The organism is Trinickia sp. Y13, from assembly GCF_029522115.1.
Classification (GTDB): Bacteria; Pseudomonadota; Gammaproteobacteria; order Burkholderiales; family Burkholderiaceae; genus Trinickia.
On the sequence record NZ_JAKWFK010000004.1, the window covers coordinates 287,581 to 345,130 of the forward strand.

Sequence of the window (57,550 nt, forward strand, 5' to 3'; positions counted from 1 at the left end):
TTCTTGTAATGCTCCGACACGGTCCTTGGCCGAACGGGCGCCTGCACCCATTTGATGGCGCCGTCCTTGGAGAGTGTCGACAGCTTGACCCATTTCTTTCCGAAGAAGCCATCGACCTCCGTCCAGGCGTCGCCCATTCGCGCGGCGTAACGGATGTGAAGACCGTGCTCCCCTTCCGTTCGCCAGTGTCTGGGTCCCAGCTCGATTTCGCGGCGCGTTCCTGCGATGTGACCAGCGTGGAATTGTCCGGTGCTGCCGCAGATCTCACACGTTCGCGACGTGGTGAAGCGGTGCGCGATGGCCGGGTGATAGTTGGCATCGAGCCGGAGCCTCTCCACGTGCAGCCGCACGTTATTGTAGGCCAGCCAAGCATCGACCGCCTCACGGCGGGCCTTCAAGAGCCGGTCTGCCTCCTCAGTCACCCCGCGCTCGCGGGCGCTACCCGGGGCATCCGGCAGGGGCGGTCGGGCAAACACATCCTCGTCCTCAAGGGGAGGGAGGCCCTTTTGACCGCAACGCCAGCACTGGGCCTCCTCGATGTCGCGGTCGATCTCGTCATGCGCCATGGAAAAGCGGTCCTGAACGGTCCGCCAGTGTGCCTTGTGGGTTGACACGGCCTCCTGGAGGCTAGCAATGCCAGACTGGACGTTTGGCACGACGGCGCGTACAGCAAGCCTGGCGCGTGCGATGTCTTGGACTCTGGTAGCCGCCGCGAGGAGCCTCGCCCGCGCAGCCGCCTTTCGGTGAGTACGCTCGGCCTCCTGCCGCGCAAGCTCCCTTCCCGCCGCGCGCTGCGCCTCGTCGGCAATATGTTGGGCCACCGCCTCTACCCGCTCGTCGTCGACGACGTCCCAACCAGCGCCCATGTCCGCTTGTGCTTGTGCAGCCCGCGCGGCCGCGTCTTGCACCGATCGCGAGGCAACGCGGTACTCGGTCACGCCCTTGGCCTTCAGGGACGCTTCTGTGTCGCCCTTACTGAAACGACTGAAAAACCCCACCGTCCACCTCCAGACTCAGAATGGGCGCCCGAAAGTCGCGCCTTAGGGCATGAGCACAGCAAAGAACAGGAAATTCAACTCTCACTCTCGGTGTTTGTCAACGTTGTCTCGTCGCTTCACGCGCGCTGCTTTAATTCGGCTCGGGGCACACGCTCCGGATTGAGCCAGACTTCGTTCTTCAATTCCCAATCGCGAGTCGAACGCGACCAACGCTGCGGGTTGCAGGCCTTGGCCTGCGCGTAGACTGCGTCGCGTTGTGCCAACACGGCGGTGGCAACGCCACTATGACGCTGCGTCGGCGTGACGAACTTCAGGCCGCTGTGCTTGTGCTCATGGTTGTACCAGTGCACGAACTGCTGCGTCCACGCACGTGCCGTCTCCAGGCTCGCGAACGCTTTGCGCGGGTAGTCGGGCCGGTGCTTACACGTACGGAATAGCGCCTCGGCGTACGGGGTTGTCGTTGCTCACGCGCGGACGGCTGAACGAAGCCACCACGCCCAGGTTTTCCAGCGTGGCGAGCATCGTCGCGCCCTTCATCGCGCTGCCGTTGTCCGAGTGCAGCACCAGAGGACGTCCCGCCAAGCCCTCGGCCAAGCTCGTACGCCGCATGAGCAACGCGGCAAATTCGGCCGATTCGACCTCCTACACTTCGTGACCGACGATCTTGCGGCTGAACACGTCGAGCACCATGTACCAGTAGTAAAACTTGCCCTTGATCGCCGCCGGCAACCACGTAATGTCCCAAGACCACAGTTGATTCGGTGCCGTTGCACAATGGCTGGTGACGACATGCCGAGAAGGTTGGTGCGCACGCCGCCGCTTCGGCCAGTGCCTTCTCCTTGCGATGCAACTCCTTCTCGAGTTGCTTGATGCGCTGCTTGCCTTCTTTGGACTGCTGACGTTGCTCGCGCGCCTGCTCGGCAGCATTGGCGTTGGCGGCGACACACGAAGCCCGCCATGCAGCGATTTGCTCTGGATAAAGGCCCTTTCGCCGGCGATACTCGGCCAGCTCCGCAGCATTGAGCGGGGCAGTTTCTAATACAACCGCAAACTTGTCTTCCGAGGACCATCCTTCGGCATTCTTCCCGTCGCCCGGCATGGCCAATCCCTTTCCTTTCGCCTCGCGGCGCCACACGTACAACGTTTGTTCCGTGATTCCCGTCTCTTGCGCTAGCGACGATACCGGCACGTTTTTCGGCGGCATCATACGACGCACCATGGCTTCTTTTCGTTCTGCTGAGTAGGCTGTCATTCATGCCGATTCTACCGCCCCCGGACCTCGTCTAAGATTCAAGCGACACGACAACTAGTCTGACGCCGGCGATCATCAGATAATCAGCCGAAGCTACAAGAATCGGGGGCCAACTTCCGAAGCTTCCGGCGAGTCAACGCAACTGTCCGCTCTGGGTCGAGGGTGTGTGAAAACGCACTCATCGCCTAAACTGAATCAACGCATTGAGTCCGGGTGAGTCATGAAGCGATTCGTTGAAGGCGATGACCGCAAGCAGGTTTCACTTCTGCCCGAATGCATCGACGACTACATCGGACAGGACGATCCGGTCAGGGTCATAGATGTCTTTGTCGACGAGTTGGAGCTTGAGGATCTCGGTTTCAACGGGGCCATTCCAGCTCTCACGGGGCGCCCATCTTACAACCCGGGGGTGATGCTCAAGATTTATATCTACGGGTATCTGAACCGTGTTCCGTCCAGCCGGCGCCTTGAGCGTGAATGCCAGCGCAATGTCGAGCTGATGTGGCTGACGGGGCGCCTAGCGCCGGACTTCAAGACGATCGCCGACTTTCGCCGCGACAACGGCGCAGCCATTCGAAACGTATGCCGGCGTTTCGTCGAACTGTGTCGCGGACTGAAACTATTGTCCAGCGACATCGTGGCAATCGATGGCAGCAAATTCAAGGCTGTGAACAGCCGCGACAAGAACTACACGACTGGCAAGATCGATAAGCGTCGGCAGCAGATCGAGGAAAGTATCCAGCGGTACCTCGACGCAATCGAAACGGCGGATCGGACCAACCCAACCGGTTCCGATGTGAAAGCGGTGCGTCTGTACGACAAGATCGCGCGTTTGCGCCAGGAGATGCGCGAGCTTGCGCGGGTCAGGAAGCAACTGCAGAAACAGCCGGACAAACGGCTGTCGAAGACCGATTCTGACGCGCGGTCCATGGCAACAAGCGGCAGAGGCTCCGGCATTGTCGGCTACAACGTTCAGGTCGCGGTGGACGCGAAGCACCACTTGATCGTTGAACACGAAGTGACCAACGTTGGGAACGATCACGGGCAACTCAGCAGGATGGCGGCGTCCGCGAAGCGCGCGATGGCCAAGCCGAAGCTGAAGGTGTTAGCTGATCGGGGCTACTTCAGTGGCCCGGAGATACGCGCATGCGAACTGAACAACATCAGCGCGTACGTTCCGAAGCCACTCACCTCCGCATCAAGGAAGAAGGGGCTCTTCACGAAAGCCGACTTTGTCTATGTTGCGCGAGACGACGTCTATCGATGCCCTGCCGGCGAGCGCGCCATTCATCGCTTCGACACCGTTGAGAATGACATGAATCCGCGGGTGTACTGGCCCAGCGCTTGTCCACGTTGCCCTATGAAGAAGCAATGTTCACCCAGCGACTATCGGCGTATCCGACGCTGGGAGCACGAAGACATACTTGAGGCCATGCAACGCCGGCTCGACCGAAAGCCTGATGCAATGACTATCCGTCGAAGTACCGTCGAGCACGTCTTCGGTACGCTCAAGCACTGGATGGGTCCGGCTCACTTCCTGACTCGAACGCTTGGGCGAGTGAGCACGGAAATGAGCCTTCTGGTGCTTGCGTACAACATCAAGCGGGTCATCAATATACTTGGCGTCTTGAGAGCGATGAAGAGCGTGAAGTTGGCGCGAAGCTAGAGCCCGGAAGGGCTTTCTGCCACCACGATTCTCGATTTGCGCCCGGTCGATCTACTGAAGTCGTTCGACCTCACGGGGTAGTCCAACCTTCTACCGTAAAAAATGGAGTTTCCACACGGCCTCGGTCGCAGGCGGCCCGTGGGTGAGCGGCATAAACCGAGCCCCGGCCCATCATACCGCCGATGTCAGTTGGATTCTGGAGCCGTAGACAACCAAGCTCGATGCCACGGAGCGAGCGTGGGCCGGAAGCATTCAACCAGCCTCACGTCTGCGGGCGACGGATCACGCGATCCTGGCGAAGCGTTGTTCCAGATAGGCGATGATGGCCTTGGACTCGTACAACCAGCGCGACTGGCCCTCTTCCTGAACATGCAGGCAAGGCACCTTGATCTTGCCGCCACCGGCCAGCAAACGATCCCGTGCAATGGGATCGTTTTGGGCGTCGTGCATCGTCATCGGCACATTCAGACGATGCAGGGCGCGCCGGGTCTTGACGCAGAAGGGGCACGCATGGAACTGATACAGCGATAGCAGCGCCGCTTCTTTTTCTACAACCGCCTGACCTTGCGCCCCACGGCGCTGCGGGCCTGGGCGACTGACGGCGTCGCCGATCAAGATCAACTGGCCTAGACCGACACGCAGGGCTTTCATCAACATCGAGGCTACCTTGAACGGCGAATTGAAGTGGGCAAGTCTACTCTTTCCAGAATCCGGCTGCTCCCGGCCTAACAAGGACGATCGCGATGGGCCGTGAACGACGCGAGCCGCGCCGGCCGCGGTGGTCGGCAACGACCATGAGGAAACGGTTAGCGGCCTGGAGGTCTGGCTTCCTGTCGCGCGTTGGCACGCGTCAGACATGCGGGGCAGCAGACGGCCAATAAGCGACCAAATCCTCGCGCGAATGAAGCCGCCCGAATGTCGCATCGCGACTCGACAGCCGACAATGGTCGTCCGTTTCGCGAGCAACTACATGTCTTGACAGCCTTTTTCGTCGCGTCTAGTTTACTGGAAATATGATCCATAATTCTGGAATGCATGGACGTTCACCAAACCATCGCTCATCGCATTCGCGCGCTCCGCGATGTCAAAGGTTGGTCACTTGACGCGCTCGCGGAACGCAGTTCGGTGAGCAGGTCAAACATTTCGCTTATCGAAAGAGGCCAGAGCAGTCCAACCGCAGTGGTTCTGGACAAACTGGCGACTGCCCTCGGTGTGCCGCTGGCGTCGCTGTTCGAGTGCGTGGGGGAATCCGCATCGCAGACGCCTTCCCCGCATTCATCATTGCGAGAACAGGCCGTTTGGCAGGATCCGATATCAGGCTACGTGCGACGCAATCTTTCGCCGCCAGCGTGGTCGCCGATACAACTTGTAGAAGTCGAGTTTCCGCCGCGAAAGCGGGTCAGCTATGACACGGGGCCGCGCGACGCCGAGATCTATCAGCAAATATGGGTGATGGAAGGGCGCATGGAGATAGCGGTCGGCGATCGAAGATGGGAACTCGGGACCGGTGACTGCCTCGCAATGAGACTCGATTGCCCAATCAGTTTCCACAACCCATCGAGCCGACGAGCACGTTATGTCGTGGCTCTCTGCAACCTTCTCAGTGAATCGCGGAGCCACCGATGACTCAACTGCACATACGAACGCTTCACCCTGATGACGTTATGGCCTATGTGGAACCACTGGCCGATCTCTTGATCGAGTGCGTCGAGGGCGGTGCTTCCGTCAGCTTCATGTTGCCGATTTCCAGGCAGACGGCGCTCGAGTTTTGGGAACACGTCGCTGAAAGCGTAGTGCGCCATGAGCGGATACTGCTGGTTGCACAAGACCCTGACGGTCGCATTCTCGGTACCGTGCAACTGATTACTGCGTTGCCGGAGAACCAGCCTCATCGCGCAGACATTGCAAAGATGCTAGTGCGCCGAGACGCGAGAAGACAAGGCATCGCCGCGCGGCTGATGGCTGCGGTCGATGACGCCGCGCGCAAGGCTGGCAAATCGGTTCTCGTACTCGATACTGTCACCGGTGGCGATGCTGAAAGACTTTACGAACGCGCAGGCTGGCACCGTGTAGGCCACGTTCCGAACTACGCGCTCATGCCCGATGGCAGGTTCTGCGGCACGACGTTTTTTCATAAGCAACTGTCTTGATTGAGCCGTTGCGTCCAACCGGAAGGGAATGACCGCTACAAGATCGGGAGCCGCCATTGCAACCTCAGTAACTGAGGGACTGCTCCGGGTCGGCCCCGGAAGTTCGGGCCAACTCGGCGACGCACGATGGTCCGTGGGCTCCGCATTTCCGGGATCGGCCATTTGGGGACATTCGACAGACTGGCCTCGATCGCCGACAATTGGCGCCCATCCAACCCGAGCGGCGAAGCGAGATCATGTCGAAAAACAAACCAGCGTTTGGCAAAGCTATCCCCGTTCTCGCATCGCTCGACATCGCACGAACGTTGCAATTCTTCAATGAAGTTCTAGGTTTCAAAACGCATCACATCGAGAATTTCTCGTATGGGATGGCCGCAAGAGGCGACGTCGAAATTCATTTCTGGTTGTGCAACGAAAAGCACATTGCAGAGAACACCTCATGCTACGTGCGCGTCGATGATGTATACGCACTGCATGCGGAACTGAAGTCAAGATTGCCTGCATTGGAGCACGTTACAGAAAGGGAATGGGGCATGGCGGAACTTTACGTGATTGACCCCGATGGTAACCTGGTCAAGTTCGGCCAGTCGATCGATGACGGGTCAGCATCAAGCGATGCCTGACGCTCGCGCACGGTCACTGCCGAGACCTTCGACCCGTTGGAGCGACGCCGCGCGACTGATCTGAACGACCGTTGTTGAAAGTTTTGAGCGTCTCTTCAGGGTCGCCCCCTGCCAATCGCGCCGGGCGGTAGTCAGCCAGGAAGGAGCGTTCGTCGACGCGTTCAAACGACGTTTGAATGGGCCGCTATAAACTACATCCCGGCCCAAGCTCAGCGCTTGAGCATCGACGAACCCTTCGCCGCAACCAGCGGCCTCCTCCTCTTTCGCCGCCGGAGTCACTTGATTGCAGTGTCGGTCGCCCCCTAACATCTGCCCCCTCACGACCACCGCCGAAGCGCCATCATGCCTAGCCTCGCGATATCCTTGCAGGGCGTTCGGCGCATGTCGCGCCCGATCTAGACCACGCGCCCCAACCATAGCGGACCACGCCAACGATGACAATCGCCGCTAAACCTCCCGCTGACGCCGCAAAAGCCCTGCCGACCACCGACCGCGCGACAGGACTTGCGTCGACCGAGGCGCAACGTCGCCTGCAGTTATTCGGCGTCAATGCTATCGAAGAGGTTCGCACACCTCGATGGCGCCAGCTTCTCGGTAAGCTCTGGGGGCCCGTGCCGTGGATGCTCGAAGCGGTGATAGTGCTACAGGTCATGCTTGATCGTGGCCAGGAGGCGCTGGTCATCCTATTTCTGCTCGCTTTCAATGCCCTTGTTGCCTCCATACAAGAGGGGCGCGCGCAAAACGCGCTGACTTTGCTGCGGCGGCAATTGCAGGTCAACGCGCGCGTGCTGCGCGACGCGCATTGGAGCCGTAATCCCGCCGCGCAACTGGTGCCTGGAGACGTGGTGCACATACGGGCAGGCGACATCGTCCCCGCCGACCTCATTTTGTTCGATGGAGCGGTGACGCTGGATCAGTCGGCCCTTACCGGTGAATCTCTCGCCGTCGACGCGGGTCCTGGCCAACCCGCGTACACCGGCTCAATCGTGCATCAGGGCGAAGCCAGCGGCGAAGTGATTGCCACCGGCTCGCGAACCTACTTCGGCCGGACTGCGGAACTCGTGCGCACGTCCACCGCACCCAGCCATATGCAACGCACGATTTTCTCGATCGTCAAAAGCCTTGTCGCATTCGACCTCGTGCTCGTGGTACTGGTCATCTTTTACGCCGCGACGCACGGTCTGCCGTTGGGCGATACCGCGGTGTTCGCGTTGTTGCTGCTCGTCGCGTCGGTTCCGGTCGCATTGCCGGCGACTTACACTTTGGCTACGGCTATCGCGAGCACACGCCTTTCAAAACAGGGAGTTCTTGTCACAAGGCTGCCTGCGGTAGAGGAAGCGGCGGCAATGGACACCCTTCTTTCCGACAAGACCGGCACATTGACGCAGAACACGCTGTCTGTCGCCGGCGTCAAGGCATTGGCGGAAATCGACGAGGGCGCCGTCTTGCGCGCTGCTGCGATGGCCAGCGACGACGCATCGCAGGATCCCCTCGACCTTGCAATCCTTTCTGCTTATCGTACGAGCGCGCAGGCTGCCCTTCTGCCCGCGCGCGCGCATTTTCGGCCCTTCGATCCGGCAACCCGATTCAGCGAAGGTATCTACGTCGTCGATGGACAGGAGTGGCATGCGCTGAAAGGTGCGACCAGTGCAGTATTCGACCATTGCGGTGCCGACGCGGCGCAGCGCCAGGCCGCGCAAGACACGGGGCGGGCGTTGGCCGCTGGCGGCGCGCGCGTGCTCGCAGTTGCAGCGGGTCCGGTGGGCGCGATTCGACCGATCGGCTTGGTCGGCCTCTCCGATCCGCCGCGGGACGACGCAGCCGAACTCATCGCAAAACTCGCCCAGCTTGGCGTAAGAGTCTGCATGGCCACCGGGGACGCGTTGGAGACCGCGCGGGCAATCGGACAACGACTTGGGCTGGGCACACGCATCTGCGTTCCGCACGAAGACGATCTACGACACCCCGAAAAATGCGACATCTTCGCTCGCGTGCTGCCTGAAGAGAAGCATGCCATCGTCCGAGCGCTTCAACAGGCTGGACACGTCACGGGGATGACGGGCGACGGCGTCAATGACGCGCCTGCGCTGCGACAGGCGGAACTCGGAATCGCCGTGGCCAGTGCTACCGATGTGGCCAAGGCCGCGGCAGGCGTTGTTCTGACCGATCCAGGCCTGAGCGGCGTCCTGACCGTGGTCGGCACGGGGCGAGAAGTGCACCGACGCATGCTCACGTATATTCTCAACAAAATAGTCAAGACGCTTGAGATCGTCGTTTTCCTCACGCTTGGTCTCTGGCTCGCCAAAGGCTTTGTGATCTCGCCGCGGCTGATCGTGTTACTGCTCTTCGCCAATGACTTCGTTACGATGAGCATCGCAGCCGACCGCGTTCGACCGGCAACCCAGCCACAACGCTGGCGCGTCGGGCAACTGGTCGGCGCCGCGGCCGTGCTCGCAGCCGTTTCGCTTGCGTTCACGCTATCGCTGTATGGTGTGGCGCGCACACAGTTCGGACTGAGTGCCGGGCAGATGCAAACGATGGTGTTCCTGCTACTGGTATTCACGACGCAGGCCAATGTCTACGTGCTCCGCAACGACGGGCCAATGTGGGCGTTCGCTCCGGGGACGCTCATGGCGTGGGCCAGCGCCATCGACGTCGTCCTGGTGAGTTTGATGGCCGTAACCGGAACGCTGATGGCAGCCGTCCCACTGGAACTCGTCGGAGCCTTGATTTGTGCCGTCGCCGTGTTCGCTCTACTTCTCGACCGAATCAAGATCGTGGTGTTTCGGCGCTTCAGGTTCGGCGGCGCGTAACTGACGCTCGCACGTCATGGACCTTGCGCCGACGCACGTCGCCCGGCTCTCAATGCATTGGCGAATACGACGACTGGCTGAAACGGGCCTCATACAAAAGCTCGCCCGTCAACGACGCCGCAGGCAACCTATGCCCAACCCATTAGACGTTCGACGCCGCTTTCAGCCGAACGGGATCGCCGCGACTGGACGCCGCCACGCCATCGACATGCGGTATCCCCAGATGCCAGCACAACGTCTCTATCACGAGTTCGTGATCTTTGAAGTCTTCGAGCCCCGACACCGACATCACGCCCACAATGCCCGCGTTGGCCACCCGCAAGGGGACGCCCCCGCCATAGCCGGTGTAATGCTCGTCGGAAAGCCCCGAGTCGGCCAACGTCCGACCGTCTCGCTTCAATAGGGTCCCCACCTCGAGCGAGCTCTTGCCAAAATGCAAGACGGTATTATCTTTACGGCGTATCCACTTGTCGTTGTCCGCGCAGCTTCCTTCCAGCGCACAGTAAAACAGCGTTCGGTGCACGCTCTTGACGCTAACAACAATCGGCAATGCGCGGCGTGCGGCGATATTGATCGCGATCTCGCCCAGCTTACGCGCAGCCTCTTCGCCGAACGTCGGCAACGTCGTGCGTGATGCCTGCTCGTCGAAAGTCTCTACCCTTGGGGCGGCGATTGCTTTGACCATGATTCTCACTCCCGTGTCCAGTTGCACCTAGCCGGTTCGCGCCTACGCGTCGATCCCCGCGTGAACGCTTAGATATGCTTTCATCCGCCGCACCGCCAACTCGGGATCGATCAACACGCCGCAAGCGTCGGCGTCGCGAAACAAACGAGAGAAATGCTGCGCCGAGCGCGCCGACTCCATTCCGGCCGCCATCGAAAAGTGGTCTTGATGCCCATTGAGCCAGGCAAGAAAGACGACACCCGCTTTGTAATATTGCGTCGGTGCGCGGAATAGCTCGCGTGAGAGCGTTTGCGTCGGCATGATCAGATCGCGATAACCCGCCGAATCGCCCCGCCCGAGTGCCTTCAGCGCGCGCGCAGCCACAGGGGCAATCGGGTCGAAGATGCCAAGCAGCGCGTGCGAGACGCCTGTGCCATCCCCTGCGATAAGATCGCCATAGTTGAAGTCGTCGCCCGTATACATCCGCACGCCCTCCGGGAGTCGAGCACGCAATTCGCGTTCGTATTCGGCATTCAGCAACGAGATCTTGATCCCCTCGATCTTCGTTCGATGCAGTTGCACGATTTCCAGTACGGTATGCATCGCTTCGCGTACGTCGCGGCTCCCCCAATAGCCCGCCAGCGATGCATCGAATGCATCGCCCAGCCAATGCAGCACCACTTTGCGGTTGCTTTGCGCGAGTACCGCGTCGTAGACATTCACGTAATCGTCCGGCGATCGCGCGGCCGCGCAAAGCGCGCGGCTGGCCATCATGATCGGGCGTCCTCCGGCATGATCGACGACCTCGAACTGGGCTTGGTACGCTGCAATCACGTCGGACAGGCTATGACGAAGTCGATGGTCGAGCTGGTCGGTTCCCGCGCCGCAACCGAGGTCCGCGCCGTCGATCGTGCGCGCATGCGCAACGCTGCGTCGAATCAATTCGGCCGCGGCGGGCCAACCGAGACCCATGCCGCGCTGAGCTGTGTCCATCGCTTCCGCAACTTTGAATCCGAGCCCATAAAGATACGTGCGAAACGCCAGAGTGCGATCCCAGTCGATCGCGGGCGCATTCGACCAAGGCTCGTACTCGGCATGAGGATCAATGACGACGTGAGCGGCCGCATAGGCGATACGGCCGAACGCGCCCGTATCGCCGTCCCGCGGATGAGGCTCGGCATGCTTCATGGTGTGGCGATAAAGTTCGGCGCCGCCGGCCGGCAATAGAATCTGCATGTTTCGTCTCTCAAGAAGCTGTCAATGCATGGAGCGCCCGCCCTGCCCGCGATGCAGATAATTCGGCGCCTTCGGATCGCGAATCGGTCGCCTCGACGCGCGCGGTTCTCCCGAGGATCAGGTCGGCTGCTTTCTCTGCCACCATGATCGTCGGGGCGTTCGTGTTGCACGATGGAATGAACGGCATGACCGACGCGTCGACAACACGCAACCCTTCGATGCCGATGACACGCAGGTCCGGGGCAACGACGCTCGCGGGCGAGTCGGGATGACCCATCCGGCAGGTACCCACCGGGTGGTGATCGGTCTTGGCGTTCGCACAGGCATAGTCGAACAAGTCGGCATCCGACTGCGCCGCGGCGCCCGGCAGCACCTCGGATTGGACGAAGCGCGCAAGCGCGCTCTGCGCCATGAGCTCGCGTGCCAACCGCAATCCCTTGATAGAACTCGCTCGGTCTTCGGGCTCGGCCCAATAGTTCGGATCGATCAGGGGCGCACTCGCGGGGTCCGCGTTTGCCAGACGTACGGTGCCGCGCGAGCGAGGACGCAAAAATGCCGTGTTCAGCGTCACACCGGCATGCTGCAGCTTCGCCATCCCAGCCTCGATTCCCGAGCCAAGGCCCAAATGCAACTGGATGTCCGGCGAGCGTGCGGTGGTATCGAGGCCGTCCGCATACCAGAACCCGCCTGTTTCGAAGAGACTCGAGGCGGCTGGCCCCTTCTTCTGCACGAGGTATTGCAGACCGGCGATCGCCGCGTGATGCAGCTTGTTGTACTTGTCGTACGTGTGCTCCCCCGTGCATTCGGCAATAACGAACAAGTCGAGGTGATCCTGCAAGTTCTCACCGACGCCGGGCAAGTCATGCAGCGCGCGCACGCCCACCGCTTCGAGATGCGCGGCTGGGCCGATACCGGACTGAAGCAACAGCTTCGGGCTCCCAATCGCACCGGACGAAACGATCACTTCGCGCCGGGCGCGCACGAGCTTAGGGGTGCGTTCGTCGCCGACTGCGAGTTCCACGCCAATCGCACGCTTCCCTTCCATGACGACGCGCACGGTTTGCGTTCGAAGCCAGACGGCAAGGTTCGGCCGCCCGAGAACGGGGTCGAGGAAGCTGCTCGATGTCGACGAGCGGCGCGCATTGCGTTGAGTCAGTTGGTAGTAGCCGAGCCCCGCGTGCGCCGCGCCGTTGAAATCGGCATTGAAGGGAATGCCCATGTCCTGCCCGGCACGGAAAAACGCTTCGCAGATCGGCAAGGGACTGACCGGATTGGATACGCCGAGCGGCCCGCCGTAGCCATGAAACGCGTTTGCGAAGCGCTCGTTGTCTTCCGAGCGCTTGAAATACGGCAGCACGTCGCGGTATCCCCAGCCCGTCGCGCCGCCGAGCGATTCCCATTCGTCGTAGTCGGCCGGCGCGCCGCGAGTATAGATCTGCGCGTTGATCGACGAACCGCCGCCGATCACTTTCGCTTGCGTGAATCGCAGCACCCGGTTCTTCAGGTGCTTTTGCGGCACCGTATGCCAGCCCCAGGAGCCGATGCCCTTCGTCATTTTGGCGAAACCGGCGGGCATATGAAATAGCGGATGGCTGTCGCGGCCGCCCGCTTCGACGAGCAACACGGTCACCGAAGGGTCGGCGCTCAACCGGTTGGCCAGTACGCACCCTGCGGAACCGCCGCCGGTGATGATGTAATCGTAGGTCAAGTTTTTCATGCTTCGCCCCTTACAAGGCCGAAATGGACAAGCCGCCGTCCACGTTCAATACGCTACCCGTCGCGAACCGCAGCGAGCCGTCGGCCAACACACCTACAGCGGCTGCCACATCGCTTGCTTCGCCCCACCGGCGCATCGGCACCAGCCCTTGTTCGAGACGAGCCTCGTAACGCTGCGCGACGGCCGAGGTCATCGGCGTGCGAATGATTCCAGGACGCACCTCGAACACACCGATGCCCGAGGCGGCCAGCCGCAATGCGAACAACCGAGTCAACATCGGCAACGCCGACTTCGAAAGGCAATACTCGGCGCGCTCGGGAGAGGCCATTTGCGCAGACACCGAAGAGACCGAAATGATCGAGCGGTCGCATCCGCCGTCGCATTGGGTCGCGAGCATGTGCCGTGCGACAGCCTGCGTCATGAAGAACGTCCCGCGCAGATTCACGCCGAGCACGGCATCGAATGCCTCCGGCGTGAGGTCGAGGAGGTCGCCGCGCGTGGGCGACCCGATCCCCGCGTTATTGACGAAACAATCCACGGCGCCCGCCCAATCGACGACTCGATCGAGCGCTCGTCCGTGTGCGGCCACATCCTCTAGTTGCGATTCGACGAACAGCGCGCGCCGGCCAAGCGCCTCGATTTCCGCGAGCGTCTCCTGCACGTCGTCGCCGACGGCAACATCGGTGAATGCGACGTCATAGCCGCGCGTCGCTAGTTCGATTGCGATCGCACGGCCGATTCCGCGGCGGCCGCCAGTCACCAACGCGGTGGCCGCATGCATATCGTTACGAAACATGATGGTCTCCCTGCGAGGACGGCGTAGCCCCAACCGGTTTGGAAGGGGTGCCGAGCACCGTTCGCAGATGCTCGCCCACACGCAACGCCTGTGCGGCGATCGTCAATGCGGGATTGAGCGCCGCCGAAGAAGGAAAGAAGCTCGCATCGACGACGTAAAGGTTCTCGTGGTCATACGCTTTGCACCGCTCGTCGAGCGGCGCAGCCGACGGATCGGCGCCGAAGCGCACGGTGCCGCATTGATGTGACGGCGTGTCGTCGCCGAATCGGCGGCTCATCACCAGCGGGAAGCCAGCGTGCTTGAGCATGTGCTTAGCTTTATCCACCAGCCGTTCATGGGGCTTGAGGTTCGTGCGGCGCCAAGAGAGGCGAATCCCTCCGTCCTCCCCGACCTCGAGGCGGCTTTGCGGACGCGGCAGGTCTTCCGACATCGCATACATGTCGACGCTATGGTCCGCGAGATAGCGCAGCGCGACACCGGGAACGTACGGCATGACGCCGCGTAGCATCGGCTCCCGGATCTTGCCCAGCATCTGCAAATTGCCGAGGGGCCAACGATCGTGTGCCCCGCCGAAATAGAAATCGTTGATCGAAAGCGTCTTCGGAAACCGCGTATCGTTCACGCTGCGCGGATCGACAGCCAGGATCGCGGTGCAATTGTGGTTCATGTAATACCGGCCGACGGCATCGGACGAGTTCGCGAGGCCCCGCGGCCATTTGTCGTTCTTCGACGCGAGCAGCAGCGCCGCGCTGTTCACGGCGCCGGCCGACAGAACGAAAAGGTCCCCGCCGATGGTCTGCGTCCCCTCGCGTGTTTCGACGATCGCCGCTTCGATACGGCGTCCCGACGCGTCGGTCACCAACCGGCTTACGCGCGCGCCCGTCATGAGCCTTACCCCACCCTTTTGCAACGCGGGACGCAGTAGCCGTGTCTCGGCGTCGCCCTTTGCATCGATGCGGCACGGAAAGGCATCGCACGTCGCGCAACGGACGCAATGGCCGCCATCCCCGAGATCGATCGCGGACGGCATATGAAACGGGTGCAAGCCCTGCGCGTGAAGCGCGTCGCGCAGGCGAGCAATGACCGGTTCGTCGGGAATCGGCGCGTGCGGGTAGCCGTGCGAACGCGCTGGTTCCGTCGGGTCCTCGCCCGCGGCACCGCGCACACCGAAAAGGCGCTCGGCCAAATCGTAGTAGGGCTCGATGTCGCCGTATTGGATGGGCCACGCCGGCGAAACGCCTTCTTCGTGCTCGAGCGCCTCGAAATCGGCCTCTCGGAACCGAAACATCGCCGTGCCGAAAAACTTGGTATGCCCGCCCACGAAATAGTATTGGCCCGGCCGATAGCGACGGCCATCGCCGTCCGTCCACGTTTCCTTCGCGCGATACCTCAGTTGGCCGAATACGGCCTCGGCGTCCCAGTTCTCCAGCTCGCGGGGCAATGCCTCGCCGCGCTCGAGCACGAGCACATCGAGCCCCGTCCCGGCAAGCTGCCACGCTACCGCACTGCCGCCGACGCCCGAGCCGACGATGACGACGTCTGCGCGCTTCACGAGATCCTCTCTTCCGTCTGGGCATCGAACAGCACGAGCTTGGACAAGTCGACGCCCAAGCGGCAACGCTCGCCGGCGGTATGCGGCATATCGGCGCCGAGACGGGCCGCCACCTCGATGCCGCCCATCTCGAGCATCGCGTACGTATCGGGCCCCGTCGGCTCCATGACGAGTACTTTGACGTCGATCTCGCGCATCGAGTCGGGCGCGCGACCGCTTTCCACCCCGATCGCTTCCGGCCGCAAGCCGGCGATCACGCGCTGCCCCACGTAGCGTTCGACGGCGTGCGGCTGAGCGGGAAGCGCGATCTCGAGCGATGAGCCCGCGTCGCCGATGCGCAATGCCAGCGCCCCGTCCACCGCGACGAGCGTGGCCGGTAGCAGGTTCATCGACGGCGAGCCCATGAAGGTCGCGACGAACGTATTGGCTGGCGCGTTATAGATTTCGGCCGGCGTCCCGAATTGCTGAATGACGCCGCCTTTCATCACCGCGATGCGTGTCGCCAACGTCATCGCCTCGATCTGATCGTGAGTCACATAGACGATCGTCGCGCCGAGCCGTTGATGCAGCTTCTTGATCTCGGTGCGCATGTCCACGCGCAGCTTGGCATCCAAATTCGACAGCGGTTCGTCGAACAAAAACACTTTCGGGTTGCGGACGAGCGCGCGCCCCATGGCAACGCGTTGACGCTGACCGCCCGAGAGCTGCCCCGGGCGTCGATTCAGCAGGTGCTCGATTTGCAGCAGACGGGCAGCGTTCGCCACAGCCTGTTTCCGTTCCGCTTTGGGAACCTTGCGCATCTCGAGGCCGAAACTGATGTTCTCGCCCACGGTCATGTTGGGATAAAGCGCGTAGCTTTGAAAGACCATCGCGATATCGCGCTCGCTCGGATGAAGATCGTTGACGCGATCGCTGTCGATGCGGATCTCGCCATCGGAGATGGTATCGAGACCGGCGATCAGCGACAGCAACGTCGATTTTCCGCACCCGGACGGCCCTACGAGCACCAGAAAATCGCCGTCGCCGACGTCGATATTGATGTTCTTGAGGATTTCGGTCGCGCCGAATGCCTTGCGGACATTGGAAATATGCAGCGAAGCCATGTGCTTACCCCTTTACAGAACCGGCCATCATGCCGCGCACGAAGTAGCGGCCACCCACCACATAGACGAGCAGCGTGGGCAGCGCGGTAATCACCGCGGCGGCCATCTGCACGTTGTATTCGCGCACGCCCGTGGACGTGTTGACGATGTTGTTCAGCGCAACCGTGATCGGCGCCGAGCTGCCGGTCGTGAACGATGCACCGAACAGGAAGTCGTTCCAAATGTTCGTGAACTGCCAGATGACCGTGACGGTTGCGATCGCGCCCGAGCAAGGCAGCAAAATGCGCCAGAAGATCGTGAAAAACCGCGCGCCGTCGATCATCGCGGCCTTGACGAGTTCGTCCGGGAACGCGATGTAGAAATTGCGGAAATAAAGCGTCGTGAAGCACAACCCATAGACGACATGAACGAGCACGAGCCCCGCGATCGATTGCGCGAGCCCGACCTTGCCGAGGAAGGCGGCCATCGGAATCAGCACGATCTGAAACGGAATGAAGCAGCCGAACAAAATGAGCCCGAACAGGACGTTGTCGCCTTTGAAGCGCCATTTAGTCAGCACGTACCCGTTCAAGGCGCCGAGGAACGTCGAAATCGTGACGGCCGAGACCACCATGCGCGTCGAATTCCAGAAAAACCCTTTCACTCCCGAGCAATCGAGGCCCACGCATGCCTCGCCCCATGCTTTGAGCCAAGGCGCGAGCGTCCAATGGCGCGGTAGCGCGAGAATGTTGCCGCTGTACACCTCTTCTAGCGGCTTGACGGACGTCAGCAGCATCACCGCGAGTGGCACCAGATAAATCGCCGCGAAAACGGTCAGCAGTCCGTAGATGACGACGCGCGTGAGGTAATCGTGCTTGCCCGCTACCATCTGCGGGGCATCCCAGCTATTGGTCGACATGGTTATCTCCAGGGCGGCTCAGTGCGCGCCGCCGGTGCGGCGCGGCTTCAATTCGGAATACAGATACGGCACCATCACCGCCGCAACCGTGCACAGCATCATGACCGCGCTTGCCGCCCCCATGCCGAGTTCGTTGCGCGTGAAGGTGAACGAATACATAAACGTCGAAGGCAATTCGGTCGCGTACCCGGGACCGGCTCCGGTCAACGCCACCACGAGCTCGTAGCTTTTGACGGCAAGATGCACGAGGATCACGAACGCCGAGATGAAAGCCGGGCGCAATTGCGGAATCACGATGCGGCGATAGATGGCGGGCATGCGTGCCCCATCGATCGATGCCGCTTTGATCATGTCTTGGTCGATCCCGCGCAGGCCGGCGAGAAACATCGCCATGACGAAGCCCGACGCCTGCCAGACGGCGGCAATAACGACCGTGTAAATTGCCATGCGATCGTCGATGATCCAGTCGAATTGGAAGCTCGACCAACCCCAATCGTGAAACAGCTTCGTGAGCCCGAGGCCCGGGTTCAAGATCCATTTCCAGGCCGTTCCCGTCACAATGAACGAAATCGCCATCGGATAAAGAAAGATCGCGCGCAGCGTGCCTTCGGCCCGGATGCGCTGGTCTAGCAGAATCGCCAAAAGGAGACCGAGCGCCATGCACAGAACGACATAGAGCGATGCGTAAATGCCCAGGTTGACGATGGCGACATGCCAGCGTGGATGAACCCAAACGCGGTGATACTGCGTCCACCCCGCGAAATGCAAGTTAGCGAATGTGCGCGATTTGGTGAAAGAGAGGACAGTCGTCCACGCGATGAATCCATAGACGAAAATCAGCGTTGCAATGAGCGTAGGCGAGAGCACAATCTTAGGAAGCATCTTCTCCAACGCGTTGAATCGGCTCGTTCGGCGCGACGCGCCAAGACGCACGCTTTGCGCCGCATCTCGAGCCGAAACGTGCGCGGCCTGTTGTGTCGTATGCATGGCAACCACCTTTGCTGCGAGGGCTAGGAATGCGCGCGGCGATGCGCCGCCGCGCGTTCGGCTAAGGTCGCGCGCTTTACTTGGCGTTCGCAACCGCGTCGACGAGCTGCTTCACCGCATCGGCCGACGATTGATTCGAATTGAAGAAGTTCGTCACGACGTCGTACACGGCGTTTTTCGGACCATCGGGCATAGCATGCCCATGGGCAAAGCTGCCAACCATCGTCCCGTTCTTGATGGCCGCCCGCAGGTCCGTCATCGACTTCTTCCCGCATTCGTCGAAGCCGTCCGCCGGCACGTCCAAGCGCGCGGGAATCGAACCTTTGATCTGGTTGAACGTAGCTTGCACGTTCTTATCCATGACCGTCGACGCGAACGCGTATTCACCGGGCAGACTGGCATCGCTCTTCTTGAAGGTCGCGAATTGATCGGTATTGAAGATGAAGTCGCCCTGCGTGCCCGGGTATTGGAAGCACAGATAATCGACGTTGGCCTTCTTGCCCGCGTTCGCGAACTCGCCTTTGGCCCAGTCGCCCATGATTTGCATGGCGGCTTTCCCGTTGATCACCATTGCCGTTGCGAGATTCCAATCGCGTCCCGGAAAACTCGGATCGACCATTCCCCGCAGCGCGCGCATTTGATCGAACGCCTTTTCCATCGTCTTCGAACCGAGCGCTTTCGGATCAAGATCGACGAGCGCCTGCGTGTAGAACTTCGGGCCGCCCGCCGACATCACAGCGCTGTCGAATAGGGTCGCTTCTTGCCACGGCTGTCCGCCGTGAGCCAACGGGATATAGCCGGCCTTGCGAATCGTAGCGGCGTCGGCGACAAGCTCGTCGAAGGTCTTCGGCGGCGTCAAATGAAGCTGATCGAAGATCTTCTTATTCGCCCAAATCCAGTTCGTGCGATGAATGTCGACCGGCACGGCAACCCAATGCCCATCCACCTTCGAGAAGCGTTGGATCGGACCCGGCACCAGCTTGTCCCACCCTTCCTTCGCCGCTACGGTGTCGAGATTCGTCAGCAAGTCTTCCGAAGCGTATTCGCCGATGGTGAACCCGAGCATCTGCATCGCCTCGGGCGGGTTGCCCGACGCCACGCGCGCTTTGAGGACCGTGCGGGCTGCTTCCCCGCCGCCCCCGGCGATCGGCGCATCCTTCCAGCCGAACCCGCGCTGCTTCACGCCGTCTTTCAGAACCGACAGTGCGCGGGCTTCGCCGCCGGACGTCCACCAATGCATGACTTCCACGGTCTTGCTATCGGCCGCCGCAGCCGCCGTGCTCGCGCAAACGGCGAGCGTCGCTACGAGTGCCCATACAGTTCGTTTCATCATCGTCTCGCTCCAAACGGTTTGTCTCTCTATCGGAGATGGTTATTGACCTGCGGGAGAGATCCCCTCGTGGGGGTCTCCCTTGCTGCTTAGTACTACTAAATGTTCTATTTAAGCCAAAACTGACGACGAGGGCCGATGTGCAACTGCACCGTCTTCGTCTCCGTGTAATCCTCGACCGCTTGCTTGCCGAGTTCGCGTCCCACTCCGCTCGCTTTGAAGCCGCCAAACGGTAGTTCCGGGTAGCCGTCGAGGAAGGTATTGACCCAGACGGTGCCGGCATCCACGCCGCGCGCGACCGTCAGACACGTGTCGATGTCCCGGCTCCAAACGGCTGCGGATAAGCCGTAGGCCGTATCGTTGGCGATCTCGATCGCGTGATCGGCGTCGCGAAACGCGATGACGCTGAGCACAGGCCCGAAGATCTCTTCTCTCGCCACGCTCATTTCGGGCGTTACGTCGGCGAGGATGGTCGGCTCCAGAAACAAGCCGCTGGCGTCGTCGTAGCGCCCGCCTCCGAGCCGGACGGTCGCACCCGCCGCAACGCCGAGCTCGATACGCTCGAGAATGTCGGCCATCTGCTGTTCGCTGACGATGGCGCCGACTTTCACGTCCGGATGCAGCGGATCGCCAACCGGCACGCGGCGCGCACGCTCGATCACGGCCTCAATGAACCGCTCGGCGATCGATTCGTGCACGATCACGCGGCTGCCGCTGTTGCAGCATTCGCCCGCATTGAAGTACACACCGAACACGACCGCGTCGATCATCGCCTCCCAGTCGCAATCGGGGAAGACGATCTGCGGATTCTTACCGCCTAGCTCGAGCGCCACCTTCTTGAGGCCTTTCGAGGCGACGCCCGCGAGCATCGAACCGACCGCCGTCGAACCGGTGAACGACAGCATGTCCACGTATTCGCTTTCCGCGAGCGGCTGCCCCACTTTCGAGCCCTTTCCGGTGACGACGTTGGCAACCCCGGCTGGCACGCCGGCTTGCTGCAGAATCTCCATGAGCATGACGGTCGTGCCGGACGTCAGTTCGCTGGGCTTGATGACGCAACTGCAGCCGGCCGCCAAGGCGAACGGCAACTTTTGGCACAGAATCCAAAGCGGGAAATTCCAAGGCGTGATGATGCCCACAACGCCGATCGGCTGACGTAGGACGAGGCCGATCATGTCATCGCCCAGCGTGTCGTATGCGTCGCCGCTTAGCGTTCGTGCCAGACTGGCCGCGTATTGCCAGAGATCGACGCATCCCGATACTTCCGCCCGGGCTTGCGCCAGCGGCTTGCCGTTCTCGAGCGATTCGATGAGCGCCAGTCGATCGACTTGCGCGGCGATGCCGTCCGCGACGGCCAGCAGCACGCGTGCCCTGTCGGCTCCCTTCATCTTTGCCCAAGGGCCACCGCGAAATGCCCGATGCGCCGCGTCGATCGCAGCTTGAGCGTCCTCGAGCGTTGCCGCGCTATAGCTCGATACGGTCTTACCGTGCGCGGGGCTCTTGCGTTCGACGCGCGCACCGTCGCTCGCTTCGCGCCATTGCCCATCGATAAAGAGCCGGCCATAATAAGGCTCGTATGCGGCAAGAGGCGTGCTTGTCAAAAGCGGCGCGAGGTCGGGCTTCAGTTCTACGGTCTTCATGTCAGTTGCCTTTGAATTGAGCCGGGCGCTTTTCGCGAAAGCTCGTCATGCCTTCGCGCGCATCGGCGGTGGTAGCGGCCAGCGCGCCCGCCATCGCTTCGAGCGTGACGGCCGTGCCTTCACCGGCGGCCGCGTTGATCAGTTGCTTGGTCAGTTGCACCGAAACCGGCGCGAGGCGCGCACTGCGTTGCGCTAGCTCCACTGCCGCAGCCAGCGCCCCACCCGGCTCGCTGACTTCGTCTGCGAGCCCGATTTCGAACGCACGCCGAGCGTCCATGCGCGTGCCGGTAAGCGCCAGCAGCTTTGCTTTGCTGGCTCCGATGATCGATACGAGCCGCTGGCTTCCCGACCAGCCGGGGCACGTGGCGATGCCCGCTTCGGGCAGTGCGAACATCGCGGCAGGGTCCGCCACGCGAAGATCGGCGGCAGCGGCCAGTTCCAGCCCACCGCCGAAAGCATGACCGCCCACGGCGGCAATCACGGGCAACCGCAACGTGGCCCAACGCGCGAAGACACGATGCCCGCGCGGCACCCACGCGCGCCACATATCGAGCGCGGCGAGTGCAGACCACTCGTTGATATCCGCACCGACGCAAAATGCCTTGCCGGCGCCTGTCAGTACGACGGCTCGATACTCGTTCGATGCATCGAGTTCGTCCGCGATGGCTTCGAGCCTAGTCAGCATCGCCGGCGTGAGCGCATTGAGTTTCTCGGGGCGCGCAAGCGTAACGATGGCGACGCTGCCGTTCGCTTCGAGCTTGATCGAATCGTATTCAGGCACGGCGAGGCTCCTTCAATTGCAGGCCATAGGGCGCGTCTTCGAATAGCGCGGCATCCATCGTTTTCAGATCGCTTGCAACGGCAAGCGGGAAGTCCGCTTGTTCGAGCACGTCGCGTCGCAAGTCGATGCCGGGTGCGACCTCGATCACTTCTAGGCCATCGGACGCGAGCCGCATGACGCAGCGCTCCGTCACGTAGCGCACCTCCTGGCCGCGCGCGCGCGCCATTGCGCCGCTGAACGTGACATGGTCGACCTCGCGCACGAACTTCCTGGAGCGGCCTTCTTTCTCGATCGTGAGGCGCCCGCCTCCGACGCTCAATTGCGCACCGGCCGTGAAAAAGCCCGAGAACACCAAGCGTTTCGCGTGCGTCGTGATGTCGATGAAGCCGCCGCAGCCGGCGGTCAGATACGGCTTGCTCGGCAGCCACGAGACGTTGACGTTTCCGCCGCGATCGATCTGCATGAACGAGAGCAACGAAATGTCGAATCCGCCGCCCTGGAAGTAGGTGAACTGCGTCGGCGACGGCACGATGGCATCCGCATTGGCCGAGCAGCCGAAGGCGAAGCCCAGCAAAGGCATCCCGCCCACCGCGCCCTGCTCGATGGCCCAGGTGACATGGCCGTCGAGTCCTTCTTCGAGCAGCACGCGCGGCACGTTCGCCGAGATGCCGAATCCGAGGTTGGCCGCATCGCCACGCGCGAGCTCCATCGCCGCTCGGCGTGCGATGACTTTTTCCGCGCACCAATCGCCGAATGAAAACGCGTCGTCCGCCACCTTGATCTCACCACTGATCGCCGGGTCGTAGTCGATCTGGGTCGTTTGCTTTTGCGCGGGATCGACGACGATGTAGTCGACCAGATTGCACGGGATGTGCACGCGGTGGGTAGGCAGCGAGCCTGCTTTGACGACGCGCTTGACCTGCGCGATGACGATCCCGCCGTTATTGCGCACGGCGAGCGCTTGCTCGCAACCGCCCAATAACGCGCCCTCGTGCTCGTAGGAAAGATTGCCGCGCTCGTCGGCCGTCGTCGCACGGATGATGGCTACGCGCGGAACGATGTTGGGGAAGAAGAGCCACGGTTCGCCTTCGAAATCCACCTTGCGGACGATGGGCTCGCCTTGCGAACGCGCATTCATCGCGCCGCCCTGACGCGCCGGATCGACGAAGGTATCCAGGCCCACTTTCGTCAATACGCCGGGGCGCTTCGCGGCTGCGTCGCGGTGCATGTCGAACAGGACCCCGCTCGGCAAGTTATAGGCGCGGATCTCGTTGCCGCCGATCATGCGCCAAATCTCGGGCATCGGCAGGCTCGACGGCCCGCTCGGCAGCGAACCGGCGACGACCGTGTCGATGAGTCCGGGCTTGGCGAGGTGGTCGATACCCTTGATGCCGTACATATCTCCAGCCGCGATCGGATGCAGCAACGTGAGCCGCTGCGGATGCCCCTCTTGTTGGAAGCGTGTCCCGATCGCGGCGAGCATTGCATCGGGACATCCCAATCCGCTCGACGAACTGACGGTAACGACGTCGCCGTCGCCGATGAGGCGCGCCGCCGCGGCCGCCGGCACCACTTTGCTTGAACGCACGTTCTGACTCCTAGTTTCGTTTCAATGCGCGAATTGCCGAGAGACGGCCACGCGTTCGCCGCGCAAGGCCGACTGCTCGAGTGCGAGGGCCGCCGCTAGAGAGCGGAACCCGTCCTCGCCCGTCGCTGCCGGTGGTTCGCCCGATAACACGGCGCGATGGAATTGCTCGACGGCGGTCACATAAAGGTTGCGGTGCACGACGGGGATCGCTTGCACGCCGCGCTCCGAGCGCAGCTCGATTTCCCCGGCCGCTCGTTGCGTCATCACGTCCCGTGCGATCAAGGAGCCGGCGCTGCCGTGCACTTCTAGGCCTGTGGGCGCATAGGGCACCGTGAAGGCGTCATGGATCTGGGCGAGCACGCCGTTGTCGAAGCGGATGATGCCCATCACGCCATCGGCGAGTCCGTCGTGCGCCATGCCCGAGGATGCGGTCATGGCCATGACTTCGACGGGCTCGGCATCGAGGACGAATCGCAAGGTGTCCGCGTCGTGCACCGAGATGTCGAGCACGACCCCGCCCCCTGCCTCTTTCCGATCGATGCGCCAACCGCGCAAATGCGGCGGCAGCGAAACGGCATGAAACACGCGCGCATAAAGCGGCGTGCCGATCTCCCCGGCGCGAATGAGTTCGCGCAGGCGCCGATGCGTGGCTGCGCAACGCAGATGATGATTGGTGGCGAGCACGACACCCGCCGCGGCGCATGCCTCGATCATTTTTTCGGCGTCGGGCTGCGACAGCGCGAGCGGCTTTTCGCACAGGACGTGTTTGCGGGCGGCGGCCGCCGCCATCACTTGCGGGAGGTGCTTTTCGTTGGTGCTGCTGATGTAGACGGCGTCGATCGTCGAATCGGCCAACACGCTCTCGAGCGCCGCGCTGGCATGCTCGATCGAATGCTTCTGGGCGAACTCTTGCGCGCGCTCCGTGCTTCCACTCACCACGGCCTTGACGAGGCCGTCGCTTTGCGCACGGATGGCATCGACCATCCACTCGTCCGCGATGGTGCTCGCTCCGACCAGCGCCCAACTTATCGTCTTCGTCATGTCGTCCTCCATCTATTTATTGGAACGTTCCAATTCGCTCGTTGGATCGTTCCAACGAACTGTAGTAGACTCCCCCTACGATGTCAAACGCTTTTTGGAACGTGCCAATTGTGCAAAGCAATGTGAAATCTGGTCCGACGATTCAGGACATCGCCGCGGCTGCGGGGGTTTCAAAGTCGACGGTGTCGCTCGTGCTGCAGCAAAGCCCGAAAATTCGCGCCGAGACCGCCGAGAAAGTACGCGAAGCGGCGCGCGCGCTCGGCTATGTGTACAACCGAGGCGCCGCTACCCTACGTGGCCGACGAAGCACGACCATCGGGATGGTCATCAACGATCTGACGAACCCTTTCTTTGTCGAGCTGTTGGTGGCCATCGAGCGGGTGCTGGCGCAATCGGGCTATACGACGCTCATGGCCCACACGGCGGAAAGCGTCGAGATGCAAACCCGCGTTTTACAGTCGATGCGCGAACAGAACGTTGCCGGGCTCGTGATGTCGCCCGCGCTCGGCACACCGGATTCGCTTCCTGCCGAGATTCGCTCGTGGGGCATTCCGCTGGTGCTCGTGATGCGTCCGATGGGCACTGACGTCGATACGATCGGCGTGGATAACTTCGTGGGATTTCAACTTGCGACCGAGCATCTGATCGAGCGAGGCCATACCCGCATTGCGTTTGCCGGAAATCGGGCTGGCTATACGGTGGCAACGCAGCGCCGGCAGGGATACTTGCAGGCGATGGCCAAGCACGGTTTGAGCGTCGACCCGCAGTGGATCATCGATGTCGAATTAACGCCCGAGGGGGGACGTCAGGCCGTGCGCGCGATCTTCGATTTGGCTTTTCCGCCGACTGCCGTGGTTTGCTACAACGATCAGGTCGCGTTCGGCGTACTGCGCGAGCTCGATCGGATGGGCAAGCGTGCGGGTAAGGCGCTGGCCGTGGTGGGTTGCGACAATGTCGTTGCTTCGGAGCATACCAATCCACCGCTTACTACTCTGTCGGCTGGTGCGGATACGCTGGGCACGATTGCGAGCGAGACGCTACTTTCGCGGCTGGAGGCGTCCGCGGATGATGGGAAACCGATCGTGCAGTATTTCGCGACGCCCAAACTTGTCGTGCGGGAGTCTAGTGTCGGATCCGGAGAGAGGCATCATCGGGCCGCGAAAGGCGATGGCCGGGCACGGGGGGCGGCGTAATAGGTGATGCGCGATTCGGTGCGTTTTAGCGTGAGGGGCGGCTGGGATTTGGGAGATTTTTGACAACGAAGGGGTAACGCCTTGATCAATAGGGGGACATTTTTGTGTCGGCGGGCGCCGGTATCAAATGCGTTGTCTCGCAAGGTCGAAGCCGAAGACGGCCATGCGGCACGCCCGCAACCGACCCACAAGGGACAGTCGGGGCGACTCAAAGCGGACGCTCATCGGTTGCTCGGTCGAGTGATAGCGTCGCTGGTAAATCATTCCGCAGCAATGACGCCTATAGGTCCCTTCTCGTGTGAGGCACTTGGCCAGCGGCTAACAGGGCAACGCAACGATCGGCGAAGGCGACTGGCACAGCGAGTGCACCCAAATGCCGGGCTCGCGTCAGGCCAACATAGAGGACGCGCTTGGCCTCTGAATCGGTGCGGGCTTCCCAAGATTCAAACAGGGCCTCCCCTCGGTTTTCAGGGGCACGATTGGGTGGAATCACGACGCACACGGCGCCATATTCACGGCCTTTCGCCTCGTGAATCTTGGCGCATCTAAGACCGAGATCGAGCGCCATTTGAAGATGGTTAGACCATCGTGCATTGGTCGGTCGCCGAAAGAAATTCCGTACGGTCACGCCGGCGGGCAGCGGCAGGTTCAGCCGTTCTGTCTCGGCGTGCACACGGGCAATCCAGGCGAGCCGATCAGCATCGGCATTTCCACACGCTTTGGGAAGACTCATAAGGAAACCCAGCGCGCATCTTCGATGTGCGCGCCGATCGATTCCAATACGCTGGACCGTTCGCACCAGATGCTCGTTCGGCTGACGTAGCCCCATGAGGTCCAGAAGCAACGTCTCTATCGCCTGAACCACCGCCTCCCTCGATCGCACCGTCGCGGCAGGTGACCAGAACTCCGCCACTTTGCAAGCCAGCAGCTCGATCCGCGAGTTGCCGTTCGAACCGCTGAGAGCCACGCCAGCGGCACGTTGCGCGACCTTGCCTGAATGCGCAAGGATGACCGCGTCAGTTGAATCTAAACCAAGTTCCGCAATCCGATTCAAGAAGGCCTGACCGATCGTTGCACTCGGGGCTCGACCTCCATATGTCAGAAGCAAAGCGGGATGTGCAACATTGGCGGTGTCGCCGACAGACTGATCCACCCGGCCAGCGCTTTTGAGTGTGGCGGCTAGACGGCAGACCGCAGGACTGCTACGAAAATTGCCCGTTAACCCTCGATGTGATTCATCAGGGTAAGTCTCCTTAAATTCCTGAACACCTGCAGGATTGCCGTTGCGGAATTCGTAGATCGCTTGGTCTGGGTCACAGACGAAAGTGACATGCACGCCGTACTCTCGGAGCCACGAGAGAATTTGCAAATCAAGCGGATTGCAATCTTGGCCTTCGTCCACCATGACTTCGTGAAAACGTGCCGCCAGTGCCCGGCCAAGTGCCCCGCCGTTCAAAGGATCAAGAATCAGCCGCAGCGTCTGAACGCGGGCATCGTTGGCGCTCAGATAGCCGGCCTGCAGCAAGCCCCGTCGCCGACGTGCCGCTGCCTGCTGATATTTGGCTTGATGCTGGCGAACATGGTTTTGCAATCCGGTGTGCCCGATCCTCCCCGGATTAATGACATTGGTTTCTGGGTCGAATAGATCTAGGCTCACTGGGTCGCCGCGGAAGGCGAATTGCCCCGACAACCGAATCTCTATGCCGAGCGTATCCCAACTATCGAGGATGATCGGTCGTGTCGTGCTTGTTGCCGCGCAGCCCGGCAGCACCACGAAATTCCGAACGAAAGCATCGAGCGTTCCCATGAAACTGGGATGCTTCAGGAGTGAGGCGAGCCCTGCGGCGTGGCAGCGTTCCCGAAACTCGTCGACGGCTGAGTTCGTGAACGAAAGTACCGCCACGCCGCGACGCGGTGGCAGCGTGGCTGCTATATTTGCCAGGCGAGCAATGATCGTGCGGGTCTTTCCGGCGCCTGGGCAGGCATGCACGAAAGCGCCACCGACGTGCGTGGCGAATGCCTCCTGCTCTGCCGTCAAACCTTGAATGCCGGTCATGCTTGCGCAGCGCCACGAATCGCGTCGGCAAGATATATCGGTACGACAAACGGTTCACCCGCCGCGATACGTGAAGCGATGGCCTGGGCCAAGTCACCCTTGCGAGTCTTCTTCGCCTCAATCAGCTTGAGGAACGCATCGGGACGGTCTTGCAGTGGGACACCCTCGATCCGATCCGTCCAGTCGCGACGCGAATTGCGATGCAGACGAAGAAACACGCTCTTTAGAAATGCCTCGTTTCCAGCGTTGAAAATCTCATGCTCCAACGTGTGCTGATTAGTCAGCACCATCAGCGCCTGCTGCGCACCATGCTTCGCTGCGAGGTTTTCCAGATCGATCTTCCGATTCCCCAGCACCGTTGGGTCCGCGTCGGTGATCACGATCAGCCGGTCAGCGATCCGTGCGTCGCCATGCGGCCGAAGTAGTACCTCGATGTAGGGACGGAAATCCACGCCCTCGATCGGCACGATAACCGTTCCCTTGAACCGGAGCCATCCATCAGCGTCACCGGCGAGAACAAGATTTTGTGCCAACACCGGCAACAGCAGCGCCTCAGCGATTCCTTCCACCAAGATGGCCCTATCGCCGAACAGCAGCGCAGAGCGAGTCACGTCCAGATAGCGGCTGATCTTATCCAGTGTCTTTGGCTTGAGCCCCAGTTCGGCGATGGGCACGCTCACCGATTCAGAGACCGCCCCTCCATTTTTGTCGCGACGACGCGAACGCATGACCACCAGATGTGTCGGAGAAACCCAGGCGGTCAGATTCGGCGAATGGGTCGTCACGACGATCTGGATGCGGCCTTCCGGTTTGCCGGCCTCGATTGCACGATCAGCCGATTGGCGTGCTTGGTCCAGAAGAAATTCGAGCACTAGCACTTGCAACTGCGGGTGCAGATGTGCTTCCGGCTCTTCGACAAGAAAGATTGTGAGGTCCGCTTCCTTGGCCTTCGCCAACTCGACGACCACCGTGGCCATGTAGAGCAGATTGGAGTAGCCCAAACCAGAAGCCCGAATGTCTTCTGGTGCGAGGCCAGAGTCGGCCAAGCGAAACCGCAAGTCGCGAGCGACATCGAGCAGGGTCTCGGTGGCGAAGTCCAAGGCTGCCGATTGCGGGCGGACCCCATTGGTCAGCATTCCCAGAGCGGTGCCGATTTCCGTGTTCATCGTGGTCAGGATATCGGGTCTGTTCTCCGCGCGCCTAACGCCAGCAAGGAAATCTTGTTCTTGATCCTTCGGCAGGAAGTGCCGCAGTAGTGCCATAACCCGTGTGCCGCTGCCCGTGCCAAGCGCCTGATGCGCGTCGCGCAATGGCGGCAGGTAGACATGCCGGATCAGGTCAATGGAGCCGGCCTCCGGCTCGTTGGTGTCGAAGCGTCCGGCCCAGGCAGTGATCTTGCCACGGGGCGCACGCTCGGATCGCGGCTCATACCGATAGCCGAAGACGGCTTCGTTCTTAGTGGGATCAGGGACTGCGGAGATTAGCAATCCTTTCAGTGTGTCGCCGAGTTCTCGGAAGACACCTTCGATCTGAAAGCTCGGGACGGTCGCGTTGCGTCGGACGTCTTCATCCTCCGGATATCGCTCCCGGCGTCCGCTCAACGGCAAGGTGAGCAACCGAATAGCGTCGATGACGTTGGACTTACCACCATTGTTCTCACCGACCAAGACGGTCAGATCGGCGCGAAGGCTGACGGTCACATTGTCGCAGGACCGGAAACGCGAAATTTTCAAACTGCCCAAGTGCATGAAATCTCCCTTACCGTCTCAACCTGCCGCGATATCTCTTTGTGCGCGGCTGTTCAGGCATTCTATCGGTCGCGTTCCCTGCATCGCTTAATCACTAGGTTATTGGCCGCTCTTTGTCCGGTGAGGTCCGATTCAATGGTTGCATCTCCGAAAAACCACGACTCCGGCCACTGCCCGACAAGCTGACTCCGGTACGCGGTCTCGCTCAAGGGAACCTCGACCGTTACGCCTGCGCCGCATACAGCCGACTTCCGGCGAGGCGATCGATGCAATGCTCGTGCTCAGGGTGGGGGACGGAGAATCCAGATTGTCGCCAGTTTATATCGTGAGAGCGAACCGCCGTTCATGGCCGAACCCGGCTCCGCGACGAACCGCCAAGACTATCGTTGTCGTTCTTGCTCACGGCGATAGGTTCGGGTCTGTTCTTGCTCCTGGTCGCCTTCTGCTCGCTCAGCGGGCATGTCGAGCACTAAGGCGAGACAGGAACTCGCGTCAGTTGATGTTCGGCAAGAGGCGGCACATTCAAGTATGGGGCGATTCCGGCGCGCCTGATTTTTCCGCGAATAGGATTAGTATGAGGGGCGAGCGGCTGCGGAAAGTCGGATGGCTGCTAACCGAAGCGCAACAAGACAAACATTGCGGAAACCGAACCAGCGCGTCACTATGGCCTACTTCATCGATCTCTTCTCGCCAGAAACCTACCTTGCGTTCGCTCGGTCGACGCGCGACATTTCCGGGTTTCGGATTCGCCACAAGAACACAGCGGAGAAAATCAAGCGTGGGGACGTCTTTGTTTGCTACCTGACCAAACTCTCGCGCTGGTTCGCTCTGCTGGAGGTCGTTGAGGGGCCGTTCATAGATGACGCGCCAATATTCCTATCCGAAAACGATCCCTTCGTCGTGCGGTTCCGAGTGCGTCCGACTATTTGGCTCGACATCGACAAAGGCATTCCGATTCATGACCGGTCAGTCTGGGAGCGATTGTCATTTACGCGCGACCTGAAGGAAGGCGGCATCGCGTGGACCGGCAAGGTCCGAAGCAGCCTTGTGCAACTCGGCGAACAGGACGGAGCCTTCCTTGCGGAACGGCTGGCGGCCCAGGCCCTCGAGCGCAAGACCTATCCGCTGGACGAGCGGGACAAGCGCAACGTTGCCACGCACACTGTAAATCGCCCCGACAAGGTTGTCACAGTGAGCGTGCCCGAGGACGCAGATGTTGTTGAGCCGACCGAACGGATTACGGTTCCTCCGGATACAGAGGCCCGCGAATCCATCCGCATGCAAGCTGAGCTAGCCAATATCGGCGCGAAGATGGGGATGAAGATCTGGATTCCCCGAGCTGATCGAGGCGGTGTTCTCCGAGCGTGGGCCGATGAAGGCGGCGTGCTGCTTGATCGATTGCCTCTCAATTATGACGAGACGACCCTGCGAACGATTGAGCAGATTGACGTTCTTTGGCTCAAGGGCCGATCGATTGTTCGCGCCTTTGAGGTCGAGCACACGACCTCGGTGTATTCCGGCATTCTTCGCATGGCCGATCTTGTGGCGCTTCAGCCCAACATGAACATCAAGCTCCACATCGTCGCACCCGAGTCAAGGCGGGATAAGGTCTTTCAGGAGATTCGGCGGCCGGTGTTTTCTCTGCTCGAAAAAGGTCCTCTCGCGGAATATTGCACATACCTGTCGTATGCCAGTCTTCACAAGTTGGCCGAGCAAGAGCACCTTTCACATATGTCGGAAACCGTACTTGACGAATACGAGGAGGAAGCTGAGTAAGCTTGCCGCCCTTTCGCCGACAGGTGAGGCGACCTCTGCGTTAGCGTCTGCGGTGCGCATCGTCGCCGACGTGCTCAGTCGGCAGGTATGGCCGGTCGCTGTCGGTCGCGAAGGGCAGCGGGCGACCCGTTTCGGCCTTTCGCTCAAGAGTGGTCGAGCGGCTGCTCCCAAAGTACAGCAGTCTTTCACATCCTCGTGGCACGACTACCCGTAATCTCTGACAAGCTTGTTGCAACTCGTACTATTCCTCCCGGTTTCTCTCAGCTTCGAGTGCGGTGAAACGCTCACGCAATCTCTTGCGCAACTCCTCCTCTGTTGCCCATTGGATAAAGCGATGCCCTTGAAGGTCGAAGTGCACCTTTTCGGCTCTATTTGCGAGTAATATTATGTCTTTGCCAAGAGCGTGCGCAAACCCGGTTTCGTAGTAGCAGTTCGGTCGTGCACCTGTGAGATCGCAAAGCACGTACTTGCTCTCAGCAAGCCCCTCTAGTATCTGATCTGAAATCTTTCCAGAGTCCTGTACTTCGTCTATACGCAAACACGTGAGGCCAAATTCCTTGGCGACCACCTTATAGGCTCCCTCATAGGCCGAATCCAATATTTCGTCACCAAATTTCATGACAACAAACACCTGCATCTTGGGGGGATGCAGTGCTTTCTGGATGAGCGATGACAGCCCCTTGGATGTACCTTGTGCCTGAACCCTGCCGATAATTTCCGCCGAGCAGTCGTTCTCTACGAAGGACGGCTCCTTCATTTGATCTATCAGACTTTGGTCTTCTTTTACCTTCAGATTGGTTTTTGTGCGATACACCTTCAAGAACGTCGCAGTCTTCATGTTGAAGAGACGCTCGCCCTTCAAGAGAATGACTTGACCGTTCACAAACGGAACTACGACCTTCTCGATTATGGATTCCTCGGAGTAGTTGTAGAAGAAATACGAATTTGAACCGTAATCTAACCGTGCGTGATATTTCATTGTATGGGTTTAGTGTTTATGCGATTTTATAAACGAAAACTAGCAACGCCCTTGCTCCTAAGCAAATGGAGCGCTTCGTTGCGAAGACGACAGGTGATCATTATGACTGGTAATTTCTTCGATGTCGTCAGAGTCGAGGATTCCCGGTGCGCGAATTTATCCTCTTTGCCAAAGCGTCGCTACCTACACGTCAGCTTGTCCGTCGCTGTTAAGGGTTATTGGATGCCTGCCCTCATTCACGAGTCCGTGAGCAAGCGGTGGCGCCTGCGGGCAGGCGTCGGATAAGCCCCAAGGAAGGAAACCGCGGAGTGGCCCGACGCGGTCGGCGTGGTACGCGGTTATGGCGATTGTTCGATGGGGCCGGTGAGCGGAGCGGGATGAGGATGGGCGAAGCTGGCGGCCGGATGAGCGCGGATGGGAGGAGGCAGCCAGACAGACGCACCCCGACAGGGTTTGAGCGCAGGTGCGTGACGGTGCGTCAAGCGGGATGCACAACGGTCCGCTCGTGGGCCGCATTGCCGCGAAGCCAACGGTGGGATTGCTGATCGCAGAGGCATGGCGCTCATGGTTGGCCTGGTGGTGCGCGAATCGGCGCGGTGCGCGCGAGGATGTCGATGACGATCATCGGTGCGCCGCAATGGCGGCAGATGAAGGCGGGCCGGCTGGCGGTGAGCGTGTCGTGCGGAGCGGGGTCGACCTCGGGCACGACATCGAGCAGTTTACGTACCTTCGCGAGATTGGCGCGACGTACGGGGTTGGCGAGCAATCCGTAATGGCGGATGCGATGGAAACCGGTAGGCCGCACGTGGAGCAGGAAGCGGCGCATGAACTCGCCAGGCTCCAGCGTCATGGTCTTGTAGCGGGTGCGGCCCTGGGCGCGGTAGTCCTTCCAGCGGAACATCACGCCGCGCTGGTCGAGGGCGACCAGGCGCTGGTTGGAGATCGCGACGCGGTGCGTATAGCGCGACAGGTACGCGAGCACGGCTTGCGGCCCGGCAAAGGGGCGCTTGGCGTACACGAACCAGTCGCACGCCCGGAGCGGCGCGAGCCACCGGGCGAAGGCGGCGGGATCGGCGAGCGGCGCATCCTCGCCGAAGAACTTCAATTGACCCTGTCGATGGACCTGAGCCAGCGCGTCGAGGAAGCGCCTGCGGAACAGGCGCGACAGAACGCGCACCGGCAGGAAGAAGCCAGGCCGGCAGGCGATCCAGCGCTCGCCGTTGGCGCTACGGCGTTTGGCCAGACGTTACGGCGTAACGCAGCGGGAAATGCTGGAACAACTGATCGCAGGCGCCGACGATCCAATCATCTCGACGCTAGAACCCGGCACGCCCGCGTGGGCCGAATACTTCGGCGCGGCCGTTACTGCGTAACACTCTAGAAATCGGCTTGCAGCGTCCCGATTCATCCCTGATCGTGATCGCTCTCGCTATAATCCATCCATCGCGCAACACCACCTTCCAGACTGATCACGATCGCCGAAATGGCTGATCATGATCGCCGAAATCCGCAGTCTCAACATCTCTGGTCGAACTGGCTCAAAGCGTAGCCGGTGAAAACAAAAAAGGCCGCCAGCTATTGCTGCGTCGTCTGTGGCGCCGGTCGCAATTACTTTGGCGCCCGACGAGAACCGAGCGATCCGCGGTGGCGCGATTGACGTGCGTTTTTGCAAGCGCGCGTCTGTAAAATCACCATCTGTAGGCCGTCGAACGGGGTTCCGCGGCCTGCGCTCGGAATTTTGCATGTTCTGTGGCACAAACAGCGGTTTCTTTCACTTATGCTGTCACGGTCTGTGCGATTGCGTGTCATCCTTAGCGAAAAAATCGAGCAAATTCAACGGTTCTCCTTTCACTTTCTGTGTCACCCGACACGACAACCAGATCGAAGTGATGGCGACCGAGAGTGCACATCACAGTGCCTTCTTGCACCGGCCTTGTAGGCGCAAACTGGAAATTTTCACATTCTGTATTGCGCACGCCGACGTAATTTCACTAAACGATGTCATGAACAGAAGCGCTCGGTCAGGTAGGGCGTTCGGACGGCGTGGCCGGTTCCCTGAGAGGAACATTGCAAGCTGAGCGGCCGGTTACCGACTAGAACCGACGGCTGAATGTCTGTGCGATGGTCCCAGCGAATGACGCTTCATGGCCGAACCCGGGCCGATGACGAACGCACCAAACCGACCAGTCGCGGCCTTTCAAACTTCAAGCGGATTTTCGGCGTCCGTCGCGCTTCGTTCTCGACACATTGGGCAACTGGTCCATCGCCGTGCATCGAGGTCGGATCGACTGCATCAGACGCCGCTCGGAAGCACCTATCGCGACACAACTTCAGTAGGCTGCAGGTTCGGTTCTTGAGGTAGAAAGATCGGGCGACTTTTCAGCCAGAGGCCAAACTCGCGCATGACTTCGATTACTGGCCTCAAGCGTTCACCCTCATTCGTCAGTCGATACTCGACTTTTACGGGGACTTCTGCAAAAACCGTCCGCTGGATCAAACCCGCTTGCTCCAGTGCTCGTAAATCGAGCGTCAACATACGCTGCGATATGCCTGGGACATCGCGGCGAAGCTCATTGAAGCGTTTCGGACCATCCACCAGATAAGACACCAGAAGCAAGCGCCAGCGCCCACCCAGCAGACGCATCGCCTCTTCGATCGAACATCCTGTTGCACTCTCTCTCATCGCTTCGTCACTCGGTATATTTTTTGTACCTATACCACAAACATCTGCCTTCTTCATTTATTTCCCTTTGCGCGAGATACTCCCTTCAACGCGGCTCACGTGGTGAGCCTGTTTAACCATCAAAGGAAGACGGAATGAAGCTGTATCACGCACCGGGAAGCTGTTCGCAAGCAATCTGCATCGTATTGCAGGAGGCAAGGCTGAATGCCGACGTCGTCACCGTCGACGCGCGCCGGCATTTGCTGCCAGACGGGACGAGCTATTACGATGTATCCGAGCTTGGTTACGTTCCGCTTCTACAACTTGAGGATGGGACGTTCCTGCGTGAGGGCACCGTCATCGCTCAGTACCTTGCGGACCAGTCGCCCGAATCGAAACTGGCGCCTGCTCATGGTTCGATTGAGCGCTACAAGCTACTTGAATGGCTTAACTTTCTGAGCGCCGAGATTCATAAGGGCTTCATTCCGCTGCTTTATGCGGTGGCTGCAGGAAAGTGGGTGGATACCGCGAGGCCGAAGCTGCAAAGCAGATTTGGCTGGATCGACCGTCAACTGGCCGGCAAGCGGTTTCTAATGGGCGACTGCTTCACGATTGCCGATGCCTACCTTTTCGCGTTGACAGGATGGGGCACCGCCTCATGGATGAAATCGGTGTACAACGCGAACATCGATCTCGGTCCGCATCGTCATGTGCAAGCGTGGTATGAGCGAGTCAGGGATAGACCGACGGTCCAGCGCGTCCTACAGGACGATGGGTTGCTAGGAATGTAAGTTGGGCACATGGCCCCTAGCTGAAGCACGCGCCACTCTGCGTCAGCTCGGCTGAGTTTGAGGAAGTCCAACATCGTCCCGACCCCGCTAACCACCTTTGCGTCTTCGAAGTTCCATCGAATCCGCTCAAAGTGAGTCATCGTCAGTTGCAACGCCGGCCTTCAATAGGTGCTTGGTCATGGTTAGCTTGCCGAGTTGCAGTAGAAAAGGCTGATCGGCGGCGGATGCAGCTCGCAAGGTGATTTCAATTACCATCTAGTCTCGACGCTGGCTCTGTGAAGGTCGATTGTTGACGATCTTGCCACCGCTGTCGATCGTCTCCTTTTGGCCGGACTGCGCCACACGACGCCGTCGTGCCATGCGGACGAGCCGGCGACGTCCGCGCGGCAGACCTCGAACCGAAGCCGACGTAGACCGCTCCCAGAACCGGGCATCGAATCGGGGCAAAGCCGACATTCAGGCAATTTGAGCGTCTACTTCAGTCTTCTACAACCAGTAGGCGGCGCGTACGCCCGCTAGCTCTGTTCCCGATACAGGATCATCCCGGCGTGATGAAGCGCCCCATCACGAAGTCGCCCTCCGCGGTAAATCCGGTGTCGTCGACGTAGTCGATGTAATTGCCGCTGATCGTATAGCGGCCTTGATACGCGCTCTTGCGCTTGCCCCGCTGTTCGTCATAGCGGCCGTTCGGAAGTAGTTCGTGACGAATATGGCCGTCGCCGGTCACCCGCATTCCTGTGAAGCGATGCGGTTTCAATGCCTCCGCCTCCTCTGATATGCGCGTGAAGTCACCGGTCGTACTGCCGTCGGCCCGGCTGCGTGTCCGAAAGTGCGTGGCATTCATTGCCGGTCTCCCCCCGCTTTTTGGGTGTGATCGCCGCGCTTTCTGAATTCCTCGCCGACCACACGCATGCTTTCCTCGACTGCGGGATATCCGCGATAGGGAAGGACGTTTAGCAGCGTTTCGATGATTTCCGCCTGCGTCGCGCCCGCCGTCAGCGCCGCATTCACATGGACACGCAGCGGCGTCTCCGTCGCTTTGCTTCCCACCGCGGCGAGCGCCGAGCACGCGGCAAGCTCGCGCGTCTTCCCGTCGATTCCGGCACGGCTGAAGATGTCGCCGTAAGAGTGCTCGACGATCGCGCGGCCGATATCTGGGGCTAGGTCGTTGAAGCTGTTGACCACGGCCTCGCCCGCCTGGGCAGAAGTCTTGGCGAGCGTCGCCAATCCGCGTTCGCTGCGAGTCTTGCGAGTTTCGGAGACGATTGCATTCGCGCTTACCCAGCCGCCTGCCCCTTCTTTCTCTTTCTGCTCCGGCTTCGCGAAAACGGCGTCCGCAACCCCAAAGGCATTGAGAGCGCTCGGGAACCCGGCATAGACGGCCAGTTGCATCAGGGCTTCGGTGATCTCGGTGCGGGACAGGCCCGACTTGAGCCCGGCTTCGATATGAAGGCCGAGCAGATCGCTGCGATTGCCGGCTGCCGCGAGCATCGAGATGATCGCGATCTGTCTTGCCTTTGGATTGAGTCCCTCGCGAGTGAAGATCTCACCGAACGCGAACTCGACCGACCAGCGGGAGAGCTCGGGCGAAGTGCTTTCCAGCCTTTCCATGTACTCCTCCGGATTGGCCATCAAGTCGTCGAGCACCTCGAGACCCCGCTGATATCGCGCAGTGCCATCGTCGGACACCGGGGCTATCGGATCGAAAACCAGACGCCGCTCCCGAAAGATCTCGCGAACGATGACCACGGCGTTGATCGAGACCGGAAACCCCAGGATGGCAATCGCCTGGAACAGCATTTCGACCAGTTCTGCCGGCTCGCCGCCGGCATTGAGGAAGCCGGTCATGTGATATTTCAGCTGCGGTTGCACGCTGCCATGGGCCATCAGCGCGGCAACGGTGGCGATCTGGCGAAGGCGCAGGTCCAGCCCCGGCCGCGACAGGATGTCTCCATAGGCAAATTCGACCGTGAATCGTGCCAAATCCGGGGCAACCTGCGCCAGACGGTTGACTGGGATATCGTAGCCCGCGCCACCAATCCTCTTCAGCACCTCGATACCCCGAGAAAAACGGTCTGCACCAGTTCCGCCAGCGGAAGCGCCCAAGAGGGCCGTCATGCCTGTCTGAGCCGTAGATCCATTCATCTGTGAGTCCCTGCGCTTGTACGTATCCATGTCTGATTTGCTCCTTATCGAAGTCAGCGGAACGGAGCATACGGGCAGGAAGATGCAACGGGCCAAGACCAAATTCGTGATACCTTTTCTGCATGAGGATACGAATCGATTTGCGCCAACTGGAATGCTTCGTCGCAGTGGCGGAGGAAGGCACCTTCCGCGCCGCGGCCGAACGACTGCACATGTCACAACCGCCTCTAAGCCGCCAGATCAAACAGCTCGAGAGCGAACTCGGGGTGACATTGCTCAATCGCGATTCGGCGGGCGCGGAACTTACGACGGCGGGCAGCGCATTCTTGAAGGGGGCCAGGAAGACGCTGCTTCAAGCCGCAGAGGCGATCGAAACCGCACGACGGCATTCAAAAGGAACGCCCCGGCAGCTCAGGGTCGGTTATACCAAGGTCTTCGACCCGGAGGTCTTTCCTTCCCTCGAGCCTGCCTTCAAGAAAGCGGTTCCTGGCGGGTCGCTGGTTTTCGTTGCCGCCATTTCCGTCGAGCTCGTCCGGCGCCTGCGGCGTGGCGCGCTCGATGTCGCCTTGATCGGACTGCCCAGCGCAACAGGGGAGCTGGTGGTTGAACCGCTGCACAAAGAGCCGCTGGTCGCGGTAATCCCCGCACAGCATCCGCTCGCGCGGCACAAAGTCCTGTCGATCGCGCAGTTGAATGACCAACCCCTGTTCTGGCCGCAGCGCCGAACAAATCCCGGATTCTTCGATCACTACGAGGAAGTGTTCGCGAAGCTCGGACATACGCCGAGCCGCAGACTGACGGAACCGGCGGATCACCACCTCCTGCTGGCCGAAGTGGCAAACGGACGGGGCATTGGCTTCGTACCGAAGTCGATGACGAAGGTGCGGCGCGCCGGTGCGACTTTCAGGCCGCTCAAGGAAAGGGAATTCTGGATCGGATTTGGCCTCGCCTACAGGAATGCGCAACACGCATCAGAGTTGGATGCGTTGTTACGCATCGTGCGGAGCAAAACGGCCTTGCCCCCTCCGGGCATGGAATAGCCAGGGCCGTGCGGTTCGTCCTGTGGCGCTTCTGGCGCTGGGACGGCGCCTAGTGGACCGCCTAGGAAAACCGTGTGCCGGATAAGGAAGACGTTGTGTGCTTGTGCGCCGAGCGCTTATAGCGAGTAGAGAGAGCTCTCGCGAACGTCTGCTTCGCGGTGAAGTTCACCCAGCGATCGAGTGTCCGGAACTGGCCGAGGCCGGAAATGCGGAGCCCGCGGACCATCGCGTGTCGCCGAGATGGCCCGAATTTCCGGGCCGCCCCCAAGCGGCCGGTCGCCCTGATGGAAGCCAGATGTCCGCTTCCGAAGGTGGGGCCGTCGTACGAAGGTTCGCCGGGCGGTCTCGGAGGACGACGTGTCGTCGCCGATTTGCGCCGAAATGATCCCCGTTGAATCGTTACAATTACCCCGTTGAGTCCCCCTTCGGAAGTACCGAGTGCGAGACATTCTGACGTCCTGGTTTTGGAGCGGCGATGCCATCCGCAGTCGACGCGTGAGCGACATCGTTTTATCAGGCACGGTCGACGTGCCTGTGCCGTCTGCACGCATACTTGCGGATTGGGATAGGGAGACGTCGTCGCGGCTCGTCCTGGAACCCGGGGACGTCGAGGTGATGCCTTTGGCACGAACGCAAGCGCGCTGGCCCGACTACAAGCGCTGCGTGCAGGCAATGTCCGACTGGACGGGCGCGCTTGGACTGTCCAACGTACTTGCCTCCAGTGACGTGGCCCTGATGGCCTGTCGCGGCGCGAGGTACCACCATGACGGTGCCCAATATGGCGGTGCGGCCTTTTGCAATCTCTTCCTGAGCGAGGACAAGGGGCTGGACTTGCACTTTCCCTCTACAGGCCTTCACATTCCTCTGACTCGGGGAACAGCCGTGATATTCGATACTGGCCACCCTCATGGCGTCATTCAACGACGCAGCAGCAGTTTTAGTATGGCCGACTTCGGGCCAGACCAGGATTGCATCCAGATATTCCTGACGTGGGAGCTTCCGATTGAAGACGCCCATGTCGCGCGCGCGCTCGAGGTGGCATTCGATATCGACACTTCGGCCTCGCTGCAACGGGATGAAGAGCAGGTCTTGTTGAACGGCGCGCCGGCTGCTGTGTGCCCGGAATCTGGTCGCTGGTACCGGGTTGCCGATCAGGAACGGCATGCCCCCCGCCTGACGGCGAGTGAAGGCCAAATCTGACGGTGCGGGCGTCATTGTCACTGACGATGTATGGCCGATTCTGTTGAAAAACTCATTCTCTCGTGCCGCCGGACAACCTCGCGAAAAATCGACCTCTCAGATCGCCCTACAAGCCGTTCGTGAACCCCGGTTACGGGTAAGAGGACCCGAGTCATAGAATCCTTTTGAAGCCGCTGTTTGGCGCAGCGAGCATTCGCTCGAAGTTCTTGCTGTAGTTGAACTTCGCGTCGACCCACAGCGCGGACGGGAACATATCCTCGACCGTCATTTCCCTGCCAAGGATCTCCTTGGTGACGAATTTGCAGTAATCATTTACGTCGAAGCGGCTGGAAAAACCGCCTGGATTGGAAAACTCCCGCAGAGCGCCCAAAGCGATTTTCTTCTTTTTAGGACCAGATTCGACCCATTCTCCCTCGAGTTTTTCTTTCGGCAGTTTCTCGCCGCGTAGCTCGGTTAGCAATTCCAGCCCCTTGCTAACCTTCGCGTAACTTCCATCCATATAGTGATCGATCACCGACGCTTGAAAGCAAGCCGTGATGAATGCGCAACACGTGGTTCCTCGATTTTCACTGAATGCCGACCGCATTCGGCTAGCCCATTTGAAGGCCCGATACAGAGCATCGAATTCGAACGGCGGAGCTTGGTCAGAATGACGAGCGGCCTGTGCACCGGAATAGCGACTCCTATCCGCGCCCGACTCTAGAAGCTGATCGTATGAATACCTTGTCAATGGCACCTTTGTGCCAGCCCGGGTGACCTTTCCCCCCGGCGCTCGATAAAAGGCCCACAGGCTCGCATAAGCGACGGCGTTCCTCAAGGACGGTGCTACTGGCCGGTAAAATGTGAATGTGTTATTTTTAGCTTCGGATTTCGGAATATCGATCAATTCGCGATAGACAGCTGTGTCAATCGAGGCAGCGTGAATGACCTCAATGCTTTGATCTGCGTTAGGCTTTGTGAGCGCGGAAACATCGCCATAACACTTTGGGTCCGTTACGATCATCGTATGGTGAAAATCACCCTGCCGAAACAACACATCGCCCCGTAAAATCATGATACCTCCGTATAGTCTCGGAAAAATTCCCGATATTTGCCTGACACCGTCTGGCCGGAGCGATCCTTGTTTCCGGGCATTTGGCGCACTCATCCGTAGACAGAGACAATACAGATCGACCGGCGATTCGTCGAGCCGACCATGAGAATCTGACTGTAATTCGGCTCCCGCAGGCGCGAACAGATGCTTGGTAGAAGAGCGCGCCCCTGCGGCCTCTGTGGCGATTGCAAAACGTACAGTCGAACGGTATCCGCGATTGAAAAGCAAGGAACGGGATGCACTGACCGTCGAGGATCTGATCATGGAGTCCACACATCGCTAAAAAAGGACGGAAATATGGATGGCTCTTCGGTCAGCAGCCACAACGACAATAGTCCGTCTAACGCGTCGACCCGGGGCTGGCTTTCAGTCGTCGCGGTTTCGTTCGGTACATTCGCGCTCGTCACGAGCGAGCTTATGCCGATCGGACTTCTTCCGAAGATCGCGGCCGGCGTGAGTGCCGCTGAGGGCAATGTGGGCCTGACGGTCACCATTCCAGGACTGGGGGCAGCATTCGCCGCACCCGCGTTGCTTCTCGCCTCACGGCGTCTTGACCGGCGTTGGTTGCTTTGGCTGACGAGCGCGCTGCTGATCGCTTCCGATCTGATTGTCGCCTCGGCCGCCACGCTTTCCACGTTGCTGGCTGGGCGTGTTCTGCTGGGAATAAGTATTGGCGGCTTCTGGGCCATCGGCGCCGCGGTGACCAGGCGACTGGTGCCGCCCGAATCGATCGGTCGCGCCACGGCGCTGGTGTTCTCCGGCGTTTCGATCGGTTGACAATGGACCTTGCCCCTGTTTCGCGAATCCCATAGCTGGCGTTGAAGCGAACTATTGCCTATTGCGCGAAGCATGTTGCCTGACGGATGTGATCCCGGTAATGCTGCGACACTAGTCGGGCCCGGATGCCCGCAGTGGCCCATGGCCGGGCGACCTCGTTAGGCACCCGATTGTCCCCTGTCAAGGTGGAAGCGACGTTCCAGTATCGGTATAAAGGCACCAGCACGGACGCCTAAACCCGCTGAGCAAGGGCGGTGGAAAAAAACTCAGTCACCCTTCTGACGCGTACCGGCACATACCGGCGTTGTGGCCAGACGAGGCTGACGTCTCTGACCTCATTCAAAAAATCGTCGAGAACTGTGGTGATGTCGGGATGCCCAAGTTCGTCGGTAAGCGAAGCCTGAGTGAAAAGACCAATACCGACACCCGCCACCACGCCTGCCCGAATCGTTTCGATACTGTTTGAGGACAGGTTGCCACGAACGGCCACGCTGAACTTACCGGCCGGGCCAGTGAATGGCCAACTGACGGCCGATTCCGAAAGGCCGCTATACACAAGGCAATTGTGATCGACGAGTTCGGCAGGGGTCTTCGGTATTCCATAGCGCTCGAAATAACGGCGGGACCCCACGCAAACCAGGCGAGTGCTTGCCACGCGCTTGACGACCGCGTCTGCATCGTCCACGCGGCCCACCCGAATTGCAAGATCGATCCGGTCTTCCACCATGTCCCGCACAAAGTCCGAAAGAACGAGATCGACCTGAAGTCCGGGGTTCAATGACAGGAGGTCGGGTATGAGCGGAAGAACGTGCAGGCGGCCAAAGGTAGAAGGCGTCGCAATCCTGATCGGGCCCGTGACGTTCAGCGTGCTGCTCGTCATCTCGCCGTCGACTTCGTCGAACTCGTCGACGAGCGGCTTCGTACGATCGTAATAGCGCTGCCCCTGATCCGTCAGCGTGACACTCCGTGTACTCCGGTTCAACAGCATGACGCCGAGGCGTCTCTCGAGCGAACCAACCGCCTTGCTGATCGCGGACTGCGAGACACCGGTTCTGCGCGCCGCCGCCGAAAACCCTCCTGCTTCGACAACGGCGATAAAAGCGCTGAGTTCGTCAAACCGGTCCATTGCAGTTCCTGGCGAAATCGACCGGCTTTCGCGATCGAGTGATGAGGGTTGAAGTTCGATTGATTCTATCTGGGAATAGATGTTATGAAAATTCGCTCGATTATCATTCGCCGCACGGGCAATTACGATTCTTTCCGTCATTCACGAACGAACGGAAGGTTTCAATGGTTTCTCTAGCAGGCAAGGTCGCTGTCATCAGCGGCGGCACGACCGGCATCGGTCTCGCGATTGCGCAGCGGTATGTCGCCGAAGGCGCACACGTGTTCATCTTCGGGCGCCGGCAGGCCCAACTCGACGCGGCCACCCAGCGGATCGGACGCAATGTCACGGCCATCCAGGCCGACGCGACGGATCTGCGCGACCTCGAACGCGTCGCCTCGGCGGTCAGTGCCGAAAAGGGTTTCGTCGACATCGTCGTGTCGAACGCAGCGTTAGTCGAGCAGGCTTCGATCGACACACTCACCCCGGAGCATTTCGACAAGACGTTCAACCTCAACGCCCGTAGTCCCGTTTTTTTGGTGCAGACACTCTTGCCGCTCATGACGAAAGGCGGATCGATCATTCTGGTCTCGTCGGCCATGCACGTGATGGGGATTCCTGGCCACACGACTTACGCAGCAACGAAGGCGGCTTTGCGTTCGTATGCGCGCACCTGGGCTGCGGAATTCAAGAATCGCGGCATTCGAGTGAACACGCTGAGCCCGGGCGTAACCGACACCCCGATGCTCGACTCTCAGGTGACGAATGCAGAGCAGCGTCAGTCTCTGGTGGACATGTACCTCAAGATGATCCCCATCGGCCGGCTCGCGCAACCCGAGGAGATCGCCAACGCGGCGGTGTTCCTAGCATCCGGTCAAAGCGCGTACGTCACGGGTGCGGACCTGATGTGCGACGGTGGCATCGGCCAGGTTTGAGGCCCGACATTCAATGAGATTGAATCGTCGGAATGGGTTGATAGCGGTCCGGGTCCCGGTCGCGTGTTCCGTTCCGACGTCTAGCAGACGGGCAGCTATCTCGGCAACGTGAAGGCCGACGTGCTCGCGCTGCGCGACCCGACCTATAAGCGGTTGAACTTTTGCGAGATCATTCTCGGCTCCGCTTGGAACGATCGGCGCGGACATGCACACGGCGCCGAATGCAGTTGTCGCGATCATGACAAGGCCGTTTAAAAAGCGCCCTGATAGACCTTCGGTGTCACGCCGGTTTGTTGCTTGAACACGCGCGTGAAGTGCGACTGGTCCGCAAAGCCGGTTCGCGCGCCGACCTCGGAAATGGGCCTGCCCTCGCGCAGCATCTGCATCGCATGACGTACGCGCTCTTGCTGCTGAAAGGCATGTGGGCTCAGTCCTGCCTCGCGCACAAAGGCGCGCAGCAGCACGAACGGAGTGACGGCAAACTCCGATGCAAGCGTCGACAAGGTCACCCGCGCAAGCAAGTCCTCGCGCAAACGGCTCTTTACCGCCCGTACCAGAGCGGGCTCCCTGTGCACCACGGGCAGGTCGACGAAGCGGCTTGCGTGCCGCCCACACAAACTCACGACTGCGCAGGCTAGGGCTTCACTGCGTTTGAAGGCATCGTCGTTCACCTCGGAACACCAGTTCACGCCGTAGAGGTACCTCGACAGTTCGGCGTCGACGATAAACGGGCTCTCGAGTTCGAATCGCTCGCGCCGGGCAATGCCGAGCCGGTCACAGTAGTTGGCCAGCGCCGCAGGCCGCACGTGTTCGACGCGCATCTTCCACTGGCCGTCTCCTGCAGCGACACCGGAATGCACCACGTCCGCATCGATGACGATTACATCGCCGCGGCGGCATATGCGCCGCTGGTCCCGAACCTCGACTGCCAGAGCCCCGCCGGTAATCACTGCAAGGCAATGCGTATCGTGTGCGTGCGGGGGATACCGGTGGCCGACGAACTGGCCCTTGAGCATGACGGCGTCCATGACGTCTGGCGCGCGCCAGAGCTTGACCGAACGCGTCTGCGCTGTAGCTTTCATGATCGGACGGACCGTGGAAGAGGTCGGAACACGTCATCATATTCCTCGAGCCGTGGCATCGGAATACGCGGTTGTTCGTCGAGCCGATTGATAAAGTCGCGCCAGCGCATCAGGGTGTCCGACCGCTGCTCGTCGGAGCAGTACGGGACGTGCCAGGCAAAGAACGGCTCGAGTACTTCATAGCCAACATATCCCAATGTGCCTTGCAGCAGATGGCGCAGCATGCCGCCCGCCAGTTCGCCATGGATACCTTGCTCACCGAACATGTGCTCCCGGCCGCCCAGGGTCACGCCCACCACGGCGCGCTTGCCGACCATGCCGCCGCGGCCGTAAATGCGTTTTCCGCCATACAGTGCGCCCGACAGGAAGCAGCGGTCGATCCAGCCCTTGATCAGTGCGGGCACCGAGAACCAGTAGAGCGGAAACACCAGCAGCAGCGTGTCACTGGCGAGAAGCGCGTCCACCTCTCGCCGGATGTCGGGCGCAAGCGTATTGCTTTCGCGCGCGTGGCGTTGCTCCAATGCATAGACAAGGTAGTCGTCGTTAGCGCGATCGGCGAACTCGCTGGCGCGAACCACCGGGTCGAAGTTGAGTGCGTACAAGTCCGAAAAACTCACGTCGTCGCCGCGCAACTCCATCAGGCATCGGGCCTCGTGGGCCATTGCCGTACAGAAGGAGCGCGGTTCCGGGTGGGCGTGGACGACGTGAACTTTAGCCATGGCCGCTCGATGTCCAAGTGACAGCAGGGATGAAGGTGTTCAGATGTACGAGTTCATTCTCGATCGCCTCGCGCACCGGCAAAGTGGCCCCCTCCTGCAACAGGCGCCGCGCGGCCTGCAGCGCCCTCGGCGGTTTGGCCGCGAGGCGCAGGGCGTATTCGTTTGCCGCTGCACGGACATTGGCGTTCGGTACGACGCGCGAAACAAATCCACGTTGCAAAGCTTCTGCCGCTGCTATCGGGCGACCGCTCAACAACCAGTCGCGTGCCGTCAGATCCCCCACTCGGCGGGCCAGCAACGCCGTTGCTCCCGCTTCGGGAACGATGCCGAGATCGGCAAATGGAAATCGAAACATCGCGCTCTCGCCAGCGACCACCCAGTCGGCGTGTAGCAGCATCGTGGCGCCGAAACCCACGGCCGCGCCATTGACCGCCGCCAGCAGGGGCTTGAGTTGCTCCGAGAACGCATTGATGCAGCGCCTCACCGCACCGTCGGCGGCCTGCGGCCACAGCGTCCCGAACGCTGCGGTGTCGTGGCCCGAGCAAAAGCTATCGCTGGCCCCGTGCAGCAGCACGCAATGCACCCGAATGTCGCTTTGTGCGAGGAGCAGAGCATTCGCCAGCGCATCGAACATCGCGCCATCGAGCGCGTTCCGCTTGTCGGGGCGGTTGATCCCAATGGACCAGATCTGGCCATTGAGTTCCAACGTAATTTTTCCTTCCATCATGCAAACAGCGAAAAGCCGCCAACCAGTTTGCCGATCCGGCTCCTCGGTCCGACCAGACCGACTGCTAGGTATTGGAGCGATTCTCCAGGGTGTGCGAGGACGGCGTCGAGAAACGCGTCGTAGTCGGTGGTGGCCTGTCCTTGTACGGGAAAGTCCACTACATCGCAATGCGGGAGCGACTTTTGGCGCAACTCGCACAACTGACGTGACGTCGCCTTGAGCACCGGAATGCCGACAGGAATGAGCCCGGGGTGCGCAGTGCCGTCGCGCTCCCGTAAAGGGGCTCCCACGAGACGGCTATGACGCTGGCCCAGCGTGAACGCCACCACTGCGGCCGCGTTCGACGCTTTACCGGGCGGCAGCGATTCATCAACGACGATGACACAGCGCTCCGGTTTTTGCGTAGCCTCTGGATCGTTCGAAGTGCGTGCTTCGGTTTGCAATGACACTGCCTCTCTCCTGAAGAACTAGCCGTGGAGAGAATGCTATGGGTTTCGTTTCCAAAAGTATTGGACGATTTTGCAGCGCGTCGAAGTGAGACGCTGCCTATCTTGCCTCGGCCGGGGTGAGACGGTCGGGATGCGATGCATAGACCGTGGGATTGAAGTTGGTCTGTACGGTGGCGAACACCCGAAAGACTTCGCTTCGCTTACGATCCTTTCTCGCGCTTCTTCGCGCGTTCCCCGGGGGGCAATAATAGACAGCACGCCGAGCACCGTTCAACAGGACCCTGGCGCTGAGAACATGCGCCAGGGTGAACCTTCCCCTGAACGGCTACTCCAGCTGGGCATGGGGTTCTGGGCGTCCAAAGCCCTCTTATCCGCCGTCGAACTCCGTGTGTTCACGCGCCTCGCGACCGGTCCGCACGCTGCGGCAGGGCTTGCTGAGGCAATCGGACTGCATCCGAGAGCGGCCTTGGATTTTCTCGACGCGCTGGTCGCGTTGAATCTGCTAGAACGCGACGACGGGACATACCGCAATACCCCGGACGCCGACCTTTTTCTGGACATGGCCAAGCCCAGCTACGTGGGTGGATTACTGGAAATGGCCAATGCGCGCCTATACCTGTTCTGGGGTTCCTTGACGGAAGCCCTTCGCACCGGGCAGCCACAGAACGAGGCCAAAGGGGGCGGCAACCCTTTCGACGCGATGTATCGCGACGAACACCAACTACGGGGCTTCTTGCGGGCGATGAGCGGCGTTAGCCTAGGTACGGCCAAGGTAATTGCGCAACGATTCCCCTGGCAAAACTACAAGACCTTCATTGACATCGGCGCGGCCCAAGGTGCCTTACCTGTGCAGGTCGCGCTCGCCCATCCCCACCTGCGCGGCGGCAGCTTCGATCTGCCGGTGGTAGGCCCCGTGTTTGATGAGTACGTAAAGTCGCAAGGCCTACAGGAACGACTGCATTTCCATCCAGGCGACTTCTTCAAGGATCCCTGTCCGACGGCCGATGTGCTCGTGATGGGTCACATCCTTCACGACTGGGACCTCGCGCAGAAGCTCGAACTCCTCGCGAAATGCTTCGCGGCGCTACCTTCAGGAGGTTGCCTGATCGTCTACGACGCGATAATCGACGATGACCGCAGGCGCAATGCATTTGGATTGCTTATGAGCCTGAACATGCTCATCGAGACACCTGGCGGTTTCGACTATACCGGCGCCCAGTGTCGCGAATGGATGCAGCAAGTCGGCTTCAAACAGGTACGCATCGAGCCTCTAACCGGCCCCGATTCAATGGTGATTGGAATCAAGTAGAAACTCACCGTCGACGCGGATAACGGGACCTAGCGGACCTTCGTCGAATTCGCATCCGAGTTGGTTTGCAAGCGGACTTGCCATCTGGGTGCGCGGCCCCACGAACAGTGCATCGATTGGCGTTTGCTCAGCGGCTTGCTCGATATTGGATACCTCGGAGAAAGCCTTCGCTTTTCTCGCATCTAGTTTCAGAGGATCATCCCGAATGTCTCGTCGAATAGGCTGTGAATCCCCACCTTGCGGCGACACTTCTGGAAGTCGAAGGTGTCCTGCCGAAAAAATCCGAGAAAGTAATCATTGCGATGCTTGCAGGAGAAGTCGGAACTTCGGCGTTACGGTCGAAATCGTCTCCCGTAGCGCAGCAGTTGCCAATGTTCTTTCATCGGTTCGGCTCCGGCGCGAGTCATTCGCACCCTTATAGTCGACACGATTGTCTACGATCCTGGCATCGATGTCGAATGTCCCTTCCTGGCCGCTCCCTGACCAACGCCACGGCCGTCGATGCTCGGCGACGGGCGGACAGCGCTCGCCGGCCCGTTTCTGCCGTTCTGGAGTTTTCGCGTCCTACGGCCACTTTGGAGAGCTGAACCGCCATCGGATGCGCACAATATGGCCTGTGTTCATCTGCGGCCCGGAGCGGGATCTAAACGATAAAGATGCCGCACATCGCGGCACTTCTCTCACTTCGCGTCGTTGTAGACAGTCGCTCGCGACACGCCCAGATGTTGGGCGATCGTCTCCATCGAGCGTCGTATATCGAGGTATCCCTCATCTCTAAGGGCTTGCATCATAGCCCTTCGTTGGTCAGTGCGCAGCGCCTGCGGGGTGGTTGCCAAGCCAACCGCGAACCGATCGATTCGCTCACGCAGGGACTCCGCCCTCGATGGGTCGAGCGACTCCCTTGCTACATCGGCATTGATCGCAGAAAACTGCTCCAGCATGGTAGTGATGCTGCGGAATAGGGTCACATCCACGTTCAGGCAAAGAGCGGCAACGTACTGCCCCTCCGAATCCTTTATGCCGATCGATGTGCTCTTGGCCTGCCGGCCATCGGCGAAACGATTCGCATAGTTCGCCAGAACCTGCGGGTACTCCGGATCGGCGATACGTGCCAAACCAAGCTCGGTCGCAGGGTCACCGACCTGACGCCCAGACAGGTTGTTGTGGATCGCAAGAATCGCGTTTTTTGGATGAAGGAGGTCGTGCACGACCACTTCCGTAAAAGGCGCAAGAGTTTCGCCCAATCCCGCTGCGATGTGCTTGACCTGATCGAGGATGGTCTGCTGCTCGCTGGTGAGTTTGCGCTTTGCCATTGGACTATTCATCTACATTTTTTCACATTGTACAGGCTCTTGATACGGGGAGGGAAATCCTCGCATTCCCCTATTTCTACAAAACATCTAAACATGGACCATACGTCCAGATAGTGAGTTGGTCAGCGTCTTCGCTGGCGTGTGGCTCAGTCCCCAAATAGACGTCATCAGGAGATAGGCAATGCAAGGAAAACTCATACGCCAGTTGGCCTCGACGAGAGGTCTGCGTGCGGCACTTTTGGCACTCGCAGTGGGCGCCTTCGTGACCGGCGCCAATGCACAGCAGCCCGGCGATAACGCGCCGCATAGGCTGCCGAGGATTCTCGTTCTGGCAACGGGCGGCACGATTGCAAGCACCCCCGATCCGCGCTCGGCAATCGGCTACAACGCCGGCGGGGTCACCGGCGATCAACTCCTCGCAGGCGTTCCAGGTCTCGACAAGCTCGCTTCCATTAAAGCGGAGCAGATGTCGAATGTCGGCTCGCAGGACATGAACAACAAGATCTGGTACCGGCTCGCGAACCGGATCAAACAGGCCGTCGAGCAGAATGAAGTTGACGGCGTTGTTATTACACACGGCACAGACACGATGGAGGAAACCGGCTTCTTCCTGGATCTCGTTCTCTCAACCGACAAGCCAGTTGTTCTCGTCGGTTCTATGCGTTCTGGCGGTTCAACCAGCGCAGATGGTCCAATGAACCTGTACGAGGCACTCGAAGTTGCCGCCAGTCCTCAGTCTGCTCATCGCGGCGTGTTGATGGTGATGAACGATACGATCAGCAGTCCGCGTTGGGCGACCAAGACCAACACCACCTCCCTCCATACGTTCCAGAGTCCGACTGCTGGGCCGCTCGGATATGTCGATCCTGCCTCGATCCGATACCTCTCGCCTGCGCCGGTGAACCACGCAAAAGCGATGGCGTTGCCAGTCGGAGGGCTACCGCGAGTCGACATCGTGTATGCACATGCAGATATGGACGCCGCTCAGATTCAGGACGCTGTCCAGCACGGGGCGAAAGGTATCGTTCTCGCTGGTGTCGGCGATGGAAATGCGTCGAAAGCCGCGCTGGATGCGCTGGTGGCGGCGGCCCGCAAAGGCATCGTGGTAGTCCGTTCTACGCGTGTGGGAAGCGGGTTCGTCAACCGGAATGTCGAGGTGCCGGACGACAAGGATGGATTCGTCGTTTCCGACGATTTGAACCCTCAAAAGGCGCGTGTGCTTACTCAACTGCTAGTCGGCAACGGTGTGACGTCGCCGGACAAAGTTCAGGAAGCGTTCCAGGCAACCTACTGAATCGCATCTGGTTAGCGGACCGCCTGCGTTGGCGACTTACCGACCTGGCGCAGGCGTCTTTCGCCGCGGCTAACACGTCCATCACTCAAGGATCAATGAATGTCCATCTACGGCCAATCTACTGCCATTACGTGCGCCAACGCCCCCGACAATGCTCCTCCGGCCGGCCACTACTCTCACGTCTGCATTGCGAACGGATTTGTATTTGTCTCGGGTCAACTGCCGATCGACCCCAGCGGAAAACCGCTGAGTGACGCGCCGTTTGACGCGCAAACCAGACAGGTGCTGCACAACGTGGACGCGACTTTGAAGGCTGCTGGCGCCACGCGTGACGATCTGGTCCAGGTACGGGTATTCGTTTCGGACATCGAGCACTGGCCCATTTTCAACCGACTCTATGCGGAATGGATTGGGGCTCACAAGCCGGCTCGGGCAGTAGCGGAGTCTGCATCGTTGCATTACGGGTCAGCCGTCGAGGTAGAGGCCGTCGCCTTGGCTCCGGCTAACTGCAATCAAAAGTGATCGAAGGAGATACCCTCATGAAAAGGTGGAAGCTGTCCCATTGGATCATAGTTGGCATGATTCTCGGCATCGTCGTAGGCTACGCCTGCCATCGATACGCGGCAGACGAAGCCGCTGCCAAGGCAATTGCCGGCGACTTCGGCATGGTGACGACGATTTTCTTGAACATGATCAAGATGATTATTGCACCGCTGGTCTTCGCGACGCTCGTCTCTGGCATTGCCGGCATGGACAACGGGAAATCGATAGGGCGGATTGGCGCGAAGGCGCTCGGCTGGTTCATTGTCGCGTCCCTCGTCTCGCTCAGCATCGGCCTGCTATTCGTCAACATCGCGAAACCCGGCGCCAATCTCAACATGCCGCTGCCGCCAGCGGACGCTGCGACCCACCTACGAACGAGCGCGTTGAATGTTCACGACCTTCTGACGCATATCGTCCCGAGCAGCATTGCCGGAGCGATGGCGGGAAACCAGATCATGCAGATCCTTGTGTTCTCGCTGTTCTTCGGCATTGCCTTGGGAAAAGTGCCCGGCGAACATGGCGTTTTCCTGAGGCGCGCAGTCGATGGACTGATGGAGACAATGCTTCGTGCGACGAACGCGGTGATGGCCTTTGCGCCCGTCGGTATCTTTGCTGCCATCGCAGGTGTCGTCACCGTGCAAGGCCTAGGCGTCGTCGTTACCTACGGCAAGCTCATTGGCTGGTTTTACGTGGCATTGTTTGCACTGTGGACGGTGCTTTATTTCGCTGGCCACGCTGCCCTGGGCCGCCGTATGCCTGAACTGGCGAAGAAGATCCGCGAGCCGATGATGATTGCCTTCTCGACGGCGAGCAGTGAAGCGGCCTTTCCGGTGTTGACGGAAAAGCTGACGGAGTTCGGCGTGCATCGACGCCTCGTCGGCTTCGTGTTGCCGCTAGGCTACTCGTTTAATCTCGACGGCTCGATGGTCTACCAGGCGTTCGCGGCGGTGTTCATCGCACAGGCGTACGGCGTGCATATGCCCATCGGCACGCAAATAACCATGCTTCTCATCCTCATGGTCAGCAGCAAGGGGATGGCGGCGGTTCCGCGAGGTGCGCTGGTTGTGGTCGCCGCGATCCTGCCAATGTTCCATCTTCCCGAAGCTGGCTTGCTGTTAGTGATGGGGGTTGACCAGTTTCTTGACATGGGCCGCACGGCAACCAATGTTCTAGGCAACAGCATCGCCAGTGCCGTGGTGGCGAAATGGGAAGGTGAACTGTCGACCGCTGGGACGCACGAAGAAGGTCAAGGATCGCCAGGCACAAGTACCGAACCCGTCCCCGATTACGGAAATGCCCGTTCATCGTGACCCATCAAGGCGCTTCGGATTGCACGGCACGTCCACATTGATATTCAGTCCATTTATGGACATAATGTATATTTTATGAAATCCGATTGGAAGAGTACGACCATGCCGGCAGATGCAAAGCTTCTCCTTCTCGACCGTGATGTAGTGGAACCTGCTCTGCACGCGGACCAGGTCATGGCTGCGGTTCTGGAAGCATTTATTCTTCATAGTCAGCGAGCCGGGCGGGTATTCCCTGTTGTTCGCGAGAAGCTGCATACAGGTGGGGTGTTCGGCATCAAGTCCGGCGATGTAGCAAGCCAAAATCTTCTTGGTTTTAAGGCGGCTGGATTCTGGCCGAGCAACCGGGGCGTCGGCGGGGAGCCTCATCAAGCGACCGTTGCGCTGTTCGACCCTTCGAGCGGCCGGCCGCTCTGCATCATAGACGGCAATGCGATTACGACTGCGCGGACCGGTGCCGCTGGCGCTTTGGGGCTCCAACAACTCGCGCGCCCTGAAAGTACGCGGATCTGCATCTTCGGCACCGGGGTTCAGGCGAGCGTCCAGCTTCAGTACACGCTGAAGTCATTGCAACAGCAATGCACGGTCCAATACGTGACCGTCACCGGCAAGGCAGAGCCTGCTTTCGAAGCTAGATTCCGGGATCTGTGCACCATCAGCGTTGCGACGGATCGAAACGCGGCGGTAGCCGCAAGCGACGTCGTCATTACTGCGACGCCCGGTGGTGGCGCGCTGTTCGACACCGACGCGGTTCAAGCGGGAACCCACCTCACCTGTGTCGGCGCCGACACCGCGGGCAAGCGCGAACTGCCCGACGGCGTGTTGGACCGTGCGCGTGTTTTTGTCGACGATGAGGTTCAAGCACGCACCATTGGCGAATACCAGTGGGCACCGTCGCTGCCGTGCACAGAAATCGGCGAACTCCTTTCCGGCGCCACATCCTTCAAGCGTTCCCCGAGCGATATCACTGTGTTTGATATGACGGGTCTTGCTTTGCAGGACCTCACAGTTGCGCGGTTTCTCTACGAGCACGCCAGGGAAAGGCAGCTCGGGACGTCCGTCGCATGGCCGTGGTAAGTCCAATCTATTTCCGAGTCTGACATGACTACTTTCGAGCTTCCCACCTACGCTGACGTGGAGGCCGCGGCCTCCCGAATCGCCGGCGTTGCTCATCGCACCCCGGTTCAGACCTCGCGCACGCTAAACGAAATGATCGGCGCCGAGGTTTTCCTCAAGTGTGAGAACTTCCAACGGATGGGGGCCTTCAAATTCCGCGGGGCGTTTAATGCGCTCTCGAAGTTTTCGCCGGAGCAGCGCAAGGCCGGCGTCGTCGCGTTCTCCTCGGGCAACCATGCCCAGGGGATTGCCCTTTCAGCGAGGATTCTCAATATCCCTGCCACGATCGTGATGCCCCACGATGCGCCTGCAGCGAAGGTGGCAGCCACGAAGGGATATGGGGCGAACGTAGTTGTGTACGACCGCTACGCGGAAGATCGGGAGGCAATTGGCCGGCGTCTGGCCGAAGAATACGGCCTCACCCTGATCCCACCCTACGATCACCCGGATATCCTTTCGGGACAGGGTACTGCCGCAAAGGAGCTTTTCGAAGACGTTGGTGCGCTCGACTATCTGTTCGTGCCGTTAGGCGGCGGTGGCCTTCTGTCGGGTAGCGCGTTATCGACGCGTGCGCTTGCGCCGCAATGCATTTTGTACGGCGTTGAGCCGGAAGCTGGCAATGACGGTCAACAATCGTTCCGAAGCGGCGAAATCGTTCATATCGAAACGCCGAAGACGATCGCGGACGGAGCGCAGACGCAGCATCTCGGAAACTACACGTTCGGTATCATCAAACGCGATGTAAACGACATTCTGACGGCACCGGATGCCGACCTGGTGAGCGCAATGAAGTTCTTCGCTGCTCGCATGAAGATGCTCGTGGAACCGACGGGATGCCTCGGACTGGCCGCCGCGCTGAACATGAAGGAATCTCTCCAGGGCAAGCGCGTCGGCGTGCTGATCAGCGGCGGCAACATCGACCTTGAGCGGTTCTGCACGCTCTCGACGGCTCAAGCATGACGCCCACCGTGTTTGATAAGCTGGTTGCTTTGTTCGAAGACGAAGCGGCCCGATTCCGTGTCATCGAGCATCCTGCAGAGGGGCGCTCGGACCTGGTCGCAACGATTCGCGGGACCGCGCCCGGACAAGGTGCGAAGGCGATGCTTTGCAGGAGCAAAGACGACGACCGCGCGCTGATCCTCGCGATTCTTCCGGGAGACAGGAGACTCGACTTCAAACGAATGGCTGAGGCTGCTGGGATCAAGAAAGCAACGCTCGCGTCGCCCGAAGAGGCGCAACGAGTGACGGGGTGCGTCATTGGTGCCATCCCTCCTTTCTCGTTCTCGGCAAACATCAAACTGATCGTTGACCCTGATCTCGTCGAAAGCTTTGGCGAGATCGCTTTTAATGCAGGACGGCTCGACCGGTCGATTATTCTGGATTCGGTCGACTATTTGCGGATTGCCAAGCCGCTTCTGCAATCCCTATGCGCCTGAGCAAGGTATCGGCCATCTCGTTCGATCTGGACGACACGCTTTGGCCATTCAGGCTGGCGGTCGAGCGCGCCGAAGTCGCCCTACACTCGTGGTTGCTCGAACACGCGCCGCGAACGGGCGCAACGCTGCCGAACTGGCGAGCGCTTGGAGCGCTGCGCGATCAATACGAACGCTCGCGCCCGGACCTGGCGGGCAACTACCAAGCCTTACGGCTTGGCTCGATCCGGCGTGTCCTGAAACTGGCCGGGGAAGACGTCGCTCTCGCTGAAGACGCATATACGGTGTTCTATTCCGCTCGGCAGAAAGTCGAATTCTACAAAGACGTTTGGCCAGCGTTGACCTGGCTTAACCCCAGATTTCCGCTCGTGGCTGTGACCAACGGCAACGCTGATTTAAGGCTCACCGGTTGTGCGGCCTTCTTTGGTACGCACCTGAGCGCCGCAACGTTTGGTTATGCGAAACCTGATCCCAGGATTTTTCTGGAAGCAGCGAAGTCGGTAGGGGTACAGCCGGAGGCGTTACTGCACGTAGGTGATGATTTCGATCTCGATGTTCTCGGATCGTTGAATGCTGGCCTTCAGGCAGCATGGATCGTTCGCAAACGTCTCTTCGAGGGGAAAGCCGCAACCTGCGAGAATTCGCGTTGGCATCTGACGATCAAAGACTTGTCGATGCTGTGCCGAGCATTGGGTGGGCCGCCATTGCTCAATTCAGCAAAGGATCGATGACGGCTTGCAGTGGCGAAGCAGCTATTCAAGTGACAACTTCCAGTGTATGGGGAGTGGCCGAAAGTGGTCGAACCCCGCCCTACCCACCTCACAATTTGAACCGCCGCGTCTCCGAGCCCCCTCAGAGCACCCGCGGGTTACGCGGGCCCTGGCCTTCCCTCCCTTTGCGAAGCCGGACGATTGCCAAGGAGCTCAACCAGCCGTGTCTCGCATTCGGAAAACGAGTACCCGCGCCGCTGCGAGATCATGAACGTGAGCGGGCGCATGTGCCATGCGCGCCGTTGGAGTTCGACAAGCGTTCCCTTCGCGAGGTCTTCCTCAACCATATGGCGAGGCATGTGCCCCCAGCACAAGCTTCCCCGGAGCAGATCGTGCTTCGCGCCGAGGTCATTCACCCACCACTGCCGTTCACTGGCAACCCCCTGTTGCGTCTTTTCCGCATCAGGCTGATTGTCGGTTACGACGAGCTGAATGTGTCGACCAAATTCCTCCCGCGAGATCGGCCCCGCGATAGCGGCCAGCGGATGCGATGGCGCGCAGACGGTCACCATTTGCGCATCACATAAATGCTGCCTTTCTATGGCGCCTGGGCTCAGCTCCAGCACGTCCGTGATCGTCACCGCCAATGCGCACGTGCCTTCGAGAACCAAACGTTCGCCGCCCTGCATCGTCGTCATGCGCAAATTGATCGCAACCGTTGAAAAGTCCGCCTGCACAGTGCGCAGGCATTCAATTAGGTGCGCACGCGGGAAATAGGTATCCACGGCAATCGAGACCTGTGGGACCCCGGCTTCAGCAATCGCAACCGCGCGCATCTTCATTTCCTCGGTGCGTGCGATCACGCCGCGTGCATCCGGCAGGAGGCTGCGGCCCGCGGCCGTAAGCGTTGCTCTGCGTGTGTTGCGCTCGAACAGCAGCACATCAAAGGCACTCTCGAGCGCATTGATGGCGTGACTGATCGCCGACTGTGCACGCTTCAGCTCCCTGGCAGCCCCGGAAAAGCTCCCTTGATCACACACGGCGACGAAGGCCCGAAGTTGATTGATGGTGACGTTGTCGAGCATATATCTAAAAAGTAGATGGCATTGATAGATATTTAGTCAATTGGATTCATTAATCAAGAGGCCCACAATCGGTTTCTCGCTTTTGTTTCGAAGGATCCATGACATGAACAAGCTGAATGGAAAGACCG

The 57,550-nt window shown here is 60.2% G+C and carries 51 protein-coding genes and 4 pseudogenes (2 of these 55 running past the window's edge); 22 read left to right on the plus strand and 33 right to left on the minus strand.

Features of this window, described 5'->3' with window-relative positions:
* Both MMB74_RS09855 and MMB74_RS09860 read right to left on the minus strand, forming a co-directional pair.
* Nucleotides 1–998 carry the 5' portion of a hypothetical protein gene (locus MMB74_RS09855; RefSeq protein ID WP_277428442.1) on the minus strand. 427 nt of this gene lie to the left of the window's left edge, so 998 of the gene's 1,425 nt are visible here — the first part of the coding sequence; the start codon lies at nt 996–998; its stop codon lies beyond the left edge, outside the window.
* A gap of 116 nt (nt 999–1,114) precedes the next feature.
* Nucleotides 1,115–2,250 (minus strand): annotated as a pseudogene (locus MMB74_RS09860) (IS3 family transposase).
* 220 nt (nt 2,251–2,470) lie between these two features.
* On the opposite strand from MMB74_RS09860, the gene MMB74_RS09865 reads away from it, so the two are divergent.
* Nucleotides 2,471–3,916 carry an IS1182 family transposase gene (locus tag MMB74_RS09865; protein ID WP_277428443.1) on the plus strand — a complete coding sequence of 482 codons (1,446 nt, stop codon included), beginning with the start codon at nt 2,471–2,473 and terminating at the stop codon, nt 3,914–3,916.
* A gap of 282 nt (nt 3,917–4,198) precedes the next feature.
* Here MMB74_RS09865 and MMB74_RS09870 read toward each other — a convergent pair whose 3' ends face one another.
* The gene (locus tag MMB74_RS09870) at nt 4,199–4,573 is read right to left on the minus strand and encodes a glutaredoxin (RefSeq protein WP_277428444.1); all 375 of its coding nucleotides are present in this window, start codon (nt 4,571–4,573) and stop codon (nt 4,199–4,201) included.
* Nucleotides 4,574–4,951: 378 nt separating this feature from the next.
* On the opposite strand from MMB74_RS09870, the gene MMB74_RS09875 reads away from it, so the two are divergent.
* From MMB74_RS09875 to MMB74_RS09890, 4 genes are all read left to right on the plus strand, one after another.
* Nucleotides 4,952–5,542, plus strand: a complete 591-nt coding sequence (locus MMB74_RS09875; protein ID WP_277428445.1) for an XRE family transcriptional regulator — start codon at nt 4,952–4,954, stop codon at nt 5,540–5,542.
* Nucleotides 5,539–6,066, plus strand: coding sequence for a GNAT family N-acetyltransferase (locus MMB74_RS09880; RefSeq protein ID WP_277428446.1), 528 nt, complete (start codon nt 5,539–5,541; stop codon nt 6,064–6,066). Before MMB74_RS09875 ends, MMB74_RS09880 begins: the two co-directional genes overlap by 4 nt.
* Before the next feature lie 236 nt (nt 6,067–6,302).
* Entirely contained in the window at nt 6,303–6,689 is a 387-nt protein-coding gene (locus MMB74_RS09885; RefSeq protein WP_277428447.1) for a VOC family protein, read from the plus strand.
* Between the two features lie 434 nt (nt 6,690–7,123).
* Nucleotides 7,124–9,502: a plasma-membrane proton-efflux P-type ATPase gene (locus MMB74_RS09890; RefSeq protein WP_277428448.1), complete on the plus strand. Its 2,379-nt coding sequence runs from the start codon at nt 7,124–7,126 to the stop codon at nt 9,500–9,502.
* A gap of 142 nt (nt 9,503–9,644) precedes the next feature.
* Here the strand turns inward: MMB74_RS09890 and MMB74_RS09895 are convergent, their stop codons facing one another.
* From MMB74_RS09895 to MMB74_RS09955, 13 genes are all read right to left on the minus strand, one after another.
* The gene (locus MMB74_RS09895) at nt 9,645–10,187 is read right to left on the minus strand and encodes a heme-degrading domain-containing protein (RefSeq protein ID WP_277428449.1); all 543 of its coding nucleotides are present in this window, start codon (nt 10,185–10,187) and stop codon (nt 9,645–9,647) included.
* Nucleotides 10,188–10,229: 42 nt separating this feature from the next.
* A complete protein-coding gene (locus MMB74_RS09900; RefSeq protein WP_277428450.1) occupies nt 10,230–11,402 on the minus strand; it encodes a dihydrodipicolinate synthase family protein in 1,173 nt (390 codons plus the stop codon).
* A gap of 10 nt (nt 11,403–11,412) precedes the next feature.
* Complete coding sequence (locus tag MMB74_RS09905) at nt 11,413–13,119, minus strand: GMC family oxidoreductase N-terminal domain-containing protein (RefSeq protein WP_277428451.1); 1,707 nt, start codon at nt 13,117–13,119, stop codon at nt 11,413–11,415.
* Nucleotides 13,120–13,129: 10 nt separating this feature from the next.
* Nucleotides 13,130–13,915 carry a 3-ketoacyl-ACP reductase gene (locus MMB74_RS09910; protein WP_277428452.1) on the minus strand — a complete coding sequence of 262 codons (786 nt, stop codon included), beginning with the start codon at nt 13,913–13,915 and terminating at the stop codon, nt 13,130–13,132.
* Complete coding sequence (locus MMB74_RS09915; protein WP_277428453.1) at nt 13,905–15,467, minus strand: GMC family oxidoreductase; 1,563 nt, start codon at nt 15,465–15,467, stop codon at nt 13,905–13,907. Before MMB74_RS09915 ends, MMB74_RS09910 begins: the two co-directional genes overlap by 11 nt.
* A complete protein-coding gene (gene ugpC / locus MMB74_RS09920; RefSeq protein ID WP_277428454.1) occupies nt 15,464–16,570 on the minus strand; it encodes a sn-glycerol-3-phosphate ABC transporter ATP-binding protein UgpC in 1,107 nt (368 codons plus the stop codon). Before ugpC ends, MMB74_RS09915 begins: the two co-directional genes overlap by 4 nt.
* Before the next feature lie 4 nt (nt 16,571–16,574).
* Nucleotides 16,575–17,438, minus strand: a complete 864-nt coding sequence (locus tag MMB74_RS09925) for a carbohydrate ABC transporter permease (protein WP_277428626.1) — start codon at nt 17,436–17,438, stop codon at nt 16,575–16,577.
* A 48-nt stretch (nt 17,439–17,486) separates the two neighbouring features.
* Complete coding sequence (locus MMB74_RS09930; protein ID WP_277428627.1) at nt 17,487–18,350, minus strand: sugar ABC transporter permease; 864 nt, start codon at nt 18,348–18,350, stop codon at nt 17,487–17,489.
* Between the two features lie 181 nt (nt 18,351–18,531).
* A complete protein-coding gene (locus MMB74_RS09935) occupies nt 18,532–19,788 on the minus strand; it encodes an ABC transporter substrate-binding protein (protein WP_277428455.1) in 1,257 nt (418 codons plus the stop codon).
* Between the two features lie 104 nt (nt 19,789–19,892).
* Nucleotides 19,893–21,425, minus strand: a complete 1,533-nt coding sequence (locus MMB74_RS09940) for an aldehyde dehydrogenase family protein (RefSeq protein ID WP_277428456.1) — start codon at nt 21,423–21,425, stop codon at nt 19,893–19,895.
* Nucleotide 21,426: 1 nt separating this feature from the next.
* Nucleotides 21,427–22,206, minus strand: coding sequence for an enoyl-CoA hydratase/isomerase family protein (locus MMB74_RS09945; RefSeq protein WP_277428457.1), 780 nt, complete (start codon nt 22,204–22,206; stop codon nt 21,427–21,429).
* Entirely contained in the window at nt 22,199–23,794 is a 1,596-nt protein-coding gene (locus MMB74_RS09950; protein ID WP_277428458.1) for an acyl CoA:acetate/3-ketoacid CoA transferase, read from the minus strand. The genes MMB74_RS09945 and MMB74_RS09950 overlap by 8 nt, the downstream gene beginning before the upstream one ends.
* Nucleotides 23,795–23,815: 21 nt before the next feature.
* Nucleotides 23,816–24,835: a Gfo/Idh/MocA family oxidoreductase gene (locus MMB74_RS09955; protein WP_277428459.1), complete on the minus strand. Its 1,020-nt coding sequence runs from the start codon at nt 24,833–24,835 to the stop codon at nt 23,816–23,818.
* A 122-nt stretch (nt 24,836–24,957) separates the two neighbouring features.
* Between MMB74_RS09955 and MMB74_RS09960 the strand changes: the two genes are divergently transcribed.
* The gene (locus MMB74_RS09960) at nt 24,958–26,028 is read left to right on the plus strand and encodes a LacI family DNA-binding transcriptional regulator (RefSeq protein ID WP_277428460.1); all 1,071 of its coding nucleotides are present in this window, start codon (nt 24,958–24,960) and stop codon (nt 26,026–26,028) included.
* 280 nt (nt 26,029–26,308) lie between these two features.
* Here MMB74_RS09960 and MMB74_RS09965 read toward each other — a convergent pair whose 3' ends face one another.
* A complete protein-coding gene (locus tag MMB74_RS09965; protein ID WP_277428461.1) occupies nt 26,309–28,084 on the minus strand; it encodes an ATP-dependent helicase in 1,776 nt (591 codons plus the stop codon).
* Nucleotides 28,081–29,832, minus strand: coding sequence for an AAA family ATPase (locus MMB74_RS09970; RefSeq protein ID WP_277428462.1), 1,752 nt, complete (start codon nt 29,830–29,832; stop codon nt 28,081–28,083). Before MMB74_RS09970 ends, MMB74_RS09965 begins: the two co-directional genes overlap by 4 nt.
* A gap of 663 nt (nt 29,833–30,495) precedes the next feature.
* Here MMB74_RS09970 and MMB74_RS09975 point away from each other — a divergent pair.
* The gene (locus tag MMB74_RS09975) at nt 30,496–31,608 is read left to right on the plus strand and encodes a hypothetical protein (protein ID WP_277428463.1); all 1,113 of its coding nucleotides are present in this window, start codon (nt 30,496–30,498) and stop codon (nt 31,606–31,608) included.
* 241 nt (nt 31,609–31,849) lie between these two features.
* Here MMB74_RS09975 and MMB74_RS09980 read toward each other — a convergent pair whose 3' ends face one another.
* The 3 genes and pseudogenes from MMB74_RS09980 to MMB74_RS09990 form a co-directional block, all read right to left on the minus strand.
* Entirely contained in the window at nt 31,850–32,587 is a 738-nt protein-coding gene (locus MMB74_RS09980) for a hypothetical protein (protein WP_277428464.1), read from the minus strand.
* A gap of 562 nt (nt 32,588–33,149) precedes the next feature.
* Nucleotides 33,150–33,815, minus strand: a pseudogene (locus tag MMB74_RS09985) (transposase); the annotation flags it as partial.
* 1,086 nt (nt 33,816–34,901) lie between these two features.
* Entirely contained in the window at nt 34,902–35,270 is a 369-nt protein-coding gene (locus MMB74_RS09990; RefSeq protein ID WP_277428628.1) for a helix-turn-helix domain-containing protein, read from the minus strand.
* Between the two features lie 134 nt (nt 35,271–35,404).
* On the opposite strand from MMB74_RS09990, the gene MMB74_RS09995 reads away from it, so the two are divergent.
* Nucleotides 35,405–36,040, plus strand: a complete 636-nt coding sequence (locus MMB74_RS09995; RefSeq protein ID WP_277428465.1) for a glutathione S-transferase C-terminal domain-containing protein — start codon at nt 35,405–35,407, stop codon at nt 36,038–36,040.
* Between the two features lie 126 nt (nt 36,041–36,166).
* On the opposite strand, the gene MMB74_RS10000 is transcribed toward MMB74_RS09995, so the two are convergent.
* The 3 genes from MMB74_RS10000 to MMB74_RS10010 all read right to left on the minus strand — a co-directional run bounded on the left by MMB74_RS10000 (nt 36,167) and on the right by MMB74_RS10010 (nt 38,215).
* Nucleotides 36,167–36,295: a hypothetical protein gene (locus MMB74_RS10000; RefSeq protein WP_277428466.1), complete on the minus strand. Its 129-nt coding sequence runs from the start codon at nt 36,293–36,295 to the stop codon at nt 36,167–36,169.
* A 283-nt stretch (nt 36,296–36,578) separates the two neighbouring features.
* Nucleotides 36,579–36,884 carry an Atu4866 domain-containing protein gene (locus MMB74_RS10005; RefSeq protein ID WP_277428467.1) on the minus strand — a complete coding sequence of 102 codons (306 nt, stop codon included), beginning with the start codon at nt 36,882–36,884 and terminating at the stop codon, nt 36,579–36,581.
* The gene (locus tag MMB74_RS10010) at nt 36,881–38,215 is read right to left on the minus strand and encodes a carboxymuconolactone decarboxylase family protein (protein WP_277428468.1); all 1,335 of its coding nucleotides are present in this window, start codon (nt 38,213–38,215) and stop codon (nt 36,881–36,883) included. Before MMB74_RS10010 ends, MMB74_RS10005 begins: the two co-directional genes overlap by 4 nt.
* 110 nt (nt 38,216–38,325) lie before the next feature.
* On the opposite strand from MMB74_RS10010, the gene MMB74_RS10015 reads away from it, so the two are divergent.
* Together MMB74_RS10015 and MMB74_RS10020 are read left to right on the plus strand one after the other, a co-directional pair.
* Nucleotides 38,326–39,225, plus strand: coding sequence for a LysR family transcriptional regulator (locus tag MMB74_RS10015; RefSeq protein ID WP_277428469.1), 900 nt, complete (start codon nt 38,326–38,328; stop codon nt 39,223–39,225).
* A gap of 447 nt (nt 39,226–39,672) precedes the next feature.
* A complete protein-coding gene (locus tag MMB74_RS10020; RefSeq protein WP_277428629.1) occupies nt 39,673–40,425 on the plus strand; it encodes a hypothetical protein in 753 nt (250 codons plus the stop codon).
* Between the two features lie 151 nt (nt 40,426–40,576).
* Here the strand turns inward: MMB74_RS10020 and MMB74_RS10025 are convergent, their stop codons facing one another.
* Nucleotides 40,577–41,479, minus strand: coding sequence for a hypothetical protein (locus MMB74_RS10025; RefSeq protein ID WP_277428470.1), 903 nt, complete (start codon nt 41,477–41,479; stop codon nt 40,577–40,579).
* 336 nt (nt 41,480–41,815) lie between these two features.
* On the opposite strand from MMB74_RS10025, the gene MMB74_RS10030 reads away from it, so the two are divergent.
* Complete coding sequence (locus tag MMB74_RS10030; protein WP_277428471.1) at nt 41,816–42,295, plus strand: MFS transporter; 480 nt, start codon at nt 41,816–41,818, stop codon at nt 42,293–42,295.
* A gap of 232 nt (nt 42,296–42,527) precedes the next feature.
* Here MMB74_RS10030 and MMB74_RS10035 read toward each other — a convergent pair whose 3' ends face one another.
* Complete coding sequence (locus tag MMB74_RS10035) at nt 42,528–43,421, minus strand: LysR family transcriptional regulator (protein ID WP_277428472.1); 894 nt, start codon at nt 43,419–43,421, stop codon at nt 42,528–42,530.
* Here MMB74_RS10035 and MMB74_RS10040 point away from each other — a divergent pair.
* Nucleotides 43,421–44,335, plus strand: a complete 915-nt coding sequence (locus MMB74_RS10040) for an SDR family oxidoreductase (RefSeq protein ID WP_277428473.1) — start codon at nt 43,421–43,423, stop codon at nt 44,333–44,335. The two genes, MMB74_RS10035 and MMB74_RS10040, sit on opposite strands and share 1 nt — an antisense overlap.
* Nucleotides 44,336–44,437: 102 nt before the next feature.
* Nucleotides 44,438–44,590: pseudogene (locus MMB74_RS10045) on the plus strand (phosphohydrolase); the annotation flags it as partial.
* Here the strand turns inward: MMB74_RS10045 and MMB74_RS10050 are convergent.
* The 4 genes from MMB74_RS10050 to MMB74_RS10065 all read right to left on the minus strand — a co-directional run bounded on the left by MMB74_RS10050 (nt 44,587) and on the right by MMB74_RS10065 (nt 47,312).
* Nucleotides 44,587–45,351: an AraC family transcriptional regulator gene (locus MMB74_RS10050; RefSeq protein ID WP_277428474.1), complete on the minus strand. Its 765-nt coding sequence runs from the start codon at nt 45,349–45,351 to the stop codon at nt 44,587–44,589. The pseudogene MMB74_RS10045 and the gene MMB74_RS10050 sit on opposite strands and share 4 nt — an antisense overlap.
* Nucleotides 45,352–45,413: 62 nt before the next feature.
* Entirely contained in the window at nt 45,414–46,136 is a 723-nt protein-coding gene (locus MMB74_RS10055; RefSeq protein WP_277428475.1) for an NAD(P)H-dependent oxidoreductase, read from the minus strand.
* On the minus strand, nt 46,129–46,863 hold the full coding sequence (locus tag MMB74_RS10060) for an enoyl-CoA hydratase-related protein (RefSeq protein WP_277428476.1): 735 nt from the start codon (nt 46,861–46,863) through the stop codon (nt 46,129–46,131). The genes MMB74_RS10055 and MMB74_RS10060 overlap by 8 nt, the downstream gene beginning before the upstream one ends.
* On the minus strand, nt 46,860–47,312 hold the full coding sequence (locus tag MMB74_RS10065; RefSeq protein WP_277428477.1) for a DUF2000 domain-containing protein: 453 nt from the start codon (nt 47,310–47,312) through the stop codon (nt 46,860–46,862). Before MMB74_RS10065 ends, MMB74_RS10060 begins: the two co-directional genes overlap by 4 nt.
* Nucleotides 47,313–47,607: 295 nt before the next feature.
* Between MMB74_RS10065 and MMB74_RS10070 the strand changes: the two genes are divergently transcribed.
* The gene (locus tag MMB74_RS10070) at nt 47,608–48,621 is read left to right on the plus strand and encodes a methyltransferase (RefSeq protein WP_277428478.1); all 1,014 of its coding nucleotides are present in this window, start codon (nt 47,608–47,610) and stop codon (nt 48,619–48,621) included.
* A 9-nt stretch (nt 48,622–48,630) separates the two neighbouring features.
* On the opposite strand, the pseudogene MMB74_RS10075 reads toward MMB74_RS10070, so the two are convergent.
* Together MMB74_RS10075 and MMB74_RS10080 are read right to left on the minus strand one after the other, a co-directional pair.
* Nucleotides 48,631–48,741, minus strand: a pseudogene (locus MMB74_RS10075) (NAD(P)/FAD-dependent oxidoreductase); the annotation flags it as partial.
* A gap of 560 nt (nt 48,742–49,301) precedes the next feature.
* A complete protein-coding gene (locus MMB74_RS10080; protein WP_277428479.1) occupies nt 49,302–49,934 on the minus strand; it encodes a PAS domain-containing protein in 633 nt (210 codons plus the stop codon).
* Between the two features lie 181 nt (nt 49,935–50,115).
* On the opposite strand from MMB74_RS10080, the gene MMB74_RS10085 reads away from it, so the two are divergent.
* From MMB74_RS10085 to MMB74_RS10115, 7 genes are all read left to right on the plus strand, one after another.
* Nucleotides 50,116–51,228 carry an asparaginase gene (locus tag MMB74_RS10085; RefSeq protein WP_277428480.1) on the plus strand — a complete coding sequence of 371 codons (1,113 nt, stop codon included), beginning with the start codon at nt 50,116–50,118 and terminating at the stop codon, nt 51,226–51,228.
* A 99-nt stretch (nt 51,229–51,327) separates the two neighbouring features.
* The gene (locus MMB74_RS10090) at nt 51,328–51,750 is read left to right on the plus strand and encodes a RidA family protein (RefSeq protein WP_277428481.1); all 423 of its coding nucleotides are present in this window, start codon (nt 51,328–51,330) and stop codon (nt 51,748–51,750) included.
* A 17-nt stretch (nt 51,751–51,767) separates the two neighbouring features.
* The gene (locus MMB74_RS10095; protein WP_277428482.1) at nt 51,768–53,081 is read left to right on the plus strand and encodes a dicarboxylate/amino acid:cation symporter; all 1,314 of its coding nucleotides are present in this window, start codon (nt 51,768–51,770) and stop codon (nt 53,079–53,081) included.
* A gap of 102 nt (nt 53,082–53,183) precedes the next feature.
* Nucleotides 53,184–54,155 carry an ornithine cyclodeaminase family protein gene (locus MMB74_RS10100; protein ID WP_277428630.1) on the plus strand — a complete coding sequence of 324 codons (972 nt, stop codon included), beginning with the start codon at nt 53,184–53,186 and terminating at the stop codon, nt 54,153–54,155.
* Nucleotides 54,156–54,179: 24 nt separating this feature from the next.
* On the plus strand, nt 54,180–55,154 hold the full coding sequence (locus tag MMB74_RS10105) for a threo-3-hydroxy-L-aspartate ammonia-lyase (RefSeq protein WP_277428483.1): 975 nt from the start codon (nt 54,180–54,182) through the stop codon (nt 55,152–55,154).
* Nucleotides 55,151–55,630, plus strand: a complete 480-nt coding sequence (locus MMB74_RS10110) for a YbaK/prolyl-tRNA synthetase associated domain-containing protein (protein WP_277428484.1) — start codon at nt 55,151–55,153, stop codon at nt 55,628–55,630. The genes MMB74_RS10105 and MMB74_RS10110 overlap by 4 nt, the downstream gene beginning before the upstream one ends.
* Nucleotides 55,621–56,358 (plus strand): HAD family hydrolase, encoded by a 738-nt coding sequence (locus MMB74_RS10115; protein WP_277428485.1) that lies wholly within the window; start codon nt 55,621–55,623, stop codon nt 56,356–56,358. Before MMB74_RS10110 ends, MMB74_RS10115 begins: the two co-directional genes overlap by 10 nt.
* A 137-nt stretch (nt 56,359–56,495) precedes the next feature.
* On the opposite strand, the gene MMB74_RS10120 is transcribed toward MMB74_RS10115, so the two are convergent.
* Entirely contained in the window at nt 56,496–57,422 is a 927-nt protein-coding gene (locus MMB74_RS10120) for a LysR family transcriptional regulator (protein ID WP_277428486.1), read from the minus strand.
* Between the two features lie 103 nt (nt 57,423–57,525).
* On the opposite strand from MMB74_RS10120, the gene MMB74_RS10125 reads away from it, so the two are divergent.
* On the plus strand, nt 57,526–57,550 hold the 5' end (the start) of the coding sequence (locus MMB74_RS10125) for an SDR family oxidoreductase (RefSeq protein WP_277428487.1). 710 nt of this gene lie beyond the right edge of the window; only the first 25 of its 735 coding nucleotides appear in the window; it begins with the start codon at nt 57,526–57,528; the stop codon falls past the right edge of the window.

Coding starts and splice junctions, on each gene's coding strand:
- MMB74_RS09865 (WP_277428443.1), top strand. CDS start 2,471: ATGAAGCGATTCGTTGAAGGCGATGACCGCAAGCAGGTTTCACTTCTG.
- MMB74_RS09870 (WP_277428444.1), bottom strand. CDS start 4,573: ATGTTGATGAAAGCCCTGCGTGTCGGTCTAGGCCAGTTGATCTTGATC.
- MMB74_RS09875 (WP_277428445.1), top strand. CDS start 4,952: ATGGACGTTCACCAAACCATCGCTCATCGCATTCGCGCGCTCCGCGAT.
- MMB74_RS09880 (WP_277428446.1), top strand. CDS start 5,539: ATGACTCAACTGCACATACGAACGCTTCACCCTGATGACGTTATGGCC.
- MMB74_RS09885 (WP_277428447.1), top strand. CDS start 6,303: ATGTCGAAAAACAAACCAGCGTTTGGCAAAGCTATCCCCGTTCTCGCA.
- MMB74_RS09890 (WP_277428448.1), top strand. CDS start 7,124: ATGACAATCGCCGCTAAACCTCCCGCTGACGCCGCAAAAGCCCTGCCG.
- MMB74_RS09895 (WP_277428449.1), bottom strand. CDS start 10,187: ATGGTCAAAGCAATCGCCGCCCCAAGGGTAGAGACTTTCGACGAGCAG.
- MMB74_RS09900 (WP_277428450.1), bottom strand. CDS start 11,402: ATGCAGATTCTATTGCCGGCCGGCGGCGCCGAACTTTATCGCCACACC.
- MMB74_RS09905 (WP_277428451.1), bottom strand. CDS start 13,119: ATGAAAAACTTGACCTACGATTACATCATCACCGGCGGCGGTTCCGCA.
- MMB74_RS09910 (WP_277428452.1), bottom strand. CDS start 13,915: ATGTTTCGTAACGATATGCATGCGGCCACCGCGTTGGTGACTGGCGGC.
- ugpC (WP_277428454.1), bottom strand. CDS start 16,570: ATGGCTTCGCTGCATATTTCCAATGTCCGCAAGGCATTCGGCGCGACC.
- MMB74_RS09925 (WP_277428626.1), bottom strand. CDS start 17,438: ATGGTAGCGGGCAAGCACGATTACCTCACGCGCGTCGTCATCTACGGA.
- MMB74_RS09930 (WP_277428627.1), bottom strand. CDS start 18,350: ATGCTTCCTAAGATTGTGCTCTCGCCTACGCTCATTGCAACGCTGATT.
- MMB74_RS09935 (WP_277428455.1), bottom strand. CDS start 19,788: ATGATGAAACGAACTGTATGGGCACTCGTAGCGACGCTCGCCGTTTGC.
- MMB74_RS09940 (WP_277428456.1), bottom strand. CDS start 21,425: ATGAAGACCGTAGAACTGAAGCCCGACCTCGCGCCGCTTTTGACAAGC.
- MMB74_RS09955 (WP_277428459.1), bottom strand. CDS start 24,835: ATGACGAAGACGATAAGTTGGGCGCTGGTCGGAGCGAGCACCATCGCG.
- MMB74_RS09965 (WP_277428461.1), bottom strand. CDS start 28,084: ATGACCGGCATTCAAGGTTTGACGGCAGAGCAGGAGGCATTCGCCACG.
- MMB74_RS09970 (WP_277428462.1), bottom strand. CDS start 29,832: ATGCACTTGGGCAGTTTGAAAATTTCGCGTTTCCGGTCCTGCGACAAT.
- MMB74_RS09975 (WP_277428463.1), top strand. CDS start 30,496: ATGGCCTACTTCATCGATCTCTTCTCGCCAGAAACCTACCTTGCGTTC.
- MMB74_RS09980 (WP_277428464.1), bottom strand. CDS start 32,587: ATGAAATATCACGCACGGTTAGATTACGGTTCAAATTCGTATTTCTTC.
- MMB74_RS09990 (WP_277428628.1), bottom strand. CDS start 35,270: ATGAGAGAGAGTGCAACAGGATGTTCGATCGAAGAGGCGATGCGTCTG.
- MMB74_RS09995 (WP_277428465.1), top strand. CDS start 35,405: ATGAAGCTGTATCACGCACCGGGAAGCTGTTCGCAAGCAATCTGCATC.
- MMB74_RS10000 (WP_277428466.1), bottom strand. CDS start 36,295: ATGGTAATTGAAATCACCTTGCGAGCTGCATCCGCCGCCGATCAGCCT.
- MMB74_RS10005 (WP_277428467.1), bottom strand. CDS start 36,884: ATGAATGCCACGCACTTTCGGACACGCAGCCGGGCCGACGGCAGTACG.
- MMB74_RS10010 (WP_277428468.1), bottom strand. CDS start 38,215: ATGGATACGTACAAGCGCAGGGACTCACAGATGAATGGATCTACGGCT.
- MMB74_RS10025 (WP_277428470.1), bottom strand. CDS start 41,479: ATGATTTTACGGGGCGATGTGTTGTTTCGGCAGGGTGATTTTCACCAT.
- MMB74_RS10030 (WP_277428471.1), top strand. CDS start 41,816: ATGGATGGCTCTTCGGTCAGCAGCCACAACGACAATAGTCCGTCTAAC.
- MMB74_RS10035 (WP_277428472.1), bottom strand. CDS start 43,421: ATGGACCGGTTTGACGAACTCAGCGCTTTTATCGCCGTTGTCGAAGCA.
- MMB74_RS10050 (WP_277428474.1), bottom strand. CDS start 45,351: ATGCTCAAGGGCCAGTTCGTCGGCCACCGGTATCCCCCGCACGCACAC.
- MMB74_RS10055 (WP_277428475.1), bottom strand. CDS start 46,136: ATGGCTAAAGTTCACGTCGTCCACGCCCACCCGGAACCGCGCTCCTTC.
- MMB74_RS10060 (WP_277428476.1), bottom strand. CDS start 46,863: ATGATGGAAGGAAAAATTACGTTGGAACTCAATGGCCAGATCTGGTCC.
- MMB74_RS10070 (WP_277428478.1), top strand. CDS start 47,608: ATGCGCCAGGGTGAACCTTCCCCTGAACGGCTACTCCAGCTGGGCATG.
- MMB74_RS10080 (WP_277428479.1), bottom strand. CDS start 49,934: ATGGCAAAGCGCAAACTCACCAGCGAGCAGCAGACCATCCTCGATCAG.
- MMB74_RS10085 (WP_277428480.1), top strand. CDS start 50,116: ATGCAAGGAAAACTCATACGCCAGTTGGCCTCGACGAGAGGTCTGCGT.
- MMB74_RS10090 (WP_277428481.1), top strand. CDS start 51,328: ATGTCCATCTACGGCCAATCTACTGCCATTACGTGCGCCAACGCCCCC.
- MMB74_RS10095 (WP_277428482.1), top strand. CDS start 51,768: ATGAAAAGGTGGAAGCTGTCCCATTGGATCATAGTTGGCATGATTCTC.
- MMB74_RS10100 (WP_277428630.1), top strand. CDS start 53,184: ATGCCGGCAGATGCAAAGCTTCTCCTTCTCGACCGTGATGTAGTGGAA.
- MMB74_RS10105 (WP_277428483.1), top strand. CDS start 54,180: ATGACTACTTTCGAGCTTCCCACCTACGCTGACGTGGAGGCCGCGGCC.
- MMB74_RS10110 (WP_277428484.1), top strand. CDS start 55,151: ATGACGCCCACCGTGTTTGATAAGCTGGTTGCTTTGTTCGAAGACGAA.
- MMB74_RS10115 (WP_277428485.1), top strand. CDS start 55,621: ATGCGCCTGAGCAAGGTATCGGCCATCTCGTTCGATCTGGACGACACG.
- MMB74_RS10120 (WP_277428486.1), bottom strand. CDS start 57,422: ATGCTCGACAACGTCACCATCAATCAACTTCGGGCCTTCGTCGCCGTG.